Annotated in this window: 44 protein-coding genes and 3 pseudogenes (1 of these 47 running past the window's edge); 17 read left to right on the forward strand and 30 right to left on the reverse strand. The window is 62.1% G+C overall.

The annotated features are described in order from the left end of the window. Positions 1–84 precede the first annotated feature (84 nt). The 3 genes from HV796_RS22160 to HV796_RS22170 all read right to left on the reverse strand — a co-directional run bounded on the left by HV796_RS22160 (position 85) and on the right by HV796_RS22170 (position 4405). Positions 85–1158 (reverse strand): aldo/keto reductase, encoded by a 1074-nt coding sequence (locus tag HV796_RS22160; RefSeq protein WP_175228650.1) that lies wholly within the window; start codon positions 1156–1158, stop codon positions 85–87. A gap of 221 nt (positions 1159–1379) precedes the next feature. After that, positions 1380–3233 carry a flavin monoamine oxidase family protein gene (locus HV796_RS22165; protein ID WP_175228651.1) on the reverse strand — a complete coding sequence of 618 codons (1854 nt, stop codon included), beginning with the start codon at positions 3231–3233 and terminating at the stop codon, positions 1380–1382. A gap of 200 nt (positions 3234–3433) precedes the next feature. Next, positions 3434–4405 carry an AraC family transcriptional regulator gene (locus tag HV796_RS22170; RefSeq protein WP_175228652.1) on the reverse strand — a complete coding sequence of 324 codons (972 nt, stop codon included), beginning with the start codon at positions 4403–4405 and terminating at the stop codon, positions 3434–3436. A gap of 407 nt (positions 4406–4812) precedes the next feature. Between HV796_RS22170 and HV796_RS22175 the strand changes: the two genes are divergently transcribed. Further along, complete coding sequence (locus HV796_RS22175; protein ID WP_175228653.1) at positions 4813–5679, forward strand: hypothetical protein; 867 nt, start codon at positions 4813–4815, stop codon at positions 5677–5679. Between the two features lie 259 nt (positions 5680–5938). Here HV796_RS22175 and HV796_RS22180 read toward each other — a convergent pair whose 3' ends face one another. The 4 genes from HV796_RS22180 to HV796_RS22195 form a co-directional block, all read right to left on the reverse strand. Further along, positions 5939–6454, reverse strand: a complete 516-nt coding sequence (locus HV796_RS22180) for a hypothetical protein (RefSeq protein WP_175228654.1) — start codon at positions 6452–6454, stop codon at positions 5939–5941. A gap of 124 nt (positions 6455–6578) precedes the next feature. Further along, positions 6579–6851: a hypothetical protein gene (locus tag HV796_RS22185; RefSeq protein WP_175228655.1), complete on the reverse strand. Its 273-nt coding sequence runs from the start codon at positions 6849–6851 to the stop codon at positions 6579–6581. A 705-nt stretch (positions 6852–7556) separates the two neighbouring features. Further along, the gene (locus HV796_RS22190) at positions 7557–7814 is read right to left on the reverse strand and encodes a hypothetical protein (RefSeq protein WP_175228656.1); all 258 of its coding nucleotides are present in this window, start codon (positions 7812–7814) and stop codon (positions 7557–7559) included. Between the two features lie 317 nt (positions 7815–8131). After that, positions 8132–9586: a DUF2252 domain-containing protein gene (locus HV796_RS22195; protein WP_175228657.1), complete on the reverse strand. Its 1455-nt coding sequence runs from the start codon at positions 9584–9586 to the stop codon at positions 8132–8134. Positions 9587–10718: 1132 nt separating this feature from the next. Here HV796_RS22195 and HV796_RS22200 point away from each other — a divergent pair. Next, positions 10719–12836, forward strand: coding sequence for a cytotoxic necrotizing factor Rho-activating domain-containing protein (locus HV796_RS22200; RefSeq protein WP_175228658.1), 2118 nt, complete (start codon positions 10719–10721; stop codon positions 12834–12836). 18 nt (positions 12837–12854) lie between these two features. Here HV796_RS22200 and HV796_RS22205 read toward each other — a convergent pair. From HV796_RS22205 to HV796_RS22215, 3 genes and pseudogenes are all read right to left on the reverse strand, one after another. Further along, positions 12855–14616, reverse strand: a pseudogene (locus tag HV796_RS22205) (peptidoglycan D,D-transpeptidase FtsI family protein). A gap of 189 nt (positions 14617–14805) precedes the next feature. Further along, entirely contained in the window at positions 14806–15552 is a 747-nt protein-coding gene (aqpZ, locus tag HV796_RS22210) for an aquaporin Z (RefSeq protein ID WP_175228659.1), read from the reverse strand. Between the two features lie 238 nt (positions 15553–15790). Continuing rightward, entirely contained in the window at positions 15791–17335 is a 1545-nt protein-coding gene (locus HV796_RS22215) for a methyl-accepting chemotaxis protein (RefSeq protein ID WP_175228660.1), read from the reverse strand. 616 nt (positions 17336–17951) lie between these two features. Here HV796_RS22215 and aepX point away from each other — a divergent pair. From aepX to HV796_RS22240, 5 genes are all read left to right on the forward strand, one after another. Beyond that, positions 17952–19670, forward strand: coding sequence for a phosphoenolpyruvate mutase (aepX, locus tag HV796_RS22220; protein ID WP_175228661.1), 1719 nt, complete (start codon positions 17952–17954; stop codon positions 19668–19670). Then, positions 19667–20830, forward strand: coding sequence for a phosphonopyruvate decarboxylase (aepY, locus tag HV796_RS22225; protein WP_175228662.1), 1164 nt, complete (start codon positions 19667–19669; stop codon positions 20828–20830). Before aepX ends, aepY begins: the two co-directional genes overlap by 4 nt. A 47-nt stretch (positions 20831–20877) precedes the next feature. Then, entirely contained in the window at positions 20878–21945 is a 1068-nt protein-coding gene (locus HV796_RS22230; protein WP_175228663.1) for a 2-aminoethylphosphonate aminotransferase, read from the forward strand. A gap of 294 nt (positions 21946–22239) precedes the next feature. Next, complete coding sequence (locus HV796_RS22235; protein WP_343052963.1) at positions 22240–22521, forward strand: helix-turn-helix domain-containing protein; 282 nt, start codon at positions 22240–22242, stop codon at positions 22519–22521. Further along, entirely contained in the window at positions 22521–23885 is a 1365-nt protein-coding gene (locus HV796_RS22240; protein WP_175228665.1) for a HipA domain-containing protein, read from the forward strand. Before HV796_RS22235 ends, HV796_RS22240 begins: the two co-directional genes overlap by 1 nt. A 29-nt stretch (positions 23886–23914) precedes the next feature. On the opposite strand, the gene HV796_RS22245 is transcribed toward HV796_RS22240, so the two are convergent. From HV796_RS22245 to HV796_RS22260, 4 genes are all read right to left on the reverse strand, one after another. After that, positions 23915–24238, reverse strand: a complete 324-nt coding sequence (locus HV796_RS22245) for a hypothetical protein (protein WP_175228666.1) — start codon at positions 24236–24238, stop codon at positions 23915–23917. Between the two features lie 420 nt (positions 24239–24658). Further along, positions 24659–25411 (reverse strand): peptide-methionine (S)-S-oxide reductase MsrA, encoded by a 753-nt coding sequence (gene msrA / locus HV796_RS22250; protein ID WP_175228667.1) that lies wholly within the window; start codon positions 25409–25411, stop codon positions 24659–24661. A 25-nt stretch (positions 25412–25436) separates the two neighbouring features. Continuing rightward, entirely contained in the window at positions 25437–27296 is a 1860-nt protein-coding gene (locus HV796_RS22255) for a cytochrome c biogenesis protein DipZ (protein ID WP_175228668.1), read from the reverse strand. Between the two features lie 260 nt (positions 27297–27556). Then, positions 27557–28489: a LysR family transcriptional regulator gene (locus tag HV796_RS22260; RefSeq protein ID WP_175228669.1), complete on the reverse strand. Its 933-nt coding sequence runs from the start codon at positions 28487–28489 to the stop codon at positions 27557–27559. 113 nt (positions 28490–28602) lie between these two features. Between HV796_RS22260 and HV796_RS22265 the strand changes: the two genes are divergently transcribed. The 3 genes from HV796_RS22265 to HV796_RS22275 all read left to right on the forward strand — a co-directional run bounded on the left by HV796_RS22265 (position 28603) and on the right by HV796_RS22275 (position 33120). Continuing rightward, a complete protein-coding gene (locus HV796_RS22265) occupies positions 28603–29769 on the forward strand; it encodes a mandelate racemase/muconate lactonizing enzyme family protein (RefSeq protein ID WP_175228670.1) in 1167 nt (388 codons plus the stop codon). Positions 29770–29966: 197 nt separating this feature from the next. After that, positions 29967–31295 (forward strand): dicarboxylate/amino acid:cation symporter, encoded by a 1329-nt coding sequence (locus HV796_RS22270; RefSeq protein ID WP_175228671.1) that lies wholly within the window; start codon positions 29967–29969, stop codon positions 31293–31295. 280 nt (positions 31296–31575) lie between these two features. After that, positions 31576–33120 carry a methyl-accepting chemotaxis protein gene (locus tag HV796_RS22275; protein WP_175228672.1) on the forward strand — a complete coding sequence of 515 codons (1545 nt, stop codon included), beginning with the start codon at positions 31576–31578 and terminating at the stop codon, positions 33118–33120. Between the two features lie 83 nt (positions 33121–33203). On the opposite strand, the gene HV796_RS22280 is transcribed toward HV796_RS22275, so the two are convergent. Then, positions 33204–33551 carry an outer membrane lipoprotein gene (locus HV796_RS22280; protein ID WP_246355990.1) on the reverse strand — a complete coding sequence of 116 codons (348 nt, stop codon included), beginning with the start codon at positions 33549–33551 and terminating at the stop codon, positions 33204–33206. A gap of 349 nt (positions 33552–33900) precedes the next feature. Between HV796_RS22280 and HV796_RS22285 the strand changes: the two genes are divergently transcribed. Continuing rightward, complete coding sequence (locus tag HV796_RS22285) at positions 33901–34758, forward strand: MipA/OmpV family protein (RefSeq protein WP_377691896.1); 858 nt, start codon at positions 33901–33903, stop codon at positions 34756–34758. Between the two features lie 301 nt (positions 34759–35059). Here the strand turns inward: HV796_RS22285 and HV796_RS22290 are convergent. Further along, positions 35060–35833: pseudogene (locus HV796_RS22290) on the reverse strand (hypothetical protein); the annotation flags it as partial. Between the two features lie 142 nt (positions 35834–35975). On the opposite strand from HV796_RS22290, the gene HV796_RS22295 reads away from it, so the two are divergent. After that, on the forward strand, positions 35976–36569 hold the full coding sequence (locus HV796_RS22295; RefSeq protein WP_217477979.1) for a GNAT family N-acetyltransferase: 594 nt from the start codon (positions 35976–35978) through the stop codon (positions 36567–36569). A gap of 12 nt (positions 36570–36581) precedes the next feature. Here the strand turns inward: HV796_RS22295 and HV796_RS22300 are convergent, their stop codons facing one another. From HV796_RS22300 to HV796_RS22315, 4 genes are all read right to left on the reverse strand, one after another. Beyond that, the gene (locus HV796_RS22300) at positions 36582–36734 is read right to left on the reverse strand and encodes a hypothetical protein (protein ID WP_175228675.1); all 153 of its coding nucleotides are present in this window, start codon (positions 36732–36734) and stop codon (positions 36582–36584) included. A 145-nt stretch (positions 36735–36879) separates the two neighbouring features. Then, positions 36880–37602: a PIG-L deacetylase family protein gene (locus HV796_RS22305; RefSeq protein WP_175228676.1), complete on the reverse strand. Its 723-nt coding sequence runs from the start codon at positions 37600–37602 to the stop codon at positions 36880–36882. Positions 37603–37809: 207 nt separating this feature from the next. Beyond that, on the reverse strand, positions 37810–38397 hold the full coding sequence (locus tag HV796_RS22310; protein ID WP_175228677.1) for a nucleotidyltransferase family protein: 588 nt from the start codon (positions 38395–38397) through the stop codon (positions 37810–37812). Between the two features lie 89 nt (positions 38398–38486). Beyond that, entirely contained in the window at positions 38487–39419 is a 933-nt protein-coding gene (locus tag HV796_RS22315; protein WP_175228678.1) for a helix-turn-helix domain-containing protein, read from the reverse strand. 247 nt (positions 39420–39666) lie between these two features. On the opposite strand from HV796_RS22315, the gene HV796_RS22320 reads away from it, so the two are divergent. After that, a complete protein-coding gene (locus HV796_RS22320) occupies positions 39667–40617 on the forward strand; it encodes an alpha/beta fold hydrolase (RefSeq protein ID WP_175228679.1) in 951 nt (316 codons plus the stop codon). Positions 40618–40825: 208 nt separating this feature from the next. Here the strand turns inward: HV796_RS22320 and HV796_RS22325 are convergent, their stop codons facing one another. From HV796_RS22325 to HV796_RS22350, 7 genes and pseudogenes are all read right to left on the reverse strand, one after another. Beyond that, positions 40826–42451: a GMC family oxidoreductase gene (locus HV796_RS22325; protein WP_175228680.1), complete on the reverse strand. Its 1626-nt coding sequence runs from the start codon at positions 42449–42451 to the stop codon at positions 40826–40828. A 475-nt stretch (positions 42452–42926) separates the two neighbouring features. Beyond that, the gene (locus HV796_RS22330; protein WP_246355983.1) at positions 42927–44168 is read right to left on the reverse strand and encodes an aldehyde dehydrogenase family protein; all 1242 of its coding nucleotides are present in this window, start codon (positions 44166–44168) and stop codon (positions 42927–42929) included. Positions 44169–44182: 14 nt separating this feature from the next. Continuing rightward, positions 44183–44326, reverse strand: a pseudogene (locus HV796_RS44220) (hypothetical protein); the annotation flags it as partial. A 377-nt stretch (positions 44327–44703) separates the two neighbouring features. Next, positions 44704–45348, reverse strand: coding sequence for a glutathione transferase (gene yfcF, locus HV796_RS22335; protein ID WP_377691851.1), 645 nt, complete (start codon positions 45346–45348; stop codon positions 44704–44706). A gap of 54 nt (positions 45349–45402) precedes the next feature. Next, positions 45403–47634, reverse strand: coding sequence for a xanthine dehydrogenase family protein molybdopterin-binding subunit (locus HV796_RS22340; protein WP_175228681.1), 2232 nt, complete (start codon positions 47632–47634; stop codon positions 45403–45405). Beyond that, positions 47631–48632, reverse strand: a complete 1002-nt coding sequence (locus tag HV796_RS22345; RefSeq protein ID WP_175228682.1) for an FAD binding domain-containing protein — start codon at positions 48630–48632, stop codon at positions 47631–47633. Before HV796_RS22345 ends, HV796_RS22340 begins: the two co-directional genes overlap by 4 nt. A gap of 13 nt (positions 48633–48645) precedes the next feature. Beyond that, on the reverse strand, positions 48646–49353 hold the full coding sequence (locus tag HV796_RS22350; protein ID WP_175228683.1) for a 2Fe-2S iron-sulfur cluster-binding protein: 708 nt from the start codon (positions 49351–49353) through the stop codon (positions 48646–48648). A gap of 711 nt (positions 49354–50064) precedes the next feature. Between HV796_RS22350 and HV796_RS22355 the strand changes: the two genes are divergently transcribed. Then, complete coding sequence (locus tag HV796_RS22355) at positions 50065–50457, forward strand: DUF4148 domain-containing protein (protein WP_175228684.1); 393 nt, start codon at positions 50065–50067, stop codon at positions 50455–50457. 465 nt (positions 50458–50922) lie between these two features. Here the strand turns inward: HV796_RS22355 and HV796_RS22360 are convergent, their stop codons facing one another. Next, positions 50923–51597 (reverse strand): response regulator transcription factor, encoded by a 675-nt coding sequence (locus HV796_RS22360; RefSeq protein ID WP_246355984.1) that lies wholly within the window; start codon positions 51595–51597, stop codon positions 50923–50925. A 312-nt stretch (positions 51598–51909) separates the two neighbouring features. Between HV796_RS22360 and HV796_RS22365 the strand changes: the two genes are divergently transcribed. Next, complete coding sequence (locus tag HV796_RS22365) at positions 51910–52845, forward strand: LysR family transcriptional regulator (RefSeq protein WP_175228686.1); 936 nt, start codon at positions 51910–51912, stop codon at positions 52843–52845. Positions 52846–52905: 60 nt separating this feature from the next. Here HV796_RS22365 and HV796_RS22370 read toward each other — a convergent pair whose 3' ends face one another. Then, positions 52906–54198: an aspartate carbamoyltransferase gene (locus HV796_RS22370; protein WP_175228687.1), complete on the reverse strand. Its 1293-nt coding sequence runs from the start codon at positions 54196–54198 to the stop codon at positions 52906–52908. 108 nt (positions 54199–54306) lie between these two features. Then, complete coding sequence (locus HV796_RS22375; RefSeq protein WP_175228688.1) at positions 54307–56433, reverse strand: putative bifunctional diguanylate cyclase/phosphodiesterase; 2127 nt, start codon at positions 56431–56433, stop codon at positions 54307–54309. A gap of 214 nt (positions 56434–56647) precedes the next feature. Between HV796_RS22375 and HV796_RS22380 the strand changes: the two genes are divergently transcribed. Both HV796_RS22380 and HV796_RS22385 read left to right on the forward strand, forming a co-directional pair. Continuing rightward, complete coding sequence (locus tag HV796_RS22380; protein WP_175228689.1) at positions 56648–57244, forward strand: nitrogen fixation protein NifQ; 597 nt, start codon at positions 56648–56650, stop codon at positions 57242–57244. A 103-nt stretch (positions 57245–57347) separates the two neighbouring features. Beyond that, on the forward strand, positions 57348–57671 hold the 5' portion of the coding sequence (locus HV796_RS22385) for a hypothetical protein (RefSeq protein WP_175228690.1). Its footprint extends 99 nt past the window's final position; 324 of the gene's 423 nt are visible here — the first part of the coding sequence; it begins with the start codon at positions 57348–57350; the stop codon falls past the right edge of the window.

Genomic DNA, 57671 nt, shown 5'->3' on the forward strand with positions numbered 1-57671 from the left:
AAATGCATAGCGCTGAACAAACGAGAAAACGCACACCAGGTTTTGCGAGTCTATTCAATTGCATGAGTAGCCTTTCATAACGGTCTAGTAGCGATCTTCGTCTGTGGTCGGCGCCAACGGCGACTTCGTGCTTGAGAATCCGTTCACCGTCAGTCCGTTCTGGATCGCCGCGCGGGCCCGCGCGATGATCTGCGTAAGCGAAGTAGGAGCCGGAGTGGTCATGCGTTCGAGTTCTGCGATTTCATCAGCTGACAGCGCGATATCGAGTGACTGCACATTTTCGTCGAATTGATCGAGCGTGCGTGCGCCGATGATCACCGGCCCGACCCCGGGTTGCGTTGATAGCCACGCCAAGGCCACGGCGGCCGCCGACGTATCGTGTTTGTCGGCAATAGCGCGCAGCGCATCGACTAGCACATGCTCCCGTTCGCCAATCGGTATGCCGAACGTCGTAGCGCGTCCGGTGCCGCCGGCGCGCGCGTATTTGCCGGACAGCAAACCGGCTTTCAGCGGAGACCAGGGCATCACGGCCAAGCCCAATGTCTGCGCCATCGGCACGATTTCATGTTCGACGCTTCGCTCGAGCAGCGAATATTCGACCTGCGTAGCGACAAGCGGTGCAAAGCCGCTCATCCGGTTCATCATCTGCGCCTGGCAGACGCGCCACGCGGGGGTATTGCAGAACCCGAGGTAACGGACCTTTCCCGCGCTCACCAGATTATCCAAAGCGCGCATTGTCTCTTCGATTGGTGTGAGCTCGTCGTAGCCATGCAGCCAGTAGAGATCGATATAGTCTGTGCGCAGCCTGCGCAACGATTGCTCACACGCGCGGATGATCGCCTTTGCGCTCAAACCGCCACCGTTCGGGTCCCCAGGGAACAGATTCGATCCGAACTTGGTGCCGATCACCAGTCGATCGCGGCGTGACCTGTCACCGGCAAGAAAATCGCCGATAATTTGTTCCGAATGGCCTTTGGTGTAAATGTCTGCGGTATCGACGAAATTTCCGCCCCGCTCAATGAAGCGGCTCAGAATCGCCTGCGAGTCGGCGACATTCGAACCAAAATTCCAATCCTCGCCAAAGGTCATGGTGCCGAGGCAAAGCGGACTGACACGCAGGCCCGAATGGCCAAGCGTCATGTAGGAGTCTAGCGGCATATGAATCCTCGCAGGCGCGGTCTTGCGCCGCGCACGGCGCGACCGGCTACCGTTTACACGGAAAGAATGGCCGGTCGGCGTAACGGCCTCACCGGCCCGGATGCAGGCACTCTGCTTTGAGGAATTGAGCCTACATGTCGTGTTACTGGTCGGTACGGATTGTGTGCGAAGCGAAGCAAGTCTTCGCGAACGCGGCCGTCACGTATTACGGCGATAAGCCTTCAGTTCTGGTGCGACAGCGGCACGGCATCGCGGCGCGGATACGCGCGCGTGAAATCGAAGCCGTCGGCAAACTCCGCCTGGTGGTTGTGCAGCAGGTGCAACACGGCGTCCAGTGCGACACGCAATGCGGATTCGACCCAGCCGCCGTCGATCGCATAAGCTTCGCCGGCCAGATAGAGCTTCGATTCGGCGCTGAAGTTCTGGTTGTAGGTGAACAATGCCCGGTTCGTTCGTTCGATGCCTGGCCGGTAAACCCGGGCGGCGCCGCGTATCGTCGGCTGCCGAATCCATTGGACCACTGCGAACTGGTGCTCGTCCACATAGCGCGACAGGCGGTCCAGGCTGCCGCCGCGCTTCAACATCCGATCGACCGCATCGATACAGCGAGAGACGAGGGCGGCATCATCGGGTTCGCCGAGCAGGTTGTTCGCGTACGCGTCCCAGGTATAGCTGAGCAGCAGCACGCCGGGATCCGTGATTCGCGGCGTTTGAACCGCGTACGCATAGCTTTGTTGGAGAAAGTTATCCGCGGCCATCAGTTGCGGAATGTTCGACTTTTCCCAGTAACGTTCCTTTAGCGCAACGTACACTTTGCCAACGCTCATCCAGTGAGACATCCGGTCACCGTCGATCACCTCGCCAGGCAGCACCGTTTCCGGAAAGTCGTGCATCCGGATTGCCGTGCGGTTGCCTGACATTGATGCAGTGAGCAACACGGCGTCATAGGTGCGCTCGTGCGCCGCGCAACTGAGCCGCATCCGTCCGCCTGGAACGCGCGCTATTTGATGCACGGGGCTGCGCGTGTAGAGCCGGACGCCGCACCGTTCATCGCGCAACGCGTCGTACAACGACAGCGGCGCGACGTGCTCGCTGTGCACCGGGCTAAAGAACATCGCATCCGCAATCGACTGCACGCCCAGATAGCGGGGCGCCGCCAGCGGATGACCCAGGCTGTCGGTCAGCGATGCGTCGCCCGAATGCGGGCCGCCAGCGAAGTCGCCGCGCGGGTCGAATCGTCCCTGGATCAGATGCAAGTCGTCGAAATAGCCGAATAACATCAGCCGGAATATCATCAGCGCGGAGATGTCGAGCTGTGCCGACCACGAGCCGTCGCCGACGCCGATGCGCTCGAGAATGCCGGTCTGCCGCTCGCTCATGCCTGCGCCGCCCAGATCGCCAGGCTCGTTCGGGTCATAGCGATGCAGCGCGGGAGCGTACATGACGTCGCGAAAGCTATCGCGCCAGTAGCGTTGTTCGATCGCCCGCCAGAGCGCTGGCCACCTCGGTGTATCGAAGCTTGCGCGTATCGCTGCCAGCGTCCGGGACACGAACGTTTGCCACTTTTGCCGAACTTCGGCGACGTCCGGGTCAAGAGGCAGCGCGCCGTTCGGCGGTTTCAGATTGAAAGTACCCGTGCGCTCCGAATACAGCCCGAATGAAAATCGATCGGAACTTGCGGTCGGAAATGGCTGAGACGTCAGTCCGAACGCGTGCGCATACTGCGCAAAAATGGCCGCTGGGCCTTGCGCGCGGCTGAACATCGGAATGCGCATCGCGCCTAGCTCGAATACCGTGTGTTGCCCGGCCACCGGTTGCGAGCGCAAGCGCCCGCCGAGCCGGGCCGATGCCTCATAGATGTCGATGTGTGTGACGCCGCAACGAAACAGTTCGCGCGCCGCAGTCAGGCCAGCGATGCCCGCGCCTACGACGGCGATGCGTAAATCCGACCGCACGTTGCGGGCGATGCCGCAGCGCTGCGTCAACTGCAGCAGGTGCGCGAAGTCGAAATTGAAATCGGCGGGATTGGGATAGGCGACCCGCCATGCGTCGGGTGCGGCCGTTCTGTCGTTCATGCAAGGCCTCTAAATCACGTACGGAAAAGGGAAACCCGGCGCCGGTTGCGATCACTTGCGAGGCGGTCGCATGGGCAACTGGGTGTCTTTATCGTATTGGCGATGCAGGCAGCGCACGTGCGCGACAGACGCGAGTTGTGTGCGCGAGATTCGCTTTCAGCAGGCGCGGCGGGTTGTGCGACATGCACACCCCCCGTCCTTTAAATTGCCTGGTGCTCTCGCGGCGTGGTGAGAAAGCCGCTTTTCGCATGCACCTCGCTGGGCGGCATGCCGAAGCGCAACCTGAAAGCGTGGCTGAAATGCGACGCAGTAGAAAATCCGCACTGCAGCGCAACGTCCTGCACGAGGTTGCGCCGCCACGGCGTAGCGGCCAGCACGCGCGCGGCGCGCTCGAGGCGCACGCTCAGCACGTAGCGCATCAGCGAGATGCCTTCGGCCTTGAACAGTCGGCTCAGATGTTTCTCGGACACGCAAACATGCGCGGCGATCGTCGACGGAGCGAGGTTCGCATCGCCCGCATAGCGGGCGATGAAGCGCTTCGCCTTGAAGACAATCGACGCCGCAGTGCGGCGGGCATAGGGGGTGAGGGGATCGTTGACAACGATGTCCATCAGATCCAGTAATTGTTCGCTCATACGCAGCCGGACGTGTTCGCTCGACGCGAATGACTGACGACCAAGGCACTCGATCAGCGTACGCACCATCTGCACGTCGGGAGACGACACGTCCGGCACGAGAGCATCGGTCAGGCAATAGCGAAAGCCGCGCTCGCGCAGCGAAGCACGAGGAATGCGAAAACCGAAGCCCGTCACGTACTCCGGCACGATCTCGCGATACCGGGCCGTCGGATCGAGCATTACCATGTCCCCCGGATTTAACGTGCGCATTTGCCCGTTTTGCTCGATGACTCCGCGCCCGTCGCCGACAAGCTTGAGAATCAGATAGTCGCTGGACCAGCAGGACTGCTCGCCCGGCAGGGGCGTCAGTATCTGGTGACGCAGATCTGCGGCGAGAATGACAGTGCGCCCCACACACCAGTTCTTGACGTGCGATCCGGCCGATTTGACCGGATCTGCGCGAGTGTCGACACTGAACGAACGCATGACGTCGCGCCAATGCTCGTCACGCGCCGCGGCGCTTGGATGCGGCACGTGGCCGTGCTGTCGAACCATTGAGAATTCCCGCTGGAAAGAACAGGGCAAGCAGCCACTGTACGTTGCCCTCCAGCACAAAGAACGCGCTGCGAGATGGCGTTATTCCCTGCCGGATATCCGGGGTGATCGACGCGATCGCGGGGACAGGAAAGATTTTGGGCGGCGGCGGAGGAAATCGAGCGCGGTATCCGTGAAGCGCGACGCGCGCTCGATGCTGGAAATGTGCGAAGCACTGAATCTATCCACGCGCGATGGAGCAATAGGACGACCCGCGCAAACTGGCTTGAACTGCATGCAGTGGCCAACGACCGACAACAAGGAATGTTCACAAAAGTTCAGATTTCCGTTTTTTCAGACGCTCAGAATACGGGCTGACTGGCAAAGCGTCGATGGGGAAAGGCAGGCTCTCAACCAAACGGATTTCTATGGAATCGCTAGATATCGCGCAGATCTGCAAGCGCATAGCAGTGCATCGACCGTACTTCGCATTCTCCGAACTCAAGGCAAGGTCGCGTGATAAAGCGATATACGGAATGTTTAGCGCTGAGCAGGTAACGGGTTCCGAACTCGGGCCCGTTTCATCGGCGGAGCTGGGCCGTCATCTGGCAATACTCGGCAGTTGTGCCGCGGCGCTGGATGGACCGGATGACATGACTTATTACCTCGCTAGCAAGGGCCGTTTAAAACTGCTACCGAATACCCACGAAGGTCAAGAGGATCAACGCGGCATCGCGGTCGCTGCCGTGACGAGCCGGAATCGCAGGACCATGACCGCAGAGGTTTTGGGGCATTACGGATCGCTCGCCGCACATCTTTGGTGTGAATATCAAATTCTCTCGCACGAAGTATTTTCCCGAATCTTCAGCGGGCACCATACGGATTCCACCCCACAGGCCGACAAGTCGCCGTATTCGACCCCCGTCGCATTTGATGTGCTTTCCGCCAACGCCGAGAGCATCGTTGTTTGCACAAGCGAAGTTGGATCTGAGAACTTTGCTGGGCATTTCGATCACTACCCGTCCTGGCCGGTCGCTATTCTTGCCGATACGTTCGGTCAAGCGCGGACCGTGCTTTTGCACAATATGCTGGATCGGCAGGTTAACTACCGAGTCGGGTATATCAACGTAGATGCGTTTCAGCTGGCGCCGGCGTCGGCCAGATTGACGTTCGAAGTTACATGTGTCAGCTCTTTTCCTTCGTTGGGGCGATACGTATTTGGCGCCAAGGTTTTGTGGGGCGATAAGACGATCGCGGCAATGGAATCTGAAGTTTACGCGTCCACGCACAGGTGACGCATCGCGCCCTTCTGAGCGCATCTCCTGAAGCAAACCAAATAAAAATAGTATCAATTTTGTCGAGCGATTCGCGAGCCTTGGCGAGGATGAGTGCGCGGGCACTCATCGGTCCGCGTCTTTGGTGAGGCGGCTCCTCGTCACAAGCGGCCGACGTGCTTCACGACGATTGACCGGCGCTCGCGGAAACGGGAGGGGCGCCTTTGCGTTTCAGCGCTCGCGCGCGTCGGGCGATGCCATCGTGGCTGCGGGTCGCAGGTCAACGCTTTCCGAAATTGTGCTTTGCAAGCGCTGCTCGAGCCTCTGCGAGAAAAAAATCCGGATACTGCTCGAACACTGCCAGGAAGGCGGTGCAGATGGATTGCAGCTCTTCTGTCATGGACGAATCGGCGGTCAACAGGACAAATGCTTCCGCCGCCGCAATGGGCCCCACGAGTGCCATAGAGTCGAGCAACATAATGTATGGGTCAGAGAAAAGTCTTTCCCCACATACACCGATGGCCGCGTCTAGAACGCCTGCGGATGCCGGCGAAAGCGGCGGCGACGCGACGACCAGACGCAAGCACGATGTTAGCCCACCGGGGCCTTCGAAGCGCCCGATATCTTTCACGTCACGTTCAAGGCGGCGAATCGGTCCAGGTGCGGCGTAGATGTAGAGTTTGGCTCGCTCAGCTATTGGTAACGTGCAGTAGTCCATCCGGATTCCTCGGTCCTGAATATGGTTGGGGGGCGCGATGCCCGCGATGACGAAACGGCTGAAGGCAGCAACATGCATGCATGCGTGTTGCCGGTGGTGAGTGGGATGGCTCGTTAGACATTCGAAAGACACCGCCGGCGATGGTAAATGCGTGGCGTGACAAAGTCACGACCGTGTAATGCTGCCAACACAGGCGTGTCAATCATGTATAATTGACAACGATGTCAATAATCGTACGATTGAAAATCAGGATCGAATCGTCGCCCTTGAAGGCATGCTTGAGATCGGAAAATACCGGACGATCGCTCCACGCGTCGTCGATAAATTCGATGCAAGCAATCAGCGACGGCCGCCGCTCGCTGAGCGTTTTCCGGTTTGTCATCTCAGAGGTCGGGCCGCGTCCGGCCAGGAACTGCTGTTCATCTCCCGACGCGGTGCGTACACGAGCCGCTATTCGACACAATTCGGATGCCATGCAAAGAACGCGCGGTTTGCCGGATGTGCATCGGGTGACCGACATTGTCAACCATGACGTACGGACCACGGTCAGATCACGAATCGGGAGCTCGCGTTCGATGGCAGGTGAGCGTTGTGCCTGTCCTACGAAACGCCAGATCGCTTGTGGCAATGTCGGTGGGACAAGTGCCTATTTCCCTTAAGACAAGTTAACGGCAAGCTGCCGCAACTCGTTCCAATCACGATTCGGCAGTCGTAGCGAGATCCCGGGCAGGCACTGCCTTCAGCACGACGCGCGACGTGAACCAAAAAACCACTCGCGTCATCGCTGGTTCCGGGCGGCGATTTTTAGCGCTCCCGGCTACTGCAGATATCGTAGCCGTGGCGTTCGATAGCGCGCGTGCGCCTTTTGACCTCGGCAAGATCGGACGCGCGTGAAACGTGCTCGACGCAGCTGCGCTCGTGCCACTGCTTGACCCACTTGTCCAGCTTTTCAAGAAAATACGCAAACACCATTTTGCTCCCAACGACGCAGGAAGTACCCGACGCTCCGCGCAAGCGAAAGACGTGGGGGAAGTACCAGACTATGCATCGTTTTCGAGAAAACATCAGCTGCGTAGAATCGAACTCACTGTATCTCTGAGGGATAGAATATTGAGGACTATAAACTTGTGCGAATGACGGCCATGCGCCGATCCTGAGTAACACGACTGATACCAGGTGCTCAGGGCATGGTTTGCATTTGTCCCATTCCATGTTGCCGTCGTCCATGCCCCCCGCCAGACTGTTTTCCATTCTCATCTTTCTTCGACGGCTCGGATGCCCCCAGCGCCAATTGCGGATGTTCATTCAGGTGAAACTGATCAGGTGGCAGCACGCCGCCGGGTACGCCAGGCGTATTCTGCGCATACGCAACTGAGACGGCTGTGATCAGCACGCCAGCGATCAGCCCGGCAACATAAGCAGAATTGAAGGAGTTCATGGTAGTCGGCGCGGTTTCTCGGCCGCGCAAGTTGCGCGCAATGCGGAGGAGGTTAGCACATGGCCCGACGCCCTGACATAGCGGGTTAACGCAGAGCGTTTTACCGCGCGTCCATTGCAGGCTGGTTGAAATCCGCGAGGCGCAGCACGATCGTCAAGCGTCGAGGCCAGTGACCTACGGCGTCGTTTCCAACAACCCGCCAATGTGCACAAGGTCACTCGACGTCCGCAACGAGGAAAGCGCGCGCGCCCGGCGGCCTGTCGGGTGGGCCATTCAGCCTCGACGACATGTTCGGAAACGATGGGCGTGCGTCAATTTCACTCGCGAATAACCCGGATGCGTCCCGCCTTGACCGCTGCTTTCAAAACCGTCCAGTCGGCCTCATTCTGTTCCGCATACGCGAGCGCGAATCGCTCGATGGCCTCGTCGAATGCACTCGACCTGCCTACATATCCGCTTAGCCGTGCGGGATCACCCGCTTTCGCCATTGAATGAGCGAGCGCGTGTGCGCAGGAGACCGCATATTCGCCAAGATCTTCAACGTCAAAGGTGGAGAAGTCGAAGGCGCCCTTCATGTCGCGCAATTGCCGCACGTAGAAGTCGCTGCCCGTGTGGCGCATCTTCGACCATCCGAGAAAAATGTCGCTTGCCGATTGCAGCAGACGCTGCCCGTTTACCACACGCTGGCCATGATTGGCAAAACGACTGGAAGGCAGGTAACCCTCCAGTACAGAAGCGCGCGCCTCCTTGAGTTGAAGGAACAATGGACATTCTCCATCGGCCATGAAGAGCGCTTCGTAGCAGCGGGTCCCCACCGACCCAATGCCCACCACGCGTATGGCGACATCCACCAGTTCATAGCGATCGAACAGCGCGCGCCTGTCATCAGGGAGTGTCAATCGGTAGTCGGCGAAGAAGCGCCGGACCAATGCATCGTACTGCTTCTGATCGTGCGGGCTCTCCAACGGGATGTGATACACAAGCGGTGGCACGTCCTTGATTCGCAGCCTGCCGTTGACCAGCTCGGTCGCGTGACTCATGACGGAACGCGAAGACTGCTGCTTCGCCTTGTCGATGACCGCCAGTTCTTTCCTTCTTTCAACCATCGAATCAGCAATGGCAAGCATGCTCGCTGCCGTGAACTGGTAGTACCAGACGTCGAGCGTGTCCATCCTGCTGAACTCGGCGATTCGCTGCCGGAACGTCTCGCATAGTCGACGCACCACGCTACGCTGCTCGCGTACCGTGAATCCGCGTTCGCGTGCCGCAATCACGAATGACGCAGCCAGCCTGCGGACATCCCAGTCGAAGGGGCCGGGCAGCGTTTCGTCGAAGTCGTTGGGTCCGAAAAGGATGCGTCGCTCCGGGCTCGCGAACAGTCCGAAATTGGCCAGATGCGCATCGCCGCCCAGTTGCACCGTCAGATTGGAATGCGGCAGTTTCGACAGGTCGTGCGCCATCAACGGCGCGGCACCGCGATAGAACGCAAATGGACTCGCGACCATACGCCCGTAGCGAATCGGGATAAGCTCCGCCACCCGGCCCACGTTGGACGCCTCAAGCAGCGCGATCGGATCCCGATCCTGGATCTTGCAGTCGGCCAGCTTCGCACGCGGCACCTTTGCGCGCGCTGCCTTGCCCTGCTCGATACGGGTCAGCAGCGAGCCGCGCCCTGCGAACAACATGGACGGGTCTTCCTGTGCGGCCTGTGCCTTTGGATCAGGGGACTGCGTAGCGGGTCCGTTGCGCTTTGGATCGGCAGGTTCTGACATGGTTCTCTCCGTTTTTCAATCTGTCGTCCACGCGGCCCGGCTTTATGCCGCGTTGGCGTCCCGCGAAGGCCCAGATAGGCGTGGCGCGAATTCCTGTAGCGCGTGAATCGCGATATCCACTGTCGCAAGGATCGTGCGCTGCGCGCGGTTCGCGAGCAAGGCATTCAGCCTATGCGCAAACAGGGTGATCGCAAGGGTGCTGTGGCTGTCGGGTATCGTCGCGTGTGCGGGACGGGGCGAGCAAGGGCAGCCAGGTGGCCGTGCCGACCCGCAGTGGGGAAAGAAGGGAAATCGTAAGGTGCGTCGCTGCGCCATTCCTGAATACGGACGCCGCCACGACGACGCGTCGACACGGAAGTTCCACATCGTTACCCCGGATAGAGAGCCGATCGAGACAAGGAGCGAACCTGATGCCACACTGACACGCTCGTCTCTTTGTCTCGAGTAGTCAATATTCAAGTATCCCAGGATTCATCGTGCTGTGGAGTTTTTCCGCCGGATGCGATCGCGGAACGACGGAGACGGGCCTGACAATAATGGAGAGGGTTGGGAAAGCGTCGTGAGATATCCGGGCATAGAACGCCGTGACCTGTGCGCCAACGTTGCCCGTGGAGATCGGCGGCTTTGCGGCGACATGGTGATGTTCCGACGGGTTCGCTGAACGGCAGCTTCCGGTCGAACCCGGATCCGCACGTTCCTCCCGGAATTCGCCTTTGCAGACGGACGTCGAAGCGCGCGTCCCCTTCTGAGGACAAAAAAAGGGCCGCCAGGACCTCGGCGGCTCAACAGGGGATGCCGACGATATTCGCAGCGGAAAATTAAACGAACCTTAAGGCGCCCGGCTGACCGTGCGGCTTTCTGTACGCGTTGTACTGACTGCCTACCGCATCGACGGGGACTGTGTCGCCTACGCTGTGGTCTCTCTCCTCGTGTGCCGCTATGCGAGTGGATCAACCGCTGTCAGGGAGAACACATCGTGCAGACCCTCGGAAGGACGCCGTACCCGACGCCATTCAACCGTCCGGATTTCAATCTGCCTCGACATGATGACGATGATGGGCGCCAGTCGAACGAAGTTTCTGGAACGCCGCGCGGACCGGCGCAGCAAACGAGCGCTGCGGGGAAGGGCACCATGCCGGATCGACGCCCGCCGCAGGCCAAACGGTCGTCGCCTCCAGGGACTCAGCACACGACTGATGTGACCGATACCGGCCCGTCCGGCGATATCCTGAAGCGCTATCCGGACGCTGCACAGATGGCGCCGCGCTTTCTGCACTTTGAGGACCGGGTCGCCGAGATACGCGAAAGACAGCGCGGCGGCGGCGAACTGTCGATCGACGAGGACGACGCGCTCAAGCTGTACGACGCGCTGCACGAGCGTCTTGCGTTCCTTTGCGAAACCGACGTTCGTGCGCGCGGCGAACCGGTCGCGGACGCACGTGTGGCGGACCCGCCGCCCGAGGAAAAGCGGCAGGAAGCGAAAACTGCTGGGAATCACGGGCCCGACCATGTCCGATATATCGGCGGCGTAGCGATTAAAACGGATTACACGCTGCGAGACGTAATGGGGATAACGGCCAAAGCGGCGCAATCACCATTTGCGTCGTTTATTTCCAGTGCGAGCGATCTCGTCAAAAAGGCAACGCGCGGTGAAGCGCTGAGCGCGGCAGAAGAACAGGATATCTACCGCTATGCCGGCATCGTCGATGCATTCGCGGCGCTCACGCCGAAAGCCAATGTCATTCAGCGAGCCGGCGACGCGCTGGATTCAGTGAACGCGTTGATCGTCGGCGAAACGCCTGATCCGGAAAGGCTGCAAAGCGATTTGACGAATTCTCTCAAGGTGTTTCAACCGAAGCTAGCCACCACGACGAGGGCACCGGGCGCCCAGACGTCGGGGGCAGGCAGCGCCCGTCGCGGCGAAATCGCGCCAGGCGACATCTTTGACTTTCCACGGTTCAAGATCCAGTTTCCGTTCGACGACCACACGGCACGCAAGGTCGATATTGTCCGCAAAGTCGCGTTCAATCCGCCGCAACGGCAACCGGACGGGCGAGTAGGCTATCCGTTGAGCCCGACTCGTCCACCTCGTTTGCCCGCCGGGACGGAAGCTGAATCTGCCGCCGGTCCGAGCCGGGGCGAGGCCGGCGAGGCTGTGGGCGGGGAGACGGCCGGCGCGTCGAAGACAACCGGGACGCCATTGAGGACGGACCGGCGTAGAGCATCGGCGCCGGAAGCAAGGGCTCGCCCAGTCGGCGACCTGAAGCGGATTGCCGGCAAAGGCCCGATCAGCATCGCACTGGCGAATACACCGCTTGACGACAGCATACGGGTTCGAGACTTAGGCTCACAGTTCTTTTTCTATCGGAAAGACCGCGACATAACAGACATGAACGAACCGCGCGCCGTGCGTGGTACAGACTACGAACATCGGCGCGATGTGCTGGCGCTCGGCAACGGTGAGCAAGCCACGTCGTACGTTGCGAACTCGAAGATCGCCGCAGGCACGTTCTGGGGATACGGTCCCGCGACTCACTTGCAGGGCGCGCAACTGATCGAACTCGGTAACGGCCGCGATGGTGTGGGGGCAATCAAGCTGCCGTTCGCGAGTATGCGCCCGGGCTCGACGGTGATTGTATCCGGCGGCGCGATGAACGGCTGCACGATGCTGTTCGCGTCCGACGGTAAGGCGCTGTATGCCTATCATGCCGGCTCGACCGAAATGTCGCCGAACTGGCTGACTTCGCGTGAAGGCGCGCAAAGCATCGTCGACGCGCACACGAAGATTGGACCCAAGGATCAAGTGCCCTATCGCTGGCACGGAACTAACGACGATCTGGTGACTATCGGGCGCCAATATCCATTTTCGGCACTGATTTACAGCGGCCAATATCTTGCCAATACGCACGCGGTCGTCGGCGCGGGCAACCTGCTAGGCGCGGTGGCCGGCGTCGCGGAAACGGTGCCGAACTCGCATCTTCACGTTGCGCGCCACGCCTATGGACCGCACGACGCGCGACGCTGGCACATGATGACGTTCAACTACTACGATCACAATCCGAATCAGCGCACGGTCGGTACCGCGGAGGCGGTGATCGCGAAGGATCTGAACGGAAGGGTGACGCTCAGCGTGCTCGCCGAAAAAGGCAAACTCGATCGCGGTTCGTCGATCGGCGAACGGGGCGGCCCGATCGCGTATCGGTACAAGACGATGGACAGCGATTCGGCTGTTTATTATCCACCAGCGTGAGCGCGCGGCAGGTTTCGGTTACGCGTCGGGCGGCACGCCAAGCAGTTGCAGCGCACCGCCCGCCACCGCGGAGAACACCGGCCCTGTCACGGTACCGCCGTAGAACGCGCGCCCGGCCGGGTCGTCGATCATCACCGCAACGATCAGGCGCGGGTCGCTCATCGGCGCCATGCCGGCGAAGAGTGCACGGTAGCGGTTCTTTGCATACGTCGCACCGACCTGCTTGCGCGCGGTGCCGGTCTTGCCGCCGACGCGGTAGCCTTCGATCGATGCGGTCTGGCCCGTGCCGCCCGGGCCTGTCGCCATTTCGAGCATCGTGCGGATCGCGGCGGCTGTGGCGGGCGTTGTGACGCGTCGTGCGTAGGCGGCCGGATGGCCTGGGAGGTCGGCGGCGGGCTTGTCTTTGACATCGCTGACGAGGTGGCGGGACGCACCCTGCGGCAATGCGTCCGGCGCCGTTTCGCGCAGCAGGTGCGCGGGCCTTAGCGTACCGTCGCCCGCATAAACCGTGTAAAGCTGCGCCAACTGCAGCAATGACGCCGACAGCCCGTAGCCATAAGCCATGGTCGCCTGCTCGATCGGCCGCCAGCGCTCATACGGCCGTACCTTGCCTGCGGCAACGCCAGGGAACGTCAGCTGCGGCGCGTGGCCAAGTCCGTATTGTTGATACGTAGTCCAGATCGTCTCGGCGGGCAGATTCAGCGCGAGTTTCGCGAGCGCGATATTGCTCGATTTCTGCAACGCTTCGGCGACGGTCATCCGGCCGTGATCGGACGTGTCATGAATCACGTTCGGTCCGATCCGGTACGAACCGGGCGCGGTGTCGATCATTGTCTGCGGGCGCACTTTGCCCGCGTCCAGTGATAGCGCTACGACGACCGGCTTGATGGTCGACCCCGGCTCGAACGTGTCGACGACCGCCCGGTTGCGTAGTTGCCGACCGGTCAGCCGTGCGCGATCGTTCGGATCGAAGCTCGGATAGTTCGCAAGCGCGAGGATTTCGCCGTTGCGCGCATCGAGCACGACGACGCTACCCGCTTGCGCGCGATGCTTTGCAATGGCCGCTTTCAGTTGCGCATAGACAAGCTGCTGGATGCGGCGGTCGATGGTCAACTGCACGAGCGCGCCGTTACGCGCCGGCAACAGCGGCCGTGTTTCGTAGACGACCCGCCCAGGGCACGCCGCTCAACAGTTCGTTCGCGGCTAACTCGACACCTTCCTGGCCGTGGTCTTCGATATCAGTGAAGCCGACCACATGCGCGGCGGATTCCCCTTCCGGATAGAAGCGTTTTGAATCGGCAATCTGCGTGATGCCGGCGAGGCCGAGCTTGCCGATTTGCCCGGCCGTGTCGGCATCCACCTGGCGCTTGAGCAGCACGAAGGTTTTTTCGCCGGACACGCGGCGTAGCACTTCAGCGAGCGGCAACTCGAGCAGACGTGCAAGCGGCGCGAGCGACGCGCCGTCGATCAACTTCGGCGATGCCCAGATTTCATAAGTGGCGAGGCTGACGGCGAGCAGCGCGCCATGGCGGTCGACAATGCGCCCGCGTGTCGCATCGAGCTCAATCGTGCGCTGGTAGCGCTTCTGGCCTTGCTCGATGTAGAACTCGCGATTCACGACCTGCACCCAGATCGCGCGTCCGGCGAGCGACGTGAACGCCGCGAACGCGATGAACACGATCAGTTTCGAGCGCCATGCCGGCAGACGTGGTGCGAGCGCGGGATGTATCGCGACGTTCACATAACGGGTGGTGGAGTGCGCTTTCCTGTTCGGGGCCATGGGGCGGACGGGGTTGAGCGCATGAGGCAGCGATCGGCTCAACGGTTGAAGCCGCGGTCGCTTCTGTAGCGCAGTGCCGCATTGATTGTAAAAAAAATGTAATGTCAATGCGAGCGCGGCGCGGCAAGCGTTGCGAGAATCACAACGCGCACTAAAGCCGGCATGACACGCCGCGCCGCGTGATGCCGCTTACGCGGTCGCGCTCGAAGCGCGCGTGTCACTGCGATGCGCCTCGCCCGCGACGATCGGATAGACAATGCCCGCGACGATCGCGCCGGCGATCGGCGCAAGCCAGAACAGCCACAGCTGATCGACCGCCGCGCCGCCGGCGAACAGCGCCGGACCGGTCGAGCGGGCCGGATTGACCGACGTATTGGTGACCGGAATCGAGATCAGGTGAATCAGCGTGAGGCACAGGCCGATTGCGATCGGCGCGAAGCCGGCTGGCGCACGCTTGTCGGTCGAGCCGAGGATCACGAACAGGAAGAATCCGGTCAGCACCGCTTCGCAGATGAACGCGGCGGCCATCGAGTAATGGCCGGGCGATCGCTCGCCATAGCCATTGCTCGCAAAACCGCTGACCACGAGATCGAAGCCGGGCTTGCCGGAGGCGATCAGCGACAGCACCAGCGCGCCGAGAATCGCGCCCACGAGCTGCGCGGCGATATACGGCACGACATCGCGCAGCGCAAAGCGGCCCGCGGTCGCAAGGCCGATGCTGACGGCGGGATTCAGATGACAGCCTGACACGTGGCCAATTGCATAGGCCATCGTCAGCACCGTCAGGCCGAAGGCGAGCGACACGCCGACGAAGCCGATGCCAAGGCCGTGCTCAGGGCCGGAGAAGCTTGCTGCGAGGACGGCGCTACCGCATCCGCCGAGGACCAGCCAGAAGGTGCCGAACAGTTCGGCGGCAAGACGTTTGGATAGACTCATAAGTGCTCCCTGGGAAATTTCGACAAACGGGAGCGCGCGAGGGCGGCAGCATGAGCGATGAGATCAACTGATGCACGGACGGCCGGCTCGCTCCCGAGCGCGAAGTTTAGGCACGCCCGGGAAAATTGACTGTCAAGATTTGTCAGCGCCGCGCGGGGCGGACCGGGAAGGCGCGCCATCGGCGTGTCGCCGGCGGCGCAAAGCGGAGGGGACGGGCGAACTGGCCGATGTCGATCGATCAGACCGGCAATCTGAACGTCGAGATCGCGTCGCGCAGCACACTCACCTGATCCTTCAGCGAATGCGCGGCCGCCGCGGCCTGTTCGACGAGCGCCGCATTCTGTTGCGTCACCTGGTCCATCTCGCCGACTGCGCGATTCACCTGCTCGATGCCCGCGCTCTGTTCGCGCGACGCGCGGCTGATCTCCTCGAGAATCTCGTTGACGCGCCGCACCGATTGCACGATCTCACCCATCGTCGAGCCGGCGCTCGCGACGAGTTCCGCGCCGGCGTCGACACTGCCGGTCGACGTTTCGATCAGCGCCTTGATCTCTTTGGCCGCAGTGGCCGAGCGTTGCGCGAGACTGCGCACTTCCGCTGCGACGACCGCGAAGCCGCGGCCCTGTTCACCTGCGCGCGCCGCTTCGACCGCCGCGTTCAGCGCGAGGATATTGGTTTGGAACGCGATGCCGTCGATTACGCCGATGATGTCGCCGATCTGCCGCGAACTGCTCGTGATGTCACCCATCGTGCGCACCACGTCGTCGACGACCTGGCTGCCGCGCGATGCAACGTCCGCGGCCTGGCTCGCGAGCTGCGCGGCCTGGGCGGCGCTGTCCGCGTTGTGCTTCACGTTGTGGGTCATCTGGTCCATGCTCGATGCGGTTTGCACGAGCGCGGCCGCCTGTTCCTCGGTGCGCTGCGACAGATCGGTGTTGCCGGCCGCGATTTCGGTTGCGCCCACATCGATATTTTCGGTGCCCGCGCGTACGCGTGAGACCGTCGCGACGAGTCCGTGCTGCATCGAGCGCAGCGCATGCAGCAGGCTCGTGTGGTCGCCGTGCGCGACCGGCACGGCGCTGGCAAGGTCGCCGTCCGCCATACGCCGGGCGGCGGCCACCGCCACTTCCAGATCGCCGCCGAGCGTGCGCCGCACGCTGCGCAGCACGAGCACCATCACGACCGTCGCGAGCGCGCCGAGTGCGAACGTGATCGCCAGCCAGCGGATCAGGTTCGCGATAAACGCGCTGCGCACGTCGTCCATATACATGCCGGTGACGAGATACCAGTCCCATGGCGCGAAGCGCAGCGAGAAGCTGGTCTTGGGCACCGGCTGGTCGTGGCCGGGCTTCGACCACAGGTAGTCGACAAAGTCGCCGCCGGGCTTGCGGTCGCCGGACTTCACGATCTCGATGAACACATGCGTGCCCGCGGGGTCCGCGAATTGCGCGAGATTCTTGCCGTTCAGCTCGGGCTTGATCGGATGCATCAGCATCACCGGCTGCGAATCGTTGATCGAAAAGTAGCCGTCGGTGCCATAGCGCAGCGCGCCCACCGCGGCGAGCGCCTGTTTCTTCGCATCGTCCTCGCTGATCGCATGTTGTTGCGACAACGTGTAGTAGCGGTTGACGATCGAATTGGCTTGCTGGCCGAGCGTCATCAGTTGGGCGCGGCGCTCTTCGATCATCGATGCGCGGTTTTGCCACGCGCCGAACGCGCCGATCAGGATCAGGCCGATCCACAGAACGGCGATCATCGAGCCAAGTTTCTTGTTGAGCGTCATGGTCTGCATGTCCGGATGTCTGGATGAGGCGAGCGAGCTGGTCGGGGGAGATTGAAAGCAGGTCGTGACGCAAGGTTCAAGCGGTGTGCATAGCGGCGCATTTCGCGGCGCCTGACCGGCGTTAACGGTCGCGTCGACGCGGCTGCGCAGCAGGGGAAACCCCTAACCGGCGAGCTGTTTTCGAACGCCTTTCGTCTGATAAATCAACGCGTTGCTAGCGAACTTGAAATGGCGGCCGGTGGTTTGACCAACGCGTGCGGCGCGTTGCGCCAGACCATCGCAAAATCACACATTTTTCAAACTAATTCCATTAATTGCCAAATACGACGTGTGCAAGCGGCGAGATCGTAATATTTCCGATATAGTCGCCACCTTTGGTTGGTTCGACATAGCCCCGTAATCGATCGGGGTTGCTCAATTCCGATTTGAATAAACACCGCCTTTATCAATTCGATATTTCCCTGGATGAGTCTGCGCGCAATCGGCTGTGCCGCAGGCTTGGGTTCGCGTTTGCGCGAGCCGGCGGGAAGGGCACTTCCCAGGATTTTTCCAACGACGTTGCGCGAGCAACGGACGACGTTCAACCGCCATTGCAGCGGTCAGTAGGAGCCACATAATGAATGCACGCGAGCCCTCTTTTTCCGTTACGTCGCGCAGCGCGCGTCTGCGTCAGATGTTGACAAGCAACGAACTTGAATTCCTGATGGAAGCGCATAACGGCCTGTCGGCGCGCATCGTGCGTGAAGCGGGTTTCAAGGCGATCTGGGGATCGGGCCTGACGATCTCCGCGCAGTTCGGCGTGCGCGACAACAACGAAGCGAGTTGGACCCAGGTGGTCGATCAGCTCGAGTTCATGGCCGATGCAAGCGACCTGCCGATCCTGCTCGACGGCGATACCGGTTACGGCAACTTCAACAACGTGCGGCGCCTCGTGCGCAAGCTCGAACAGCGCGGCATCGCCGGCGTTTGCATTGAAGACAAGCAGTTCCCGAAGACGAACAGTTTTATCAACGGCGAGCGGCAGCCGCTGGCGGACGTCGACGAGTTCTGCGGCAAGATCAAGGCCGGCAAGGACTCGCAGCTCGACGAGAATTTCTCGATCGTCGCGCGTGTCGAGGCGCTGATTGCCGGCTGGGGCATGGACGAAGCGCTGCGCCGCGCCGAGGCGTACCGGCTCGCGGGCGCGGACGCGATCCTGATGCACAGCAAGCTGTCGAAGCCGGACGAGATTCTCGAATTCGCGCGCGAGTGGGCCGGCCGTTGCCCGATCGTGATCGTGCCGACCAAGTACTACAGCACGCCGACCGAAGTATTCCGCAAGGCGGGTATCAGCGCGGTGATCTGGGCGAACCATCAGGTTCGCGCGGCGGTGTCGGCGATGCAGGCGGTGGTCAAGGATATCTACGAGACGCAGACGCTCGTCAATGTCGAAGACCGCATTGCGACCGTGAACGAGATTTTCCGCCTGCAGGACGCGGACGAATATTCGGAGGCGGAAGAACGCTATCTGTCGTCGTCGCGTGCATCGGGCTCCGCAGTCGTGCTCGCGGCGAGTCGTGGCAAGGGACTCGAAGCGGTCACGACCGACCGTCCGAAGGTGATGCTGCCGATCGCCGGCAAGCCGCTGTTGCGCTGGCTGGTCGATGCGTTCAAGAAGCAGGGCGTGAACGACATTACCGTGGTCGGCGGGTATCGTGCCGACGCGATCGATACGGCGGGCATCAAGCTTGTCGTGAATGACCAGCATGAGACCACCGGCGAGCTCGCGTCGCTCGCGTGCGCGCTGGACCGTTTGCAGGGCGACACGGTGATCTCGTACGGCGATCTGCTGTTCCGCAGCTATATCGTGCGCGACCTCGTCGAAAGCGAAGCGGCGTTCAGCGTGGTGGTCGATTCGACGGATGCGTCGGAGACGCATGCGGCAAACCGCAGCGTGCGCGATTTCGCGTGGTGCTCGGCGGCCGACGACCGCGGCCTGTTCGGCAACAAGGTGCTGCTGCGCCGCGTGTCCGGTGATGAAAACGATGCGCCTGCGGGTGCCGCGTCGAACGCGCCGCATGGCCGCTGGGTCGGCCTCGTGAATGTGCGTGGCGCGGGCCTCGCGCGGCTGCAGGAAGTGATGGCGCAACTGCGCGCGCGCGCGGACTTCGCGTCGCTCGACATGCCGGCGCTGCTCAACGCGCTGATCGACGCGGGCGAAGAGGTCGAAGTGCAATACGTGCATGGCCACTGGCGCGGCGTCAACGATCTCGAAGACTTCCGCCGCGCGGGCGATTTCGCGCACGCGCAAACGCCGCTTGCGCAAGGCGGCAGCGCGGACGAGGGTGCGCGATGATCGAAGCAGCCCAGTTCGTCGAAGCGGCGCGCGAGCGTGGCTTCGACTGGTATGCGGGCGTGCCGTGCTCGTATCTGACGCCGTTTATCAACTACGTGCTGCAGGACCCGAATCTGCACTATGTGTCGGCGGCGAACGAAGGCGATGCGGTTGCGTTGATCGCGGGCGTCACGCTCGGTGCGCGACGCGGCGTCACGATGATGCAGAACTCGGGACTCGGCAACGCAGTGAGCCCGCTGACGTCGCTGACGTGGACGTTCCGGCTGCCGCAACTGCTGATCGTCACGTGGCGCGGCCAGCCGGGCGTGCCGGACGAGCCGCAGCATGCGCTGATGGGCCCGATCACGCCGGCCATGCTCGACACGATGGACATTCCATGGGAGACGTTCCCGACGGAAGCCGACCAGATCGGCCCGGCGCTCGATCGCGCGGTCAAACATATGGACGAGACGGGCCGGCCGTATGCGCTCGTTATGCAGAAGGGCAGCGTCAAGCCGTATGAACTGAAGGCCGCGGATGCGGCGCCGTGCGCTGCGCGGCAAGCAGCGGTCTCGGATCTGCGCGGCGTCGCGCCCGATGCGTTGCCGACCCGCCATGAAGCGCTGCAGCGCGTGATCGCGCATACGCCGCTCGCGTCGACCGTTGTGCTTGCGTCGACGGGCTTTTGCGGCCGCGAACTGTACGCGCTCGACGACCGCGCGAATCAGCTGTACATGGTCGGCTCGATGGGCTGCCTGACACCGTTTGCGCTCGGCCTCGCGCTCGCGCGGCCGGATCTGCATGTGGTCGCGCTCGATGGGGACGGGGCCGCGCTGATGCGCATGGGCGTGTTCGCGACACTCGGTGCGTACGGACCCGCGAATCTCACGCATGTGCTGCTCGATAACGGCGCGCATGATTCGACCGGCGGCCAGGCGACCGTGTCGCCACAGGTGTCGTTCGCGGGCGTCGCGGCGGCGTGCGGCTACGCGTCGGCAGTGGAAAGCGATCAGTTGAGCGTGCTCGACGAAGTTCTTGCCGCGCCGCGCCACGGTGACGGCCCGCGCTTTGTGCGGCTCGCGATCCGTCGCGGCACGCCGGATGGACTGCCGCGCCCGACCATTACGCCGCCTGACGTGAAAACGCGCCTGATGCGCCACCTTGGCGCGCTCGCGCAGTAAAGCAGCGCAGCACACGAAGTCTGGAAAGGATACGAAGGAGAACACCGATGTTGCTGTTGAACCCCGGTCCGGTGACGCTAAGCGCACGTGTGCGCAACAGCCTTTTGCAGACCGATCTGTGCCACCGTGAAAGCGAGTTCTTCGATTTGCAGGACGAAGCACGCGCGCGTCTGCTGCAGATTTACGGACTCGATGCGGCGCAATGGGCCGCAGTGCTGATGACGGGTTCCGGCACGGCCGCGGTCGAAAGCATGGTGGCTGCGCTCGTGCCTGAGAACGGCAAGCTGCTGGTGGTCGAGAACGGCGTGTACGGCGAACGGATCACGCAGATCGCGACGCAATACCGGATCGCGCACACGGTCGCGAAGCACGAGTGGATGCAGGCGCCGGACGTCGCGCGTATCGCGGCCGCGCTCGATGCGGACCGTTCGATCACGCACGTTGCGGCGATTCATCACGAAACGACGACCGGGCGGCTGAATGATCTGCGCGCGCTGGCGTCGGTATGCCGCGAGCGCGGTGTGCGCCTGCTGCTTGACGGGGTGAGCAGCTTCGGCGCCGAAGCGATCGATTTCGCCGATACGACGCTCGCGGCGGTCGCCGCGACCGCGAACAAGTGCTTGCATGGCGTGCCGGGTGCGGCGTTCGTGATCGTGCGGCGCGATGCGCTCGCAGTCGCGGCGAGCCGGACCTACTATCTGGATCTTGGGCGGCTCGCGCGGTTGCAGGATCAGCGCAATACGCCATTCACGCCGTCCGTGCATGCGTACTACGCGCTCGTTGAAGCGCTGCGTGAACTGGCGGACGAGGGCGGCTGGGTCGCGCGGCATGCACGTTATGCGGCGCTGGCAGAGCAGGCGCGTGCGGGGCTCGCGGCGCGCGGGATGGCGAGCGTGCTGCCGCCCGAGCAGTCGTCGGTTGTGCTGCGTGCGTACCGGTTGCCGGCTGGTGTGGCCTACCCGCAATTGCACGACGCGTTGAAGGCGCGTGGGTTCGTGATCTATGCGGGGCAGGGGGGACTGTCTGCCGAACTGTTTCGGATTTCGACGATGGGCGATATTCACGCAGCTGATATCGAGCGTTTGTTGCAGAGTTTTGATGGGTTGGCGAAGTAAGCGGCTTGCTGCCTCGCGGGCCTTCGGTTCGCAAAGAGGCTTGAGATTGCTGATCTCGAATGCAATAATTCCGGTATTTCGGAATTATTGCATTCGTTGGCTTCGAGAGGGCTTTTTTCCGGAATGCCGGAAATATGGCCGTGTTTTTTTCCCGCGATATTTCCGCTATTTCGGAATTAAGCGACCTGGACTCGAGTTTTGTGCCATAATTCCGTCATTGCGGAATTATCCTGTCGCAGGAGTTGGCACATGGCACGGACACTGCCCCGCCCAGTCTCAAACCCGGATCCACTCGTGCGTGACCTTGCCGCCGTAGGCGCGCTCGTGCGCAACTATCGTGCTGAGAACGGAATGCCGATCAATGACGCTGCGGATCTTCTGGGCGTCTCCAAGGACGTGCTGTCCAGACTCGAGAATGGGCGTTCGATCGGGCTCGACAAGCTGTTTATGATTCTTGCCGGCTTCGGGCTGACCATGCTTATTGTGCCCAAGCGTCACATGCCCGCTGCGCGCGAAGCAGTGCTGGAGTCTACGATGCCGTTATCAAGCGTTTCGCCGCTTGCGGAGCGTCGCTAATGGCGCATGTTCTGGAAGTCTCCACAAACGGCGAACTCGTTGGACGCGTGACGTTTGAAGGAGAAGACGACCGGTACAGCTTCGACTACGAAGAGGCGTGGCGGGCGCACCGGGGAGCATTCTCGCTATCGCCGCATATTCCTGTCGATGGTCCTGTCCGTGCGCCGGGCACCGTCCATCGTTTTATCGAGAATCTTTTGCCGGAGGGGCGGGCTCTCGATGTAGCGATCCGTTTTTATCACGTTTCCCGAAACAACACCTACGGCCTCATCCGTCTGCTAGGGAAGGAGCCGGCGGGTGCACTCAGTTTCTTTGTGGATGACGGCGACGACACCGTGGAACCCGCACGACCGCCTGAGGCGTTGGAGCCTGTGCGTCGAGAAATCAGCAATGAGGAACTGGCTGAGCGCATCGCAACGCGAAATGCCGTACCGTTTGCCGTTTGGGATGGACAGGTCCGGCTCTCGGTCGCCGGCCAGCAGGACAAGCTTCAGGTTCTCGTCGAAGGCGATCGGATATCTCTGGTAGAGGGGGCGCTTAGCTCTACGCATATTCTTAAGCCGGAATCGCTGAACACCCGCACGCCTTTCATGGTAGCCAACGAGCACTTTTGCATGACGCTCGCCGCGCGCATCGGACTCCCAGTGGCGCCCTGCTCCATCCGTCGTATTCCGACGCCGATACTGCTGGTCGAGCGCTTCGACCGCGGCGTCATACACGACCCAAATGATCCGGAGCGCGCCGCGACTGTGCGACGCAAACACATCATCGACGGTTGCCAGGCGCTCGATTTGCCATCGACGTTCAAATACGAGCGCTATCTTGGCAATGAGGCCGATGTGCGGAATATCCGTGATGGCGTTAGCTACGAAAAGCTGTTCTCGTTGACAGAGCATTTTGAAAAGCCGGCGAGTGCGAAGACGTATCTCGTCAGGTGGGCGATCCTGCAACTGTTGATCGGCAACAGCGACGCGCACGGAAAAAACGTGTCCTTTTTCGTCGACAGCGCAGGCTTGACTCCGGCGCCGCTTTACGACCTTGTGTGCGTCGATGCCTATGGCAATGCATTCGTGCAGGACATGGCGATGGGCTACGGCGAAGTGTTCCGTCTGGAGGAAATCAGCGCTTTCGCAATGGCTGACTTTGCACATCGAACCGGAACACGTCCTGCGTTTCTAGCGCGGGAAATGACGCGGATGGCACACGCAGCAAAGAACGTTGCCCACGAACTCGCCGCGTCGGACGTCTATATCGGCGACGAGCGCGAGCTGACCAGGAAGATCGCGGACTTCGTATTCGAACAGGCCGACCGGATTGCCGCCCTCGCACCGATGATTCCGCAGGTCGATCCGAAGCTGCTGTGAGGATCGCCGAGCAGATCCGACGGCCGGCATCAGTCTGAATCATCGGCTTCGGCAGGCGTGTACTTCAACCGCGTGGTGGAGAACTGCGCCGGTTGATGGTTGTCTCCACTTACCGTGTGATGGACAGGCGGAGGCGCGCTAAGACTGCGGAGGACGAGCCGTGGTGAAAGATCGGTCATGAACTTCTGCATCGCGTCCTGCAGTTCTGCGATCTTGTTTTTGTGATCGCTGTCGACGGTAGCGCCCGCGTCGTCCGAAAAATCGCCGATATTCGGTGAACCGTTTATTCCTGTCATTCTCATCGTTACGCTCCCTTTCAAGCTGGCTCGGAATGGGTTGGTCGGCCAACGCACGATGTTCGAACGTCTGCCGGATCGACGCACGTTCGGGGGCGAAAGCGGTGTGCCAGATGCGAAATGGACCGGAGGACCGTGCGGTCTGCACGCGCGTGCATGAGGCAAAAGCCGAGTCCATCTCAACGGGTTCCGGGCACCGAAGCCGACGCCCCGTCCGCTGGCAGCCGCGATTGTCGGGGCAGGCGCACGAAATCACGTGGCACCACCACGACGGCAATCTGCGCTTTGGCGACGCCTGGCGTACCGTCTGAACGGGGAACGTCATGCCGATCCAATGTACATTCAGACTTAATAACGAGTTCACCTCAAAGCTCGATTGCTCGGGCTTTGGCGCTGTGTGTGCGACGCATTGCTGGCGCCATGAGGAGCAAAGGGCTTACCTGCGCACGTCAGCTCAAACAAGACTGCAGAGGGTAATCAAGTCGCTGTCTTCACCAACACCGGCTGATCCCGATACTCCGTCGGAAACAGCTTCTTCAACCCGTTCACCTTCGGAATATCGTTGATCGCGATATACGGCTGATCCGGATGCAACGTCAGGTAGTTCTGGTGGTACGTCTCGGCCGGATAGAACGTCCGATCCGGCTCGATCGTCGTGACGATCTTGTCCGGGAACACATGCGCATTGCCCAGCTGCGCGATATACGCCTTCGCGATGCGCGCCTGTTCGGGCGTGCTCGGGAAGATCGTCGACCGGTATTGCGTGCCAACGTCCGGGCCCTGCCGGTTTAACTCAGTCGGATCGTGCGCGACCGAGAAGTAAATCTGCAGGATGTGACCATAGCTGATCTGATGCGGGTCGAACGTCACGCGCACCGATTCCGCGTGCCCGGTGGTGCCGGTGCTGACGGTCTCGTACTCGGCCGCCGACTGCGCGCCGCCGGTATAGCCCGAGACCGCGCTCGTCACGCCCTTCACGTGCTGGAACACACCCTGCACACCCCAGAAGCAACCGCCCGCGAGCACGACCGTCTCCGTGGCGGGCGCGGTTGCGGCCGTTTCGTCGACCGTGGGTGGCGGCACCCTGTGCACCTCGTCGGCGAACACGTGCTTTTGCGTGAAGCCGATGCCTGCGACGGCCGCAACCACGAGCGCGAGCAACGGCAGCCGGCGGCGCAGACCGCGCGCGGCGGCCGAACGAGAGGATTTCCGTGGGACTTCGTTCTGCATATCTGTCTCCATGATGAAGCGGGGATCAACCGAACGTGAACGCGTAAGCACGCACGCCCGGGTCGAGAAAGCGGATTTCAAAGGTATGGTCGGTGATCGTGCCGCTCTGGCGGATCAGCTGATACAGCCGCTGGTTCGTCACCGTGCCATTGCCGTTCGCGTCGGTGTCGCTGCCGTGATTCGCGCCCGGCGGCTTGCCGTCGATCATCACCTGGAAGCGCACCGGCTGCCCGTTCGCCGACGGTCCGAGCACCAGGTGCAGATCGCGCGCATGGAAGCGGAACGCGATCGCGCCGCCCGGCTGATCAAGATCAGTATGCTCGGCGCCAAGCGTCCATGTACCGTCGAGTGCCCAGTCGTTCAGCCCGAGGCCATTGCCAAGCGTGTAGCGGTGCGGCTTGTCGAGCACCGGCTCGCCCGGCGACGCAAAGTTGGTCGCACGGTCATAGCCGACATAGGTTTCCGGTGACTGCACGTCGGCCATCTCCGGCGCGGCTTCAGCGCCGGTGCCATCGTCCTTGACCAGTCCGCCCGGCAGGTTGTGCGCGCCGGCTTCGGTCAGCAGTTGACGGATCGTCTGTTCGGAGCCCGCGTAGTCGCCTTCGCCGAAGTGATGCGCGCGAATCCGGCCTTGCGCGTCGACGAAGTAGTCGGCCGGCCAGTACTGGTTGTTGAACGCACGCCAGATCTTGTAGTTGTCGTCGATCGCGACCGGGAAATCGACTTTCAGGTCCTTCACCGCGCGGCTCACGTTGCCGACATCCTTTTCGAACGCGAACTCGGGCGTGTGCACGCCGATCACGACGAGACCCGCATCCTTGTACTTCGCGGCCCACGCTTTCACGTACGGCAGCGTCCGCAGACAGTTGATGCACGAGTACGTCCAGAAATCGACCAGCACGACCTTGCCGCGCAGCTGTGCCGCGGTGAGCGGCGGCGAGTTCAGCCATTGCACCGCACCGTCGAGCGATGGCAGCGTGCCTTCAACCGGCAACGGCGCGGGGCTGCCCGGTTGCGCGGCCTGCGCCATCGCTTGCGTGCCGCCCGCGTTCGTCGTCGCCGAGGTTGCCACTGAGGTTGCCGACGCCGCCGCATTGCCGGCGGCAGCGTCTCCTGACTGCGCAGCGGTTGACATCAGCGCGTCTTGCGGCCCGTTCTTCGTGGGATGGAAGCGGTCGAGCACGCTTTGTTCGAGGCTGTTCGTGCCGGCAAGCGACAAGTGCGTGAGAAAGCCGGTGTCCGCATGCGCGGCAATCGCGGCAACGCCGACCAGCACCGCTACGCCGAGCCCGCGTTTTAACCACTCGCTCACATGCAGCGACTTCTTCATCGCGGTGAAGACCTTGCCGCCAATCGCCAGCGCGAGCGCGAGCGACGTCGCGGCGCCTGCCGCATACGACAGCAGCAGCAATGACGTATGCACGCTCGCTCCTTGCAGCGCGGCGCCGGTCAGGATCAGGCCGAGAATCGGGCCGGCGCACGGCGCCCACAGCAGGCCGGTCGCGACGCCGAGCAGCAGCGACGCCCAGACCGCCGAGCCGCGCTCGGCACCTTGTGCGGATTCGCTCAGCCGCGCGCCGAGTGCGACGAGCGGGCGCGTCATCGCATCGGACAGTTTCGGCAGCAGCAGCGTCAGCCCGAACGCGGCCATCACGATGAGCGCGATGATCCGGCCGTACTGGTTCGCGGCAACAGCCCAGCCGCCGCCGACCGCGGCCAGCGCACCGACCGCGCTGAAGGTCGCGGCCATGCCGACCAGCAGAGGCAGACTGCTCTGCAGAAACGGCTTGCCGGTGCGCGCGAAAACGAACGGCAGAACCGGCAGGATGCAGGGGCTGACGATCGTCAGCACGCCGCCTAGCCATGCAATCAGAAACTGGATCATGTTCTTGTGTCCTCAATGAACGATGCGCGCGCCGTTGCCGGTGCTTTCCCTGCTAACGCATTGATACGCCCCTTTGGGCGGGCGATATCGGGGCGATCAGCAAGTGCCTTTCATTGGGCAAACACCGTTTTCCGTTAGTTATTCCCCGATACATCGCGTTGGTCGGGGTGGGCTCGCGAAAATGACAGATGCGGCCTGTGCAACAGCCGGCTTCGAGGCAAGTGAGGATTACCGTGCGTTGTCGTTAGCGTGGCCGGCTTTTACTGGCCTGACTGGCCCTTACCGGTCTTTACACGGGCCGGCGGTTCGAACTGCGCGACCAGAAAGTCGATAAACGCGCGCACCCGCGCGGCCTGGTTCTGCCGGCTCGGGTAGTAAACGAACAGATCGGCGTCCGGCAGCACGAAATCGGGCAGCACGACGCGCAGCCGGCCGCTTTTGACATACTTTTCGAGGTCCCACTCGGAGCGGATCAGGATGCCGTGGCCGTCAAGCGCCCAGCCGAGCACGATGTCGCCGTCATTGCTCGACAGCATGCCGTGCACCTTGACGACCTCGCTATGCTGTTCGCGGACGAAGCGCCAGATGCCATAAGCGTCGTCGTTCTGCCGGTGCACGATGCAGCGGTGATGGGCGAGATCGGTCACCTTTTGCGGTGTGCCGTTGCGTTCCAGATACGCGGGCGACGCGCATAGAAAACGCCGGTTCGACATGATGCGCCGTGCGTTCAAGCGCTGATCCGGCAGTTCGCCGAAGCGGATCGCGACGTCGATGCCGTTTTCGATCAGGTCGATCGGCCGGTCGGTGACCTCGAACTGCACCTCGACGTCCGGATACGCCTTCGCGAATTTCGACACGAGCGGCGCGATCGTCGTGCGGCCAAAGCCGAGCGACGCGTTCACGCGCAGCAGGCCGCGCGGCGCGGCGCCGTGGCTCGATACCGCGTCTTCCATCTCCTGCACCTGCGCGAGGATGCGCGCCGCGTGTTGCAGATAAATCTCGCCTTCCGCGGTCAGGCTGACCGTACGCGTCGTGCGGTTCACGAGCCGCACGCCCAGCTTTTCTTCCATTTGCGAAAGGCGCCGGGTGGCCGCGGGCGGTGTCAGGTCGAGCGCGCGCGCGGCGGCGGACAAGCTTTCGTGGCGTGCCAGCAGTACGAAAAATTCGAGGTCGGAATTGATATCGGTTTTCACTGAAAGTGAATTATCAATTAAATACGACTGAATTCTAACGCGCTTCGCAAGACGTAACCTGCGACTTTCAAACGTCGCATGCACCGGCATCGTGCAAGGTTTTGGAGGACCGAATGAAGATCGTAGAAATCCGCGAAAAGACATTTCCTATTAGCTCATCGATTCGTAATGCGTATATCGACTTCAGCAAGATGACGCTGAGCTGCGTCGCGGTGGTCACCGACGTGATTCGCGACGGCGAGCCGGTGGTCGGCTATGGCTTCAATTCGAACGGCCGTTATGGGCAAGGCACGCTGATGCGCGAGCGCTTTATTCCGCGCATCACGGCGGCCGATCCGGCGTCGCTCGTCAACGACAAGGGCACCAACCTCGATCCGCACAAGATCTGGGCGACGATGTTCACGAATGAAAAGCCGGGCGGCCACGGCGAGCGCTCGGTCGCGATCGGCACGATCGATATGGCGATCTGGGACGCGGTCGCGAAGATTGAAGGCAAGCCGTTGTTCCAGTTGCTCGCGGATCGCTACGGCAACGGTGTGCCGGACCGCAAGGTGTTCGTGTACGCGGCGGGCGGCTACTACTACCCAGGCCAGGACCACGGCAAGCTGAAGGACGAGATGCGCAGCTATATCGACCGTGGCTATACGGTCGTGAAGAAGAAGATTGGCGGTGGGTCGCTCGAGGAAGATCTGCGCCGGATCGACTCGATCCTGTCTGTGCTGCAGGACGGCCAGAAGCTCGCGGTCGACGCGAACGGCCGCTTCGATCTGGACACCGCGATCCGCTACGCGAAGGCGCTGTCGCAGTACGACCTGTTCTGGTACGAAGAGCCGGGCGATCCGCTCGACTTCGAATTGCAGGCGACGCTGCGCAACTACTACGACAAGCCGATGGCGACCGGCGAAGACCTGTTCTCGATGCAGGACGCGCGCAACTTGATCCGCTACGGTGGCATGCGTTCGGACCGCGACTGGCTGCAATTCGACTGTGCGCTGTCATACGGTCTCGTCGAATATCTGCGCACGCTCGACATGCTGCACGAGCACGGCTGGTCGCGTAAGCGCTGCATTCCGCACGGCGGACATCAGATGTCGCTGAACATTGCGGCGGGTCTGGGTCTCGGCGGCAACGAGTCGTATCCGGATCTGTTCCAGCCGTTCGGCGGCTTCCCTGATGGCGTGAAGGTCGACAACGGCTATATCACGATGCCGGACCTGCCGGGTATCGGCTTCGAAGGCAAGAGCGATCTGTTCAAGGTGATGCAGCAAGTGTCGGCGTAACCGTGCCGGTTTAGAAAAAGGCCGTTTGTCCGTCTGCAAAGGAGTGCAGCGGCCAAGCGGCTTCGTCGTTACAAAGGGGATGACTCGGAGACAAGCGGAAACACGATGGGCGCGAGCTCCCCATTGTCATGTTCCACCGGTACGCTGGCGGCTTTTTAACCGGGGCGTAACGCTGAAGCAGGAGTAGGAGACCCACAATGAATCGCATTAGAAAGACCCTTTCGAAGCTGTACGTGCAGGTGCTGATCGGCATTCTGATCGGCGTGTTGCTTGGGCATTTCAATCCCGATGTCGGCGCGCAGATGAAGCCGCTCGGCGACCTGTTCATCAAGCTGATCCGGATGCTGCTTGCGCCGATCATCTTCGCGTCAGTGGTGGTCGGCATCGCGCGGATGAACGACATCCATGAAGCGGGGCGAGTCGGCGTCAAGGCGCTGCTGTACTTTGAAATCGTGTCGACGTTCGCGCTTGCGATCGGTCTTGTGGTCGTGAACCTGATGAAGCCGGGCGTCGGCATGAACGTCGATCCGGCGCATATCGACAGCGCGGCGATCGCGACCTACACGCATGCGGCCAAAGAGCATGGCGCGATTGCGTTTCTGATGGGCATCGTGCCAACGACGGTGGTTGGCTCGTTCGCGAACGGCGACATGCTGCAGATCATCTTTTTCTCGGTGCTGTTCGCGGTCGCGCTCGCGAAAATGGGCAAGCGCGCCGAGCCGTTCGTCGACATGCTCGACACGTTCCTGCACGGCATGTTCGGCGTCGTGCGGATCGTGATGTACGTGGCGCCGATCGGCGCGTTTGGCGGAATTGCGTTCACGGTCGGCAAGTACGGGATCGGCACGCTGAAGCAGTTTGGCGAACTGATGCTGTGCGTGTATCTGACGTCGGTCGTGTTCGTCGTTGTGATTCTCGGCGTGATCATGCGGATGTGCGGGCTGTCGCTGTGGAAGTTCCTGCGCTACATCAAGGATGAAATCCTGATCACGTTCGGCACCGCGTCGACGGAAGCGGTGCTGCCGCAAATGCTCGTGAAAATGGAACAGCTGGGCTGCCGCAAGTCGGTGGTCGGCATGGTGCTGCCGACCGGCTACACGTTCAATGCGGACGGCACGTCGATCTATCTGACGATGGCGGCGATCTTCGTCGCGCAGGCGATGAACATTCCGCTCACGCTCGAAGATCAGCTGATCGTGCTCGGCGTGTTGCTGTTCACATCGAAGGGTTCGGCAGGCGTCGCGGGCGCCGGCTTCGTCGCGCTTGCGGCGACGCTTGCATCGATGCACCAGATTCCGGTCGCGGGGCTTGTGCTGCTGCTCGGCGTCGACCGCTTCCTGAACGAAGCGCGCGCGGTGACGAACCTGATCGGCAACGGCGTTGCGACGCTCGCCGTCGCATGCTGGGAAGGCGCACTCGATCGTCAGACCGCGAAGGCGGTGCTGGATGGCCGCATCGATCCGGACGCGCGCGACGGCATCCCGCAAACAGCGGGCTACGATTCCGCAACTGCGCGGGGCCGATGAGATGGGCTGTCGATGCGGGCCGTTGAGTCCCCGCTGACCGCGAAGTGACCGGTCTTTCACAGACCGGTCACACTCATTTTCGACAGGCTCATGAACGGTTGGAAGACACGGCGGCATCGTGACGCGCATGCCCGCTGCGAAGGCTTGTAAAGCGAATGTTTTTTCGCTGAAAGCCTCAAGTTCGGCGTGCCGGTGCCGTTGATATCAGCGATAGACCGGGCAACGACCGGATGGTTGGGTCGAGGGCCGGTTAGTCCAAAAACAACTCACTTGGCCAATCATGTTTTCACGCCTCTCGATTTCCGCCCGGCTTTGGGCAACTACTGCACTTCTTGGTGTTCTGATCGTCGCCATCGGTCTGCTTGCGCAATTCGGCATGCAGGACCTGAGCGGCGATCTGGACTATGCGTACTCGAACCAGCTGGCGTCGTCGATTGCGCTCGGCAAGTCGAACCTCAACCTGACGATCGTGCGCACCACGCTCGATCGCGCGATGCTGCACCCGGACTCACCGGAAGTACCGAAACTGATCGACAAGGCGGGTGACTACATGGCGATCTCGGATCGTGCATGGCAGGAGTACAGCGCGCTGCCGCATGAAGCCGATGAGCAGGCGCTCGTCGATGCCGCGAACAGCGCGCGCAACGCGATCATCCAGCAGGCGTTGCTGCCGATGATGGATGCGCTGAAGAAAGGCGACGCGAAGACGGCCGACGACATCGCGATGAACGTGATCGTGAAGTACACGGTGCCGCTCGCGAAGGCATGGGATGCGCTTGCGCAATGGAAACTCGCGAGCGGCAAGCGCGCGTTCGACGACGCGCGCGAGCAGTTCAGGGTGCTGCGCATCATCGGCGCGGTGCTGATCGTGGTCGGCATCGGCGCGTGCGTCGCCTGCGCGAGCGGCCTGAACCGTTCGATCTCGCGACCGCTCGTCACCGTGCTCGAGCAGTTGCGCCGTATCGCGAGCGGCGATCTGACCGGCCGCTTCGACGTGCTCTCGCAGGACGAGATGGGCAAGCTTGTGGAAGGCCTGAAGACGATGCAAGGCGGGCTGACCGAAACGGTTCGTCAGGTCACGCACAGCTCCGAGTCGATTGTCTCGGCGACGCGGCAGATCGCAGCGGGCAATAGCGACCTGTCGCAGCGTACCGAAGAGCAGGCTGCTTCGCTGGAAGAAACCGCGGCGAGCATGGAGCAGCTGACCGCCACCGTCAAACAGAATGCCGATAACGCGCGCCAGGCGCAGGATCTGGCCGGCAAGGCAAACGTTATCGCCGGGCGTGGCGCGACCGTGGTCGGCGACGTGGTCGAGACGATGGGCAGCATCGACCGTAGCTCGCAGAAGATTGCCGATATTACCGGCGTCATCGAGAGCATCGCGTTCCAGACCAATATTCTCGCGTTGAACGCGGCCGTCGAAGCAGCGCGTGCCGGCGATCAGGGCCGTGGCTTCGCGGTGGTCGCGGGCGAAGTGCGCTCGCTTGCACAGCGCGCGGGCGTCGCGGCCAAAGAGATCAAGGAGCTGATCGGTGATTCGGTCGAGCGCGTCAATGCGGGCGCGCGCCTCGTGGGCACCGCGGGCGAAACGATGGAAGAGCTGCGTCAGGCGATCTCGCATGTGACCTCGATCATGGACGAGATTGCCGCGGCGTCCGACGAGCAGCGCGATGGCATCGAACAGGTCAACCGCGCCGTGACGCAGATGGATCAGGTGTCGCAGCAGAATGCGGCGCTGGTCGAAGAAGCGGCTGCGGCGGCTGCGGCGCTCGATGAACAGGCGCATTCGCTGCGGCGCGCGGTGTCGGTGTTCCAGCTCGCGTGAGCCTGCGTTTGAGCGCCGGGTTTGCGCGTTGCCTATGAGCGCGGTGCGGAGCTGGGGCATGACGCCCCGGTGTTGCGCCGAAGCTAGTCGTACGTGACGCGCGTGACGCCGTCACTCGACAGTAGCCGCACGCGCTCGCCCGGACGGAACAACCCGTCGCTGGCGTTCTGCGTGATCGCGCGCCAGCTGCCGTCGTCGAGGCGCACGGTGATTTCCTGGCCGCGCTGCTGCGCAAGCTTGTGCTGAACCTCATTGCCGGCGACCGCGCCGGCCACGCCGCCGAGGACCCCCATCAGCAACGACCCGTGCCCGTGGCCGAGCGCGCTGCCGGCGACGCCGCCAAGCAGGCCGCCGCCGAGTGCGCCGAGCACGCCGGGCTGGCCGTTGCTCGTGTCGATTGTCACGTTGCGCACGTTTTCGACCGTCCCCATGCGCACGGCTGCTTCGCGCTGCGCCTGTGCGGCGCCAGCGGGTCTCACGATCGGTGCGAACGGAAGTCCATGCACACGCATCAGATGCTGGAACACCGTTTGCTAGCGTATGCACGACTGCGAATAAACGCAGTATGTTTTGCGCAGTGTGTAGCAAACGGCCGCGCAGGCGGCACGCATGCACGCTGACAGACTCGCTACCCAACTCCGGCAAGTCAGGCGCCGGGCCCCGCGTCGACGACCGCGCGGCACCCGGCGACCTGAACGTCCGGACTCAACTAACCAGAATATGGGAGGCGTTGTGGCGTCAACGAAACGCGCCGGGCGGCTGGCCGGAAAGAGTCGCACCCTGAAAGCGGGCAGCCCGGCGCTGTGGGCGACCGCCAGCGCCGCGCTGGCCGTGTGCGCCGCGCCGGGCGCGCTTGCGCAAACGCCATCGCCGCTTGGCGAATGGCAGTATTCGGCGGGCGTGCCGCTCGAGAAGATGTTCGAGCCGCCGGAGGAACGCACGAACTGGGAAACGCGGGTCGGCGCCGGGATGACGTTCGAGCCGCGCTATGACGGTTCGTCGCGCTATCACATCCTCGCCGGCCCAAGCCTCGATATCCGCTACAAGGACCTCGCGTTCCTGTCCACTGGCGAAGGTCTCGGTGTCAATGTGTTGCAGGGCGACAACTGGCGTACCAGCATCGCCGCGGTGTACGACCTCGGACGGCGTGCCCACGACGACCCGCAGCACCTGAACGGCTTGGGCAATATCAACCCGGCGCCGGAAATCAAGCTGGCCGCCGAATACGTGATATCAAAGGATTTTCCGCTGACCTTCCGGACCGCGATCACGCGTAGCATCGGCGGCTCGAATGGCTGGATCGCGGACGTCGGCGCCTATATGCCGATGCCCGGCAGTTCGGACTCGTTTTTCTGGTTCGCCGGTCCTTCGGTGTCCTTCGCCGATTCGACGTATATGAACAGCTGGTTCGGCGTGAACCCCGCGCAGTCCGCCGCGTCGGGCTTGCGGCAGTACGACGCGAGCGCCGGCCTCAAGTCGGCCGGCTTCGGCATCACGATGATCTGGTTCGTCAACAAGCACTGGTTCGTCACGGCGGACGGCGCGATCAAGCGTTTGCTCGGCAGTGCCGCGGCGAGCCCGGTGATCCAGACCAAGACGAATGGCGTCTGCGATATATCGTTGAACTATCAGTTCTGACGCTCGACGTTCGTCTGGCACGGTCGGTGCCGCTGCGTTGCCGTGCGCCGACTTGCCGACTTGCCGACTTGCCGACTTGCCGACTTGCCGACTTGCCGACTAGTCGACTAGTCGACTAGTCGCTGGCGTTCGCGCGGCTACCGTTCGACGCTTGCGGGACCGCGGCGCATGCTTGCCGGGCAGCCGGCTTTGTTGTAACGCCGGGCTTCGCTAGCCGCTCGGTTGGCTCTTTAGTTAGTCTTTTAGCCAGCGCTTTAGTCGGGCCCTTAGTGAGACCTTTAGTGAGACCTTTAGTCAGGCCCTTAGTGAGGCATTTAGTCAGGCCCTGGACCACCACCGCTAGCGCTACCGCTTGTGCAAACGCCGCGAGCACCGGCTCGCGGGTTAGCGCGAACGACAGAAAGAGGCAGAACGCGCCGAACGAAAAGCGGCCGGCCACCATCCCGCGCAACAGCGCGATCACAAATTCCGGACCGTGCGCACGGTGCGACGACACCGACAACACGGTGGCCATCAGCGGAAATACCGCCAGCAGGCCACTCCAGCTCGCGCCGAGTCGGCCCGACAGCGCGGTGACCGTGAGGGTGAGCACGACGCCCGCGAGCATGCGACCGAACAGGTCGATGCGTGCGAGCGGTGCGCCGGAGGCCACTGCGTGACTGCGCGGCAAAAATGCGTTGCCGAAGCCCACACCCAGCGCGGCCGCAGCGAGTGCCCATGCCGGCGATGCGGATGATGCGGCAGCGGCGGCCGAGACCGGCAGCAGCGCCAGCGCGCTCGCGCTGGCGAACCACGCGACGAGCCCCACGGCGAGCGCAACACGCCAGCTCGCGGCACGGCAGGTCCATGCATAGCCGAAGTTGAATGCTTCAGATGCGAGGATTGCCGCAAGCGACAGCGTTGCGGCACGAGCGCCGAAAGAAGGACCGTGCTGGAGCACGAGCAGGTAGAGAATCGGCCCGGCCACGACGGGCAGACCGGCGAGCCATCCGGCGATGGCCGGTCCCCACCATTTGCCTGACATCGATACGGCCAGCAGGAACGACGGAACCAGCGTGAGCTTGAGAGCAAGCATACGAATGCGCGGATGGTAAAGCGGGAGTATACCTGTGCGCCTGTGGGGCAATGCACCGCCCAGAGGAATAAAGGGGCACGCCCGAGCGTCCCGGTGAGTGTCGATGCATCATCGTCGCCATGCTCAAAAGGTAGCCATGAACATGCTTTCAGAATCCCCGCGCGTCGTGACGATCGGCGCGTCAGCCGATCTCGACGCGGCAATCGCGGCGCTCGTCCTCGCAAACGTCGAGGACCCTGTGATGCGCTGGGTGTTTGACACCCCGCTGCGCATGATGACCTATGCGCCGCGGCTATTCCGCGTGCTCGTGACCCATTCGTTTCTTGCGGGTAGCGCGCAACGGACCGACGACGGCCGCGCGATTGCGTGCTGGCAGCCGCCTGGAGTGGAAGACGACGACGGCGAGATCGCTGCGATCGTCCGCGACGGCTGCGCGCCAGAGAAGCTCGAGGACCTGGGCGGAGTCGTCGAGCAGCTTCAGCTCTATCGCCCGAAAGAACCGTACTGGTATCTGTCCGCGCTGGGCGTCGATCCGGTCGCGCAAAATCAGGGGCGCGGGGCTCTGCTGTTGCGCGCTCGTCTCGACGAGTGCGACGCGGCGCATCGGCCCGTGTATCTGTGGTCGTCCAACCAGCGCAACGTGCCGTTTTACGAGCGGCACGGTTTCGAAGTGCAGGCGATGCTGCGCGTGAGCACCTGCCCGCCGATGATCCCGATGGTGCGGCGCGCGCGGTAAGCGCCCGCGCGGCTACACCGGATCCTTGTCCGGCGGCCCTTCGGGCCGCTGCGGCTCGTCGTTGTGATGGCCTGGCGACGGCGGCGTCAGCGGATCGCCTTCGGGGTCGCGCGTCGGGTCCGCGAGTGGTTCCGGAATCGGCGCAGTGTGGATGCGGCTGAGCATGGCGTTACCTCGTGCTTGCCTTGTGCGGGCAGGGCGAGAAGCGGGACGGAAGGGTGGCCGGACGATGCGCTTCCAGCGCGCTTCCCTGGTACAGATAGCGTAGGCGATCCGCTTCGTGCCTGCTGGCACGTTGCACGCGGGCCGCTCAGGTTCTGCTGCGGCGCGCCGCGGCGATGCCGCGCGCCGTATCGAGTCGCCAGTAGCGTTCGCTTGCGAATACGTCCGCATAGCCTTGCGGGCCGAACGCGCGCAACTGGCTCGTATAGGCGCTGACTGCTTCGCGCTTCATCAGCGCTTGCCGTTGCATGTCGATCGTGTGGTCGGCGACCGGATACGCGGGCGTTGCGACAATGCCGCGCTTCGCGAGATCGACGAGGCGCTCCTGTACGACGCCGCGCATCGGCCGGTAGATCGCTTCCTCGTAGGCAAACCAGGTCAGATGCGACAGCCGCGGCAGGATCTCGCAACACGCATTGAATACCAGCAGGTGATCGGCGTGAAAAAGCCCGAGCGGCATCAGCAGCGTATTCGCAGTCGAACCGTAGATGGTTTCCTCGAGCGCGAAGGCGAGCTTGCTGATTGACGGCGAATCGAGATACTGAGCGTCGCGAAACGGCAGTCGCACCGGTATCGCGTCGAGCACGGCGAGTGCATGGTTGTCTTCGATGGTGCGCGCATGCACGGACTCGTACGCGCCGGCAAAACCGGCCTTCGTGTCCCATTCGGTACACATATCGTGCTCGGGCGGGGCGGCGAACACGGTGCAGACAGCGGCATCGGGAGAGGTGGCGAGCAACGCGCCGCAACTGAACACGGCGTCATCGAAATGCGGGGACACGACAAAGAGACGCGGGTTGGTTTCGCTCATACAGGTTTGTGAGTGCGGGACCTGCCTGGAGGGGCGGGGATGAATGCGCGGTGACGCACGGCTATGGCCTTTCACCAGCTTACGCGGAAATGCGCGACGCTGGGTCGGGATTTCATGCCGGACGCTTGCGCGGCCGTCCGGCGAGTCCGCAAGACATGTGCCTGCGTGGTGTCCATGTTCGGCGGGGCTGCCCTCGGGTAATGACTTCTACAGCTTGCGCAAATCTTCCGGCGTATCGACGTCGGCAAGGACGCCGGGATCGTCGACGTCGATGCGCGTCACGGTGTGCAGCGCGAACAGCGCACGCGCACCGGTGTCACCGTCCAGCGCGCGCAGCGCGTCGCGATGCGCGAGGCCGAACCCGACCGGGTGGCCGCGCTGCCCGCGATAGGTCGGTGCGACGATCGATGCGCCGTCATCGAGCGTGCGTGCGACCGCCTCGATTGTGTCGACGGCGATGCGCGGCATGTCGGCGAGGGCGACGATCCAGCTTTCCGCGTCGTCGCTCGCGGCGACACCGGCGGCGAGGCTGGCGCCCATGCCGCGTTGCGCGTCGGTTGAAAAGACGACGTCGCAGCCGGCATCGTTGAGCACGCGCGCAAGCGCGTCGGAGCCGGGGCGGACGACCGCGATCGCGCGCGACACAACTCGCAGCAGACGGTGCGCGGACTCGTGAGCGACCGGCGTGCCGTCAGGCAGGCGGGCGAGGAGTTTGTTGTGAAGGCCGTCCGGATCGAAGCGCGATCCGTAACCGGCGGCGAGCAGCACGCCGGTGGCGAGCGACGCGTAAGCCATGAGCGGCACCGGAAGAAGGGAATGAACCCGATTGTGCGGCGCAACGGATGACCACGCAAGCGGCATAAGCCGGGCGGGGCCGGTGTCGGCTATTGAGCGTGGTCCGGACTGCGATGTGCTCGCCGAAACACGATAGGGGAAACGCCGAAGGTTTCCTTGAACAGACGGCTGAAGTGCGTGGCGTCGCTGAATCCCCAGCTGAACGCAATTTCGGTGATGGTGCGGCGGCTGCGAGGGTCGGACAGTTCCGCCCGGCACTTCGCCAGACGCCGTGCGCGGCACCAGCCGGCGACGGTCATCTGCCGCTCGTTGAAGATCCGCTGAAGATAGCGGACCGACACGCCGAAGCGGCTAGCGACCGCGACGGGCGTCAATTCAGGATCGTCGAGCCGTTGCTCCATATAGCGCATCACGCACGACATGAATTTGTCCTTCGGGGTCGTAGCGGTCTCGCGCACCCGCGCGGCGATGGTCGCGGCGAGGACATCCAGCGTGGTGTCGATGCAGGACGCGAGCGGTTCGGTGCCACGTTCGATCACGTCGTCGGCGAGCGTCGTCAACCAGCTGCCTAGCAGTGCCCCGACGGGGCTGCGCGCTTCAATGCGCAAGCCGTCATAGGAGATCGCGTTCGGGACCACCTGCTGGAAATGTTGAACCGGTATCACCATGCAGAGTTTGCGGAACGGTTCGGGCATCGCGAACCTTGCCTCGTAGCCGCTATACCAGAGTGCGATATCGCCTGGCACGATTTCGGTGAGGTGCCCATTGCGCTCGTAAATCGTGCGGCCGGCGCGCTGATAAAGAATGCCGATGAAAGTGTCGCTATCCCGATTCAACTGTTGCTGACCGCGCAGCACGGTGAGCGGGGCGCCGGACACCGACAGCGCCCTTATCCCGCCCGCGCATTTCGGAATCACGTTGACGGAAGGCGGCGCGGCGTCATTCAGACAGACGTCCCAGGTGACATGGTCGACGTGCATCGCGTGATGGAGTGCGTCGCCCTCGTAGTGCAAACGATGCATGGTTGCTGCATGAGTAGCGTCGAGGAATTCGTTCATTGTGGCCCGATTCTGACTGCGAGTGCTGGAACGGCCAACCATACTAAACCGTGCGTCACGCGAAAACGGCACGTGCGCTTCGCTCAAATCACCCGTCCTTCGCATCTGGCGCCCTCATCAAGGAAACGGTGCGCTCTACGCCATGCTGTCGCATCGACGACGGCTTACGATCTTGGCAACCCGACTTTCATCCGGGCGACAGGGGCGACACATGATTGATCAACATCGCAGTGATGGGCGAACGAGCGCCGATGGCGAAACGACGCGCCACGACGGGCATTCGCCGGGGGCGGTCAGGCTGCCGTTTGTACTCGTGCACGGCGGCTGGTGGGGCGCGTGGTCTTTCGAGCGGCTGATTCCTTTGCTGATGAGCTGGGGCCACGTTGCGCTTGCGCGCGATTTGCCGGGACACGGGCTCAATGCCCGATTCCCGTCGTCTTACCTGCGCCGTCCGATGGACACCGCATCTTTTCAAACTGAGCGATCACCGAATGCGCAGATCACCAGGGACGACCATGTCGATGCGATTATCGACGCGATCGAGTGTGTAAGCGGGTTCGGTCATGGCGAGGTCGTGCTGGTCGGACACAGTATGTCCGGGGCGTTGATATCGATGGTTGCCGAACGTGTTCCCGAACGGATCGCGAAGATCGTGTACCTCGCGGCATTTATGCCGAGGACCGGCATGGCGATGGCCGACTATATCGACGCGCCGGAAAACGCGGGCCAACTGGTGCCGCATCTGTTTAGAGGCGATCCGGCCGCGACGGGCGCTGCACGGATCGATCATCGTGCTGACGATGCGGCCTCGCGAGAGATGGGTCGGCGCGCGTTCTGCGGGGACATGAGTGAAGAAGACTATCGCGCCGTTGTCAATCTGACGACGCCCGATGAGGCGGTCGCACCGATGGCAACACCAGTCTGGATCACACCGGAACGATGGGGCAGTGTCGAGCGCCACTACATCATGTGCCTGCAAGACTATGCGCTTCGGCCTGCGCTGCAGACGCGCTTTATCGAGGAGGCCGATGCGCTTTTTCCCTATCAGCCGACTGTCGTGCACTGTCTGGATGCAAGCCATGGCGTGGTCTTGTCGCAACCGGCAGCACTCGCGGAACTGCTGGTGAAAATTGCAACCGCTGGGCGCAGCGATGTCGTCTGACGCCGCCGTCGCGACGCAGTGGCGGCGCCGGACATGGGTGACGGTTGTGTCATAGGGGGTGTGTTTGAGAAGGCCTGATGGGTTTTCGGCGCGTTGGCCGGCACGGCGACCGCTTGCTTCGCTCCGTGGCCTGCTATGCGTTCCATCAAACGTCCAACGGATCGATTTATTCCGGTGACGTGTTCGACAAGCAAGACGCCGATACCCCCTACAACTGATGACGTAGCCTGATGGACATCGCAGCACGCTCCCCGATGACAACACACGGAGCCATCGTATTTCCAGTCGTTATGTTCCGCAAAACCGAACCGTCGGCGATGGTTAGACGGCTTATCCCATGGACCTGCAGCTTGCTGTTGACTACCGAATCAGGATCATTTCCCATCATCGCGGTGCAGGTCTGATGGCTTACGCTGGCGATGGAATCGCGCACAAATGCCTGGAGCGACGAACCCTCCAGATTCCCGGGCGTGACTTGCCGCTTAACAAACCGTTTGAGTGTCGGCGACTGGCTGATTTCATTGGCTAACTCGACCGCGCGGGTTAGCGCGGCAAGCTCTTCGGGCTCGGCGACCGGGTTGGCTTCGATGATGACCGGATGTTGCGGTCCGGCTCCGGTCAGACTGATGCGACCCGTCGATCGAGGCCTTGTGAGTACGGGCAATATCGTCCACGACTTGGGGGGAATCGCATATTGTCCCGCGATGTTCTCGCTCGCGAAAGGAAAGCCCAATTGCATCAGCTGGATATCCGGTGGTCCTTCCGCGACCGAACTGTGCACGAACGCGTTCGCCTGAACGATTGCCCCGTGCGGAAGATCTTCGGCCTCAACGGATTCGGGCGCTTCGCAGATGCAGCCGGCGACCATCCAATGGTCCTGGAAGTTTCGGCCGACGCCCTTTAGCTCTTCAATCACCGGAATGTTGAATTCGTGTAACTGGCTCGCGCCGCCAATTCCCGATTGCATCAGCACCTTTGGCGTGTGAATAGCGCCAAGGGAAAGCACGACCTCAAGCGACGCATTGAAGCGTCGCAGCTTTCCGTCCACGATGCACTCGACGCCGCTTGCCTGATTGCCGCTGAACAACACGCGCGTGACAAGCGCTCGGGTTAGAACCGTGACGTTCGGACGGTCCATCATCGGGTAAAGATAAGAACGGAATATGGACACCCTGCGTTGTTCCCGGATGCACACGTCCGCCATCGAAGCGCCCGTTGGCGCCTCCATGAGCGTACCGTTCTGACTCACAAACTCGGGGATGCCGCATGTTTTCGCGGCGGTGAGCCATGCATACGGAAGCGGTGAAAGAGCGGGCGCATGGGACACATGGACTAGCCCTCCAGTTCCCCGATACTGCCTGTCGGGCACCCCATGCCAATCCTCGATCTGTTTATAAATTTCGAGTACCGACGCGTAGCTCCAGTCCGGATCGCCGGTTTCGGCGGCTAACGTATCCCAATCGGCACGGTGTCCTCTGGACCAATGCATCGCATTGATGCTTGACCCGCCACCCAGAACTCGCCCCATATGCAGCGCGATCGGGCGATGATTCATCTGGGCGTTGCTGCGCGCGGTAAAAGCCCAGTCACGCGATGTCCCCAGGTTTTTAATCCAGGCTTCGGCCACTTCGATTTCAGGCACGTTATCCATTTCGCCCGCTTCGAGGACGAGCACCGTTGCGTCGGACTGCTCGGCCAGTCTTCGGGCAACGACGGACCCCGACGTGCCTGAACCACAGACAATAAAGTCATAGGTTGCTCGCGTATCAGCGGCCAGTCGGTTTTGGTTCTCAACCACCCGATCCTCGTGCCGGGAAACGTACTCTTCTAACATGAAATTTAACCTTTTGCTTTGCTAAGGAATGGAGGTGTTCAACCGGGAGCTGAACAGAGCCATCGAGCGCTTAGGGAAACACGATGTGGACTCGTCGAAAGAACAGACTGCGAGGATGAGTTATTCCGGCAGTGTTAGCTAGCCGGATTAAACATGCGGGAATGGAAAAGGTGGTTTATTAATTTCGAGCGCTTGGAGAATATATTAGCTATGCGAAAATTATTAAAAACATCTTCGACAGCACTGAAATCGATTCGGTAAACAAATCGGCCAGAAATGCCGTTTGTCGATATTTACGTGGCATTCGCAACGATTGAGGGCAACACCGATGGGTGCCTACCTCATTCGAAGCGGGTTTGTTTTTCTTGTATTTTTCGAGGAAATCGGTCGAAGACCACTGCCCCCTCGGCGCATCGAGGCGATTGTCGAAGGGGCAGTGAGATGTGGTCAGGTCGTCATCGCCGCAGCCTGGCCTCTAGCGTACCATCGAAATAATCTTCAACTGCGTGAACTCTTCGAGCCCCTGCTGCCCCAATTGCCAGCCCATGCCCGACTGCTTGGCCCCGCCAATCGGCACATCGAAACTCAGATTCATAAAGCAGTTGATCCACATCGTTCCGGTGTCGACCCTGCGGGCTATCTCGAACGCGCGTTCCGTATCCTTCGCCCATATGGTGCCGGCGAGCCCGTATTCCGTATCGTTGACTCGCTCTATCAGTTCATCGACATCATCGTATGCAAGCACGGGCAAGACCGGTCCAAACTGCTCTTCGCGCACGAGGCGCGCGTCATCAGGTAGATCCCGCACGATCGTCGGTGGAATGAAGTAACCTGGGCCGTCCAGTGGCGTACCGCCGGCAATAATGGTTCCCTGTCGCCGCGAGTCCTCGATCAGGTCCTTTACACGCTCATACTGAGCACGGTTCTGGATCGGACCCAACTGTGTGGAGGGCTCCATCCCGTTTCCCACTACCGCTTTCTTCGCTAACGCGGCAAGCGCGTCGCATAGCCGATCGTAAATTGCGCGTGGGGCATAGACGCGCTTTGCGGCGAAACAGATTTGACCGCTATTCGCCATCGCAGCCATGAACACCTTTGGTGCGACTTCGTCAATATTCACATCGTCCAGGACGATGGCGGCATCGTTGCCGCCGAGTTCAAGCGTCACGCGCTTGAGTGTGTTCGATGCGTTTTGAAGAACACGGACTCCGGTGCGGGTCGAACCGGTGAACGAGACTTTGGCGACATCCGGATGGCATGTCAGTTTTTCGGCAAGATCGTTCCCGCAGGTGATGACGTTCAGCACGCCCCGTGGCAACACAGACGACGCAATCTCGCCGAGAAACAGCGTGGATAGCGGGGTTGTCGGTGCGGGTTTTGCGACCAGCGTGTTGCCGCTCAACAGGGCCGGGGCGATCTTCATCATCAGCAGCCATACCGGGGAATTCCACGGCGCGATGGCGACGACGACGCCAAGCGGCTCGCGTGTCTCGACGACATGCCCGGTTTCGTTATCGCGCAGTGTCTTGTGCGGCATCGCCAATGTCGAGTTATAGCGCAGAAAAGCAATGGATCGATCGATTTCCTGGCGGGACGCCACGAGCGGTTTGCCCTGTTCCCGCGTGAGCAACCTGGCCCACTCATCCGCGCGCTTGTCGAGTGCATCCGCGAGCGCATTGAGGTGAGCGCCGCGATCCGCAAATTGCGTTTTGCCCACGTGGGAAAGGCTGCTTTAGCCGTAGCAACAGCAAGATCGAGCTGCGCCTCGTTAGCGATCGGGCATTGTTCAAAGACCGCGCCCGTCGCTGGGTCCTCGACGCCGATGCTACTGAATCCCTCAACTGGCTTGCCGTCGATTGTCATTCTGTAGTACATGACGATTCCTTCAAAGAAATTAATGTCGGCGTGAGAGCGGCTTAATGTTTTATAAGCCGTCTACTCTTTACACGGCGCTGATTTATTAGCAAATGACCGTGGCTATGCAGTATGCATTAATCCGTTTGGTTTACCATTCAGGTGAATGGTCATCAGCATTCCAACTGCATTATCAATGGCAATATCGGGGGAGATGGACCGCAACGTGCCGTGCGCTTAATCGGAGAGCGCAATTACAAAGACGGTTGAGAATAGGCGGACGCTGCGGTGCTTATGCGGGTGAGTGGCGGCGCATTTGAGCTCGGGCGACAAACGCGCGGCAGTTTGACGGCAACGTCAATCGATTGACGCGAAGTCAGTTGTCTGTTGTTGCCTCGTCAAAGTGCGGGGCGTTTCAGTTCAACCCATCGCTGCACGGAAGGTCGTTCCCACTGTCTCGCAGCGTAGTTCACCAGCGGTGTCGGCACTGAATCGCCATTCAGGATGAGGCGATTAAGCATTAACGCCAGATCCGTATCGGCGATGCACCATGTCCCAAAGAGATTGGATGCGTCACGAGGCAGCAGAGCCTCGGCTGCATAAAACAGCTTCCGGACCGCTACATCGGCCGCTGGGGTGAGCGGTGCTCCGCGCGCCCCATAGAACACAACCTCAGTTGAACGCTCCTGTCTGATGGGTAGCAGGTCGCTGCGCAGCCAGGCCTGGACCTGGCGTGCCCGCGCGCGAAGCGTTTTTTCTTGTGGATACACCGACGTTTCGGGAAATGCGTCGTCGAGATATTCGGTGATTGCCGACGACTCCGACAACGCGAAGTCGCCGTGCACCAGCGTGGGCACGCGCTGTGTCAACGACCTGGCCGCATAGTGTGCCTCACGATTTTCCTCGCGATTGAGGTCTACTACTGAAAGCTCAAACGGCAATCGCTTCTCGTGAAGAGCGACGAAAACCGACATCGCGTAGGGGCTTGCATACTGCGCATCGACATATAAAAGAAGGCTATGTTCGGGCAAAGTATTCTCCATCGCGGCATGGGTTATGCAAAGCCACGATGATATACGGTGACGGTCGAAGCCCCTCTATACATAACGCCGCTGCACGCCCGGCATCACCTTATCAAGCGTAATCGGCAAATCCCGCACGCGTACACCTGTTGCGTGATAAACCGCATTGGCAATCGCCGCCGGCACACCGGTAATGCCAATCTCGCCGATGCCCCGCACGCCGAGCGAACTGATATGCGGATCGGGTTCATCCAGCATGACGACGTCGAGCGCATTCACATCCGCGTTAACCGGCACGTGATACTCCGCCAGATTCGCGTTCGTGATGCGTCCCTCGCGCGGATCGAGCGTAGTCTCTTCCTCGAGCGCCGCGCCAATGCCCCAGACGATGCCGCCCATCATCTGGCTACGCGCAGTCTTCTGATTGAGCACGCGGCCGATGTCGTACACCGCGGTGACCCGTTCGACGCGGATCGTCCCAAGATCCGCATCGACATGCACTTCCACGAACACCGCTCCGAACGAATGAAACGAGTATCGCTGCCGCTCATCGCCGGATTTGACGCTGGCGGTTGCCTCGATCGGCTGGCCACCCGCGCGCGCAAGCACCGCGGCGGCCGGGTCGCGTTTGGCCGGGTCCTTACGGCTGATCACCCAGCCTTTCTCAACGGTGACGTCAGCGACATCCGTGCCGAATACTGGCGATGCGTGGTCCGCAAGGGCCAGCTCGATCAGCTTGTCGCGCACCTGCGTCGCGGCGTCGCGCACGGCAGGCGACACGCTCGCGGCCGAGCGCGAGCCGCCCGAGCCGGGCGCGTTCGGCAACGTCGAATCGCCAAGCGCGAAGCGAATATTCTGCGTCTCGAAGCCCATCGCGTCGGCGGCCACTTGCGTCATCACCGTGTAGGTGCCGGTGCCGATATCCTGCGTGCCGGATGCGACGAACGCGCTGCCGTCCGGCAGGATGCGCGCGATCGCCGCTGCTTCGCTGCGGTTCGCCGGATAAGTCGCGGTCGCCATGCCCATGCCGATCAGCGTATGACCCGAGCGCATCGAGCGTGGCGCGGGACTGCGGCGCGACCAGCCGAAGCGCTCCGCGCCGATCTGATAACACTTGCGCAACGCTTTACTCGACCATGGTTTGCTATCCGAAGGATCGACCTCAGCATAGTTCTTAAGACGCAGTTCGAGCGGGTCCATCTGCAATTCGGCGGCGAGTTCGTCCATTGCCGATTCGAGCGCAAACGAGCCGGTCGTCTCGCCAGGGGCGCGCATAAAGGTCGGCGTCCCGACGTTCAGCTGGACGAGACGATGTGTCGTCACCTGGTTCGGCACGGCGTACAGCATCCGCGAGACCATGCAGCAGGTCTCGGTCCAGTCTTCGATCATCGACGTGTTCGAAATGCTGTCGTGACGCATCGCAGTCAGCGTGCCGTCCCGCTTCGCGGCGAGCACGAAGTGCTGTTCGGTGCGCGGGCGCCCGCCGACCGGGCCGAACATCTGCGGCCGCTCGAGGGAAAGCCGTACCGGGCGGCCAGTTTGCCGCGCCGCCATCGCGCACAGTGTGACGTGCGACCACGATGAGCCCTTGCAACCAAAGCCGCCGCCGATAAACGGTGAAATCACGCGCACGTTGTCAGGCGGTATGCCGAGCGCCTTGGCGACCGCGACCTTTGCGCCGGTCACGCCTTGCGTCGAGTCGTACAGCGTCAGATGCGGACCGTCCCAGACCGCCATCGTCGCGTGCGGCTCCATCGGGTTGTGGGTTTCCATCGGCGTCGTATACACGGCGTCGATGCGTACCGGGCCGTCGCGCACACCCGCGTCGAAGTTGCCACGCTGTGTATCGGTCTGGCGGCCTTGCGGATTGTCCGGCGCATGCATGCGTGCTTTCGCCTGCGTGAAGTCGAGCGCCGCCGCCTGGCTTTGATAAGCGATGCGTAACTGGTGCGCGGCATCGGTCGCGTGTTCGAGCGTGTCGGCGACGACCACCGCGACCGGCTCGTTGTTGTAATGCACCTGATTGTCCTGCAAGAGCGAAAGGCGTCGGCCAGCAGGCGGCGCAAAGCCCGCCTGGCCGTTTTGCGGCAGACGTGGCGCGTTCCGGTACGTCATCACGAGCAACACGCCGGGCAGCGCCTGCGCGCGGCTCGTGTCGATCGACGAGATCGTGCCGTTCGCGATCGTGCTCGTCACCAGCACCGCATGCGCCAGTCTCGCCTCCGGAAATTCGGCCGCATAACGTGCTTCACCGGTTACTTTCAATATGCCGTCAGTGCGGTCAAGCGGGTAGCCGATCATGTTCATGCGAACCCTCCGGTGCGGCCCGCCGCCTGGTTGACCGCCCGCACGATCGTGCGCTGCGCCAGTTCGACCTTGAACGCGTTATCGCGCTGCGGACGCGCGTCGCTCACCGCGGAGCTTGCCGCTTCCCGCAGATTGGCGTCGGTCAGCGCATGGCCGGTTAGCATCCGTTCGGCCGCGATGGCCCGCCACGGTTTGTGCGCAACGCCGCCGAGCGCGATGCGCGCGCTCCTGACCGTGCTGCCCTCCATCTGCAACGCGGCAGCCACCGATACCAGCGCGAACGCGTAGCTCGCGCGGTCACGCACTTTCAGGTAGTGCGCATGCTCGCTAAAGAGCGGCGGCGGCAGATCGACCGCGGTGATCAGTTCCGCCATTTGCAGCGTGGTGTCGATATCCGGACGATCACCCGGCAGACGATGAAACTCGCCGATGGGCACCGCGCGCTCGCCGTTCGGGCCGTGCACGCGCACCACGGCGTCGAGGGCCGCGAGTGCGACGTTCATGTCGGATGGGTTCACCGCGATGCATTGTGAACTCGCGCCGAAGATCGCGTGCGTGCGGTTCAGTCCTTCGATGGCCGCGCATCCGCTACCGGGCAAGCGTTTGTTGCATTGCGCGAAGGCCGTGTCGTAGAAGTACGGGCAGCGCGTGCGCTGCATCAGATTGCCGCCGACGGTCGCCATATTGCGCAATTGCGGCGACGCGCCCGCAAGAAATGCTTGCGAAAGCAACGGATACCGTTCGCGTATCAGCGCATGATTGGCCGCGTCGCTATTGCGCACCAGCGCGCCGATGCGCAGCCCGCCATCGGGCAGTGTTGCGATGGTGTCGAGTCCGCCGATGCGGGTGATATCGACCAACCGGACAGGGCGCGTGACGCCGCCTTTCATCAGATCGAGCAGATTGGTGCCGCCGCCGATATACATCGAGCCCGGCTGCTGCGCCGAGCGTAATGCGCCGTTGAGGTCGGCGGCGCGTTCGTAAGAGATCGGGTCCATGATCGGCGCTCCTTTACGCGTTGCCGCCAGTGTGCGCCGCGCGTACGGCCGCGACGATATTCACGTATGCGCCACAGCGACAGATATTGCCGCTCATGCGCTCGCGGATTTCCTCGTCAGTCAATTGTGGCGGGCGGCGTCGCACGTCCGCGGTGACGGTGCTTACCGTGCCCGCGCTGAACTCGCTGAGCAGCGCGGTGGCCGAACACAGCTGACCAGGCGTGCAGTAGCCGCACTGAAATGCATCGTGCTCGATAAACGCACGCTGCATCGGGCTTAACGTGCCGTTTTGCGCGAGGCCTTCGACGGTCGTGATCGTCTCGCCTTCGTGCATCACCGCGAGCGTCAGGCAAGCGTTGATGCGCCGGCCATTCGCCAGCACCGTGCACGCGCCGCATTGCCCACGGTCGCACCCTTTCTTGGTGCCCATCAGGCCGGCGTATTCGCGTAACGCATCGAGTAGCGTGACGCGCGGTTCGAGCTGCAGCGTGTATTCGCGGCCGTTGATCATGAGCTTGACCGGACGTGCGGGCGCAGGCGCGGGCTGAAACGCGGTTGCCGCGTCCGGTGGCGCCGGTTGCGTCTGTGCCTGCAGGTGCGGCGCGACGCCGACGGTCGCGGCCGCCGCCGCCGATTGCAGGAAGCGGCGGCGCGACGGTTGGGCAGGGGATGTCTCACCGGCGTCGTCGCAAACTTCTTCGTGTGCGTGATCCTTCAACATGATGTTCTGCTTGCTCCAATGAAAGGTCGTTGCGTGGTCGCGAAAGACCGCATTGCAGGCGCTGCGCGGCAGCGGATCGGGCAGGCCGATGCTCTATCGCCAGCGACGCGCGTGAGCGCGCTAAAAAGATCAGCAATTTCGATGCCCCGCGCCCGGTAAAGGTGAAACGCGGCATGAGCCGATGCAGGCGGGTGCGGCGTGATGCGATGTGCAAGCGGCAAGGAGACCGCGACAAACGAAAGCGGATGGACGGATACGGAAGCAAAGGACAAAACGTGCTTCAACGCACCACGTTGCACTCAACAGACCGGAAAGTAAATAGGCGCGCCATAGGCTTGCGCAGTTGAAAGATAAAGTTCACGCAGAGCGCATCGTTTCCTGACGCTTGCTCGTGGAGCGGAGGGGACTTGGCGCATTGCGCACGAGGCGCCATGCGCGATGCAACGCAGGTGCGCGTGGCGCGCGTGCGTGAGCGCATACCTTACGTCCTTGTTAGACAGGCTTGAAAAGAATACGGAGCCGCGCAGGCCAATCCATGCTGCATAGCAATTTGCGGCGAGTTGCCGTGCCGCATGCTCGAGGCACGTCGCGGCCGGTGAGCCGATTGAGCAGTTTCATGAGCCGTCGCGCGATTCACGTCAATCTCACGGACCTCTAAAGTTCAGTCCATGCCGTCATCGACGGAACTGAGCTGAATAGGAAGGGATTGCCATGAAACGCTTGAACCAGGCACTGGTCGTTGCATCGTTCGTTCTCCTTCCGCTGGTGAGCCACGCAGCAGACAGCGTGCCGCTCACGCGAGCGCAGGTCCGCGCTGACCTGATTTCGGCCGAACAGAACGGCACGTATCCGACGAGCAAGGAGCATTATCCGGATCCGGCATGGGACCCGGCGGCGGTTTACGTCGCGAACAAGGCGGCGCAAAAGATCGCGCAGGAAGCAGCGAACAAGGCGGCCGCTGACGCGGCGGCAGCGAGTTCGTATGGCAATTCGACTTCCGGCAGCTCGGTGTCCGGAGCGGCATCGGGTTCAACATCGGGCTCGCGTGTCGATAACAGCGCGCTGGTGCGGTCGCAAATGGACAACCTGTATCACGGTCATTGAGCACGGCGTGGGCCGCACACCGATGTGTGATTCATCGATCGTCAAAGGACAACACCGCTGCAAGCGCGCGTGCGGCCCGGCATCTGGCCGCCGCGCAGCTTCACGGAGTGTGCCCTTTGAGGAAACGCAGTCACTGGCTGTTGCAATTGCCGATTGTGCTCTGCAATGCGATGAAGGTTACGCAGGGATCGGTTATTCCGGATTGAAGCGGATTCTAACGAAATCCCTACATGGGACTTGTCAAAATGCACTGTCATTTAAAGCGCAATCGCAGTGCTAAAGAAGACATCCGCTTGAATGAATTGACTATGCTTTCGCATACATATGATTTTTGAGAATTTTCGTTAAAACGGCGCAGGCGTGAATTACGCTGCTCGAATAGGGAAATAAATGTCGATTAAAGCACTCGTGTCAACGCAACGGATGAGCGATTACGCAATGATGCGGTCCGCTTTGGTGGAGGACCTATTTCTGCATCAGCTTCTGTTGCAACGGGAAGGCAAGCTCAGCCTCGATGCCGAGCGCACCCCCTTTGAGCACAAACTCGGCGAGCGAGCGCGATTGCATCTTCTTCATCGCCTGGTTGCGGTGAATTTTCACGGTGATCTCGCTGAGCCGCAGTTCGGCGGCGATCTGCTTGTTACGCAGGCCCTTGACGATCAGTTGCATCACTTCGCGTTCGCGCGGCGTGAGCGTCGCGTAGCAGCGGCGCAGGTCGTCGAACGAATGATCCGCGGCACGCCGTTGCCGGTCGCTTTCAAGCGCGCACGCGACGGCGTCGAGCATGTCCTGATCGCGAAACGGCTTGGTCAGGAAGTCGGCGGCACCGGCCTTCATCGCGCGGACCGACATCGCGATATCGCCGTGTCCGGTCATGAAGATAATGGGAATCCGCACCTGGTGCGCGCTGTACCGCTCCTGAACGACCAGTCCGCTTTGACCCTTCAAACGAACGTCGATCACGAGGCAGGCGGGTTGGTCCATCATCGGCAGCGCAAGAAAATCTTCCGCGCTCGCGAAGGTTTTTACATTGAAGCCGACCGAGCGCAGCAGCATCTCGACGGCCTCACGCATCGATTCGTCGTCGTCGACCACGTACACAATCGGTTCGTCGTCGACCCATCCCACTCCATCATTCATCGCACTATCCATGCGCGCTTCTCCTGGAAAAGCCGCGATTCACCCTCTGAATCACAGTGATGGCATTGAGCATACTGCCGCTGCAAGATGCTTGCGAAGAGAATTTAACCGGTATCGCTAAACGAAGTTTAAGGGCGATTTAGCGAAATGCAGAATGTGAGACTGCACGTCAATTCTGTCGTGAAGAAAAACCGTATTGTTATCGTGTTTTTGTTCCGTAGAATTCCGGCTGCATCAGCACAGTAATCTGCTAACGATGCTGAAATCTTTCGATTATGAATCGAAGGTTTTCGCCGATTTGTTGAGGATGAGATGGATTTGTCTGCCGTGGAAGCGTTTGTGCGTGCCGCTGAAGCCAGAAGTTTTACCGGCGCAGCCAGACAGATGGGGTTGACGGCTTCCGGCGTCAGCAAGGCGGTCAGCAGGCTCGAATCGCAAACCGGCGTGGTGCTGTTGCATCGCTCGACGAGAAGCGTCGGGCTGACGGCTGAAGGTGCGGTGTTTTTTGACCGATGCCGTGAAATTCTGACGGGCCTGAAGGATGCGGAAGCGGCATTGCAACAGTCTGCGCAAGTGCCGTCTGGCCGCTTGCGGATCGCGGCGCCGATTACGTTCGGCCGGTCGATTCTCGTGCCCGCGCTGGTCGATTTCAGGCGCCGGTATCCTGACATCACGGTCGAGACGAGCTTCTCGGACGCGTTACAGGACATTATCGAAGAGGGGTTCGATATCGCGATTCGCATCGGCGACCTGCCTTCGAGCCGGTTGATCGCGCGGGAAGTGGGTGTCGCGCACTGGATTGCGTGCGCGAGTCCAAACTATCTGAACGAGCGGGGTAGACCTCGGACTCCTGACGATCTGGCCGGGCACGACTGCGTTGCTTATATGTCGGCGGACACGCGGCGCTGCCGCGACTGGCACTTCATGTCGGGTAGCCGCGACTGGACCGTGCGCGTCGGCGACACCGCGCGCCAGGTGGTCGACCACTGCGATGCGCTGATCGATGCGGCGCTTGCCGACTCAGGCATCGTGTACGTGCACAACTACGTTGCGGCGGAACACCTGCGTTCAGGAAGGCTCGAACGCGTGCTGGACGGGTTCAGCACGCCGCGGCGCAGCATTCACATCATCTATCCCACCCTCCGGCAACTGTCGCCGAAAGTGCGGTCGTTCGTCGACTTCGCGGTGGAGGCGATGACGGGGTATGGTGAGCTTTATCGCACGAACGAAGAGTGCGACGTGGCGTGACGAATGCAAGCGTCGGTTGGGCCGGCGCTTGCGTCGGAGTGCGAAGCGAACCGCTGCGCGTCAATCGATGCCGTGAAACACCGCGTCGTCCGGTCCGAGATACGCGGGCGGGCGCCATGCCGCGTCGCGCAGCGAATGCTGCACGAGCTTTTCGACGCCGAGCAGCACGGCGAAAATCGCCATCCGCACCGGAATGCCGTTGTCGGTCTGCCTGAAAATAGCGAGCCGCGAATCGTGGTTCAGGTCGGTGCTCAGGTCGTTCGCGCCGGGCCGGCTGTCGCGCGGCAGAGGGTGCATGATCAGCGTGTCGGGGCCGCACACGCTATCCACGAGCGCCTCATTGATCTGGAAATCGGGCGTATAGCCTTCAAACGATTCGTCGGTGAAGCGCTCTTTCTGGATGCGCGTCGCGTAGACCACATCCGCGCCACGCAGGCCGTTCGGCAAATCGTGGGTCTGTTCGATCACATGTCCATTGCGTGAAATCTGTTCGACGATGTACGTGGGCATTTCGAGCATCGGCGGCGAGATCAGCGTGAACTTGATGCCGCGATAGAGCGCAAGCAGCTTCACGAGCGAGTGCACGGTGCGCCCGTACTTCAGGTCGCCGACCAGCGCGATATGCGCGCCGTCGACAATCTTGCCGAGGCGCGAGAACTCGCGCTGGATGGTGTACAGGTCAAGCAACGCCTGGCTCGGGTGTTCGCCCGGTCCGTCGCCGCCGTTGATCACCGGCACGTTCGTCGCGCGCGCGAACTCGGCAACCGAGCCTTGCTCCGGATGGCGGATCACCAGCGCATCGACGTAGCCGCTCATCACGCGGCTTGTGTCGTAGATCGATTCGCCCTTGGCCATCGATGAAAACGTAAAGCCGGTGGTGTCGCACACCGAGCCGCCGAGCCGGCAGAACGCGGCGCCGAAGCTGACGCGCGTGCGCGTGCTTGCTTCAAAAAACAGATTGCCGAGTACCGCGCCTTCGAGCACGCGCGAGATTTTCCGGCGGCGTGCGATGGGCTGCATGATGTCCGCGACGCGAAAGAGCGCTTCGACGGAATCGCGCGAGAACTGGTCGACCGACAGCAACTGCGGTTTGCCTTCGAACAGGATCTGGCTGGAGAGCGATTGGGTGTCTACGCTTTGCGTATATCGATCGGCCGCCTCACCGTTGACGACGATTTCCGACACGAAGCGTTCGACGATTTCCGGCATCGCGCGCGACTCCTGCGAGTCATCGGGCAGCAGCCATGTGTCGAGCGCGCGGCGCGACACGCCAATGCGGCTGGCGAAGCCGTCGCGGGTCAGGTTCATGCGACGCATCGCATCGCGCAGGAAAGCTTGTTGCGGAACGCTCATTCGGGGCACCTTGGTCGGCTGGTGTTGTCAGGTGATTTATATACGCGGTGCGTATATTAGTCGGCTGGCACCCGAAGTCAAGAAAATTTTAGGCGTGGCGAGCGGAAATCAGTTCAGCAGCGCCGACGGCGCTGACGCACCGGGGTCAGTGCGCATCTGCTTGTGCATCAGCGCGCCGAACGCATCCGCGGTCAGCGGCCGGCCGAGCAGGAAACCCTGCATTTCGTCGCACCGCATGTCTTTCAGCTTGTCGTATTGCGACTCCGTTTCGACGCCTTCGGCGACGACATCCATTTCGAGCGAGTGGGCGAGCGCGATGATCGCCGACACGATCGCCTTGCCTTCGTGGCCGTTGTCATCGAGGCCATTCGTAAAGAAACGGTCGATTTTCAGCTGCTTCACGCGGAAGCGCTGCAGGTACGCGAGGCTCGAATAGCCGGTGCCGAAATCGTCGATCGAAATCTCGAAGCCGGCTTTCTGGAACTGGTGGATCGTCGCGATCGTCTTTGGCGCGTCCTGCATCGCGACGCTTTCGGTGATTTCGAACATCAGTTGCCAGCATGCGACCTGTTCGGCTTTCGCGATGTCGAGGATCGTCGCGACGAGTTCCGGCTGGGTGAGCTGGCGCGGCGACAGGTTGACCGCGACCTTCATCGGCGGCAGCCCGGCGGTCTGCCAGCGCCGGATCTGGCGGCAGGTCTCGCGCACGACCCAATAGCCGATCTGTACGATCTGGCCCGAGCGTTCGGCGATCGGGATGAAATCCATCGGCGCGAGTTCGCCGAATTCCGGGTGATTGAGACGCAGCAGCGCTTCGGCACCCGCGAGTTCGCCGGTGTCGCCACGGAATTTCGGCTGGAAGTGCAGCGAGAAATAGCCTTTGCCGAGGCCCTCGTGCAACGCGCGCTGGATCTTCAGCGTGCGCAGCGCGGCCTCGTTCATCCGCGCTTCGAAGAAGCGATAGATGCCGCGGCCTTCGCGCTTGGCTTCGTACATCGCGGCGTCGGCATGCTTGAGCAGCGCGTCGCCGCTGTCGCCGTCCTGCGGAAACAGCGCGATGCCGATACTCGGGATCACCTGCAGCGCCTGGCCTTCGGCGACGATGCCCTCGCGCATCCGCGCGAGCAGGCCGTCGGCCATTTGCGCGGCGTCCTGCGCTGCCGTGAGGTCTTCGGCGAGGATCACAAACTCGTCGCCGCCCAGGCGCGCGACCGTGTCCGCCGCGCGCACGCACTGCAGCAATTGTTGTGCGAACGCCTTCAGCACTTCGTCGCCGAACGCGTGGCCGAGCGAGTCGTTGATCGTCTTGAACCCATCCAGGTCCATGAACAGAATGGCGAACGGCCTGTTGCGCGCCCGCGACACGTCGATCGCGCGCCCGATGCGCTCGGTCAGCGAGCTGCGGTTCAGCAGGCCAGTCAGCGTGTCATAGGTCGCAAGGTGCACGATCTGGTTGTTCAGCGTCGTCACCGAGCCGGCCAGCAGGGTGTTGCGCGCGTCGAAGCGCGACAGCAGCAGCGTGACGACCAGAATCGCGAACGTGAACAGGATGACCGTGGTCGCGAGCCATTGCGCGTTCTGGCCGGCGGCGACGCTCGCGTTCGCGCCTTGCACCGCGCCGCAGATCGACCCCGGCAGAAAATCCGCGGCGGCCATGCCGGTGTAGTGCATGCCGGTGATCGCAATGCCCATCACCGCTGCCGCACCGATCCTTTTCACGATGATGCGGCGCAGGTTCGAATCGCGCAGCGTGTGCGCGATCCACAGCGCGGCGATCGACGCGGCGATCGCGATGACCAGCGAAGCCGCAAAGAGAGCCGGGCGATAGTGGATGCCCGGCTCCATGCGCATCGCCGCCATGCCGGTGTAGTGCATGCTGGCGATGCCGATGCCCATCAGCACGCCGCCCGCAAGGATGCGGCGGTGCGACAGCGTGCGCCGCGTGACCACGGCGAGGGCGAAATACGAGACGACGAACGCGATCGCGAGCGACGCGCCGGTGATCTTCAGGTCATAGCCGACCGGGATTGGCAACGCAAACGCGAGCATGCCGATAAAATGCATCGACCAGATGCCGACGCCCATCGCGGCCGCACCCCCCGCGAGCCACACCTGGCGCTGGCGCGATACGGCCAGCAGGGTGATGCGGCCCGCGAGATCCAATGCCGTATAGGACGCGAGCGTGGCGACAGCGATCGACAGCACGACCAGTGCAGGGTTATACGAGCTCGGCATGGCAGTTTCCGCGGTGAATCACTCCTTTACTCGTTATCGACGCCGATTCGCAATTATTTAATCCGCATCGCAGGAAACACGTCAGTATTTGCCCGAACTCACGGCGTCGCTTGCGCAATTTTAAGACAGTAGTCGCTGTACCGGCATTTTCGGGGTATTGTGCTGACGAGTTCGGGCGCACGACGCCTGGCCGCCGATCCGGGGTGTTCAGACCATGACCTTGCCGAACGATGACGCGCCTTCGCCGCGCGACGCGTGCGTACAAAGCCTGCTCGATTACGCGGTCAACCGCGCGCGGGCCGACACGGTCACTTTTGCGCGTCTGATCGGCGCGAAACTCGCGAGCGGCGACCTCGCGGATCTGGGGCTGCCGCGCGACACGCTTGGCGCGCTCGGCGCCCGGCACTTTCCCGAGGCCGTGTATATCGGCGCGTTGCCGCTCGAGGCGTTTCCCGAACATCCCGCTGCGACGCTGCATCAGCCGTTCGTCGACGATCTGCGCAAGCTGCTGCTGCGCCACGAGCGGCCGCCGATCGCGAATGCAATCGACGCATGGTGCCTCGCGACCATCATCGCGACCGCGTGCCTGCGGCCCGACCACCTGTGGCGCGATCTCGGCCTCGACGGCCGCGACGACGTCAGCGGCATTCTCACACGCCATTATCCAAAGCTCGTCGCGCGCAATGTCGACGGCTTGCGCTGGAAGCGCTTTCTCGCGCAGCAAGTCGCGCTCGACAAAGGGCGCACGCCCGGTCCGGCGCCGGGCTGCCCCGGCTGTGAAGACTTCGACTTCTGCTTCCGCAAAACCTGACGTGGATTGCCTCGCGTGAATCAAAACGGGGCGGCAACGGGTACGCGATTCCGGTATAAAGACCGCTGCCTCAATCCCCGATCCACGTTACCAGGAGAAGTCGATGTACCCAGTTCGAAAGCTGATCGCGACGTTCGGTCTACTGGCTGCGGTGGCGAGCGCGGCGCCCGCGTTCGCGCAAACCACGCCGGGCGGCGCGTCGGTTGCGACGCCGGCCGGCGATGGCACGTTCCTGCTGACCGTATTCCTGAAGCACGATCAGTCGAAGACGCTGCCCGAGATCAACAGGGAGCTCGCGAAGCAGGGGTTCTACAAGGCGTTTCCGCCGCCGGGCGTCGAGGTGGTGTCGTGGTACGTGATGATGGGCATCGGCCAGGTCGTCACATTGCGCGTGCCGGCCAACCGGCTGCGCGAAGTGAACCGCGTG

The organism is Paraburkholderia humisilvae, assembly GCF_902859855.1.
Classification (GTDB): Bacteria; Pseudomonadota; Gammaproteobacteria; order Burkholderiales; family Burkholderiaceae; genus Paraburkholderia; species Paraburkholderia humisilvae.

Excerpts from the sequence above, each read along its gene's own strand:
- HV796_RS22160 (WP_175228650.1), bottom strand. The coding sequence starts at position 1,158 with ATGCCGCTAGACTCCTACATGACGCTTGGCCATTCGGGCCTGCGTGTC.
- HV796_RS22165 (WP_175228651.1), bottom strand. The coding sequence starts at position 3,233 with ATGAACGACAGAACGGCCGCACCCGACGCATGGCGGGTCGCCTATCCC.
- HV796_RS22170 (WP_175228652.1), bottom strand. The coding sequence starts at position 4,405 with ATGGTTCGACAGCACGGCCACGTGCCGCATCCAAGCGCCGCGGCGCGT.
- HV796_RS22175 (WP_175228653.1), top strand. The coding sequence starts at position 4,813 with ATGGAATCGCTAGATATCGCGCAGATCTGCAAGCGCATAGCAGTGCAT.
- HV796_RS22180 (WP_175228654.1), bottom strand. The coding sequence starts at position 6,454 with ATGCATGTTGCTGCCTTCAGCCGTTTCGTCATCGCGGGCATCGCGCCC.
- HV796_RS22185 (WP_175228655.1), bottom strand. The coding sequence starts at position 6,851 with ATGGCATCCGAATTGTGTCGAATAGCGGCTCGTGTACGCACCGCGTCG.
- HV796_RS22190 (WP_175228656.1), bottom strand. The coding sequence starts at position 7,814 with ATGAACTCCTTCAATTCTGCTTATGTTGCCGGGCTGATCGCTGGCGTG.
- HV796_RS22195 (WP_175228657.1), bottom strand. The coding sequence starts at position 9,586 with ATGTCAGAACCTGCCGATCCAAAGCGCAACGGACCCGCTACGCAGTCC.
- HV796_RS22200 (WP_175228658.1), top strand. The coding sequence starts at position 10,719 with ATGCCGGATCGACGCCCGCCGCAGGCCAAACGGTCGTCGCCTCCAGGG.
- aqpZ (WP_175228659.1), bottom strand. The coding sequence starts at position 15,552 with ATGAGTCTATCCAAACGTCTTGCCGCCGAACTGTTCGGCACCTTCTGG.
- HV796_RS22215 (WP_175228660.1), bottom strand. The coding sequence starts at position 17,335 with ATGACGCTCAACAAGAAACTTGGCTCGATGATCGCCGTTCTGTGGATC.
- aepX (WP_175228661.1), top strand. The coding sequence starts at position 17,952 with ATGAATGCACGCGAGCCCTCTTTTTCCGTTACGTCGCGCAGCGCGCGT.
- aepY (WP_175228662.1), top strand. The coding sequence starts at position 19,667 with ATGATCGAAGCAGCCCAGTTCGTCGAAGCGGCGCGCGAGCGTGGCTTC.
- HV796_RS22230 (WP_175228663.1), top strand. The coding sequence starts at position 20,878 with ATGTTGCTGTTGAACCCCGGTCCGGTGACGCTAAGCGCACGTGTGCGC.
- HV796_RS22240 (WP_175228665.1), top strand. The coding sequence starts at position 22,521 with ATGGCGCATGTTCTGGAAGTCTCCACAAACGGCGAACTCGTTGGACGC.
- msrA (WP_175228667.1), bottom strand. The coding sequence starts at position 25,411 with ATGCAGAACGAAGTCCCACGGAAATCCTCTCGTTCGGCCGCCGCGCGC.
- HV796_RS22255 (WP_175228668.1), bottom strand. The coding sequence starts at position 27,296 with ATGATCCAGTTTCTGATTGCATGGCTAGGCGGCGTGCTGACGATCGTC.
- HV796_RS22265 (WP_175228670.1), top strand. The coding sequence starts at position 28,603 with ATGAAGATCGTAGAAATCCGCGAAAAGACATTTCCTATTAGCTCATCG.
- HV796_RS22270 (WP_175228671.1), top strand. The coding sequence starts at position 29,967 with ATGAATCGCATTAGAAAGACCCTTTCGAAGCTGTACGTGCAGGTGCTG.
- HV796_RS22275 (WP_175228672.1), top strand. The coding sequence starts at position 31,576 with ATGTTTTCACGCCTCTCGATTTCCGCCCGGCTTTGGGCAACTACTGCA.
- HV796_RS22280 (WP_246355990.1), bottom strand. The coding sequence starts at position 33,551 with ATGGGGACGGTCGAAAACGTGCGCAACGTGACAATCGACACGAGCAAC.
- HV796_RS22295 (WP_217477979.1), top strand. The coding sequence starts at position 35,976 with ATGCTTTCAGAATCCCCGCGCGTCGTGACGATCGGCGCGTCAGCCGAT.
- HV796_RS22300 (WP_175228675.1), bottom strand. The coding sequence starts at position 36,734 with ATGCTCAGCCGCATCCACACTGCGCCGATTCCGGAACCACTCGCGGAC.
- HV796_RS22305 (WP_175228676.1), bottom strand. The coding sequence starts at position 37,602 with ATGAGCGAAACCAACCCGCGTCTCTTTGTCGTGTCCCCGCATTTCGAT.
- HV796_RS22310 (WP_175228677.1), bottom strand. The coding sequence starts at position 38,397 with ATGGCTTACGCGTCGCTCGCCACCGGCGTGCTGCTCGCCGCCGGTTAC.
- HV796_RS22315 (WP_175228678.1), bottom strand. The coding sequence starts at position 39,419 with ATGCATCGTTTGCACTACGAGGGCGACGCACTCCATCACGCGATGCAC.
- HV796_RS22320 (WP_175228679.1), top strand. The coding sequence starts at position 39,667 with ATGATTGATCAACATCGCAGTGATGGGCGAACGAGCGCCGATGGCGAA.
- HV796_RS22325 (WP_175228680.1), bottom strand. The coding sequence starts at position 42,451 with ATGTTAGAAGAGTACGTTTCCCGGCACGAGGATCGGGTGGTTGAGAAC.
- yfcF (WP_377691851.1), bottom strand. The coding sequence starts at position 45,348 with ATGGAGAATACTTTGCCCGAACATAGCCTTCTTTTATATGTCGATGCG.
- HV796_RS22340 (WP_175228681.1), bottom strand. The coding sequence starts at position 47,634 with ATGAACATGATCGGCTACCCGCTTGACCGCACTGACGGCATATTGAAA.
- HV796_RS22345 (WP_175228682.1), bottom strand. The coding sequence starts at position 48,632 with ATGGACCCGATCTCTTACGAACGCGCCGCCGACCTCAACGGCGCATTA.
- HV796_RS22350 (WP_175228683.1), bottom strand. The coding sequence starts at position 49,353 with ATGTTGAAGGATCACGCACACGAAGAAGTTTGCGACGACGCCGGTGAG.
- HV796_RS22355 (WP_175228684.1), top strand. The coding sequence starts at position 50,065 with ATGAAACGCTTGAACCAGGCACTGGTCGTTGCATCGTTCGTTCTCCTT.
- HV796_RS22360 (WP_246355984.1), bottom strand. The coding sequence starts at position 51,597 with ATGAATGATGGAGTGGGATGGGTCGACGACGAACCGATTGTGTACGTG.
- HV796_RS22365 (WP_175228686.1), top strand. The coding sequence starts at position 51,910 with ATGGATTTGTCTGCCGTGGAAGCGTTTGTGCGTGCCGCTGAAGCCAGA.
- HV796_RS22370 (WP_175228687.1), bottom strand. The coding sequence starts at position 54,198 with ATGAGCGTTCCGCAACAAGCTTTCCTGCGCGATGCGATGCGTCGCATG.
- HV796_RS22375 (WP_175228688.1), bottom strand. The coding sequence starts at position 56,433 with ATGCCGAGCTCGTATAACCCTGCACTGGTCGTGCTGTCGATCGCTGTC.
- HV796_RS22380 (WP_175228689.1), top strand. The coding sequence starts at position 56,648 with ATGACCTTGCCGAACGATGACGCGCCTTCGCCGCGCGACGCGTGCGTA.